We start from the raw sequence: 42,088 nt of genomic DNA, 5'->3' as shown, positions 1-42,088 counted from the left end.
ACAAAAGAAAAAGGCGAGTTCTGCGCCCCAACGCAAACCCGCCGACGATCATCCGTGGAAAACCACGTATGACAACAACATTACTAACCGTAACACAAAACGCAGAGCCTTCCAAGATGCTATGTATTCACAGCACAACGGTTTTTCAGAGGCCTCCTGGTAAGGGCGGCCTCCATTTTAGCAAGTGACATTTTCATCGAACAGTTAAAGTGACATTTTCACAGACGATTGACATGAAGAAGAGTTAGATTGTGTTATGACTATACTTTTGTAAGTTCGAAATTTGGTTTGACGTTTTTAAAATCTACATTTTCGCCGCTCACCATAAGGCCCATGCCCCAATCAAAATGAACCTGCTCCGACGGTTTATCCGCTGCGTCACGATACTGGAATAAAACATTTCTTCGCGTTCTATCACTGCGGTTCACATCCGAACCATGAATCGTCAAGTAGTTGAAGAACAAAACATCACCTGCTTTGGCTGGGCAAAGCGTTCCCGAGGAGATCGGATACTCCTTATGATTAAGATAGTGTTTGCCCACATGCGGCAAAGGTCCTTGCAGATGCGAACCGGGAATCACGGCCAAGCAGCCGTTCTCCTCATCCGCGTCATCTAAATGCACGCTGGCAGCCAGCATGGAATGGTTATGATGCGGAAAATACGGGAAGTCCTGATGCATCGGAAACGCTGCTCCATTAGCAGGGGGCTTCACAAGCATTTTGGAATGATGGAGCTGAACATTGGGACCGATGATTTTGTTCAGAACGGCCGTCATTTTAGGGTGAATGACTGCTCTCGTAAAGGCCGCGTCATGGTAATGCACATCGTGAAAACCTTTCAGCACCAGCTTCTTAAGCTGCTCAGGTGGAAGGAAATCACCCTGCCAAGCATGGTTCGTATCCGCTTGATTCTGAGCTGCGCGATTAATGATCCTCTCGACCGCCGCTCTCATCTCCAGCACCTCTTCCTCATTAAACACGCCTCTTACCAGCAAATACCCGTTTTCCTTGTAAAATTGCACATCATCATTGACGTTCATATCGATTCTCCTTATCCTATAATTAGTCTGAATATGCTTTTATTATAGATGTGGTAAGGTGAATTCGTATTTATCCGTCAAAGACGTCTTTTTGCACAATTACGCCAAGGGAGCTGATGGTTCATATGTATGTTTGGCCAAAAAGCGAAGAGCGATTAAATCGGTACGCACGCTTGCTGCATGGCGATAGCGTAACCATTCATGTTTATTATTGGGGAGCGGTACAAGGATTAATCGAGAATACCGTTCATAAACATTCGTTTTTTGAGGTTTGCTACGTTACCGGAGGTAGTGGAATTTACGAGGAGGGGCATGTCACTTATCCATTGCGGGAGGGAGTTCTGTTTTGTTCCCGTCCAAATATATATCATCAAATTCGGGATGTAGACCAATTGGATTTATTATATGTGGCGTTTGAGCTTGATGAGAAGCTTTCAAAGCCAGATGAATTCGATTATTACAATCAAGCCTTAAATAGCGGACCGATATGGACAGATAAGCAGCAGCTCTCGCCGACTGCTCACATTTGGCACGCTTTGCTCGTTCCAAGCGGCGATAGTCATGCTGCTCCGATTTCTTTAATCCCTCAGCTTGCGCACGCCTTGATCCTTACTTTTCCCACTATCGTTGGCGGGAGGAACAGCAGCACGGAAACGGTATTACCCGCATCTAATGCTGCAATGCTCATCAGCCGCGCCAAGCTGTACATACGCGACAATCTCGGAGCGAACCTGAACCTCGCCGAGGTTGCCCGTTATATTAACGTATCGGAGCGGCATCTCTCAAGGCTGTTCTCGCAGAGCGTGCATGAGTCATTTTCCATGCTCGTTAGGCATGAGCGAATACGCGCCGCTGAGCAGCTGCTGTCGCAAACCTCAACGCCCATTAAGAGCATTGCTGAGCGCTGCGGTTTTTCATCCGTTCATTATTTTACAAGAACCTTTGCTGAGGCTAAAGGCATCCCACCCGCAGCTTTTCGGCAGGCTAGCCGCAGAAATTCCGAACAAGAATAGTACTTCTAATTATATGGGCTCATAAGTCATGTATTGTGATTTCGCTTCTAACCATAAAGCGGGCATTCACACCTGCTTGTCCGATTCCTTTTGAAATATAAAAGGTCCCGCGCTGGTCCGTGTGGAGCCCTTTGTAGATTCCTTTAGCCGAAAGCGGGCCTTTCGGCTTAATCGCAAAAAAGAACGGCACGTTCAGCTGCTTTCCATGCAGATGACCGGCCATTAAATAATGATACGGACGTTCGATCTTCAGTACGACGTTAGGATCATGTGTGATGATGATGATGGGCTTCGAGTCGTCGACAAATCGAAATGCTTGCTTGATATTACTGTGACCAGTACCGTAATCATCGATCCCGACTAATTGGAAATCCTCTAATAATACAGACTCGTTTAGCAGAATTTTTATTCCATAAACCTCAAATAGATCAAGCAATTTTTTTAAATTTGGCAGTTCATAATCATGATTACCCAAAACGGCATAAACAGGGACACCACAGTCAGCTATCACTTTAAAGTATTGAGCAGCTCGTGATAAATAGCGTTCTCTATAGGTAAAATCACCTGTCAAAAAAATATAGTGAGGATTAGTCATCTTAATTTCTTCCCTGATTCTTCTTGCACTCACACGCAGCCTGTCAAAGTGAAGATCGCTTATTTGAAGAATACGCTTATTAATGCCAATTGGATTGTTAAGCTTTTCCACTTTCAACCATTGTGTCGGAAAGATAAAGAACAGATATATGATAATGATGCATCCGCTAATGATTAAATAAATCAATATGATCCCACCTTTCCTCCATATGTAGAAATACTTTATAAACTAGTATATTCAACTGCATCCCCGATCACAACTGCGGAACAACATCACCTTTCATCTATTATGGCAGTGGCGTTGCTCTATCAAAGTCTGTTATTTCAGTAAAATGATACAAATTACAAATTAACTTGTTGACAATGAAACAGCAGAGATGTTAACCTAATCACAAGTTCTTTATAAAGAACAAAAACAAAAAACGATCTTTCATTTAAACTATAAATAAAGCCGTGATGGTTTAACTATTTCCTAATCTTTAATTCATTATTTAAACTACACACAACAGTTCTTAAATAAGAACAAAATGCCATTATAAATTCTTTTCATCAGCTTGTGCTTTATCAGCGACAGGAGGAAACAATGAGCGCTATAGTCGGTGTTTGTCATCTCAATAATGAACCTATTCATCCAGAACTGGGTATGCAGCTCTTGCAAGATCTGCAGCACTTTCCTGCAGATGATATCAACGCATGGCGCAATGAACATGTTTTCTTGGGATGTCACGCGCAATGGATTACACCTGAGTCCGTTACCGAAAACCTGCCCTACTTTGATCATTCAAGCGGACTCGCTATAACCGCCGATGCCATTATTGATAATCGTTCTGAACTATTTGAAAAACTACAAGTTGGATTGACTGATCGCAAGGGAATGACTGACAGTGCTTTAATCTTGCTTTCCTATCAGAAATGGGGAAAAGACGCTCCCAAGCATTTAATTGGCGATTTCGCTTTCGTTATATGGGATGAACAAAATCGCACCATGTTCGGCGCTAGAGATTTTTCTGGCAGCCGCACGCTATATTTTGCTCAAACAAAAGAGTTGTTTGCTTTCTCTACAACCATTCAACCTCTTTTTTCAATACCAGGCATAGATAAGCAGCTAAACGAACAATGGATATCCGAATTCCTAGCAATCCCAATAACAACCGATGCCGTTGATTTGTATACAACCGTGTACAAGAATGTAGGACAGATCCCCCCCTCGCACACGATTACGGTTTCCGATGGCGAGTTGAGGTTTTCTAGATATTCTACCTTAGCAGATGAGAACAAATTAAAACTCAAATCCAATGAAGAATACGAAGAGGCCTTTAGGGACGTTTTCCAAACAGCGGTCTCGTCTCGGCTTCGCACGTATCGACAGGTTGGAGCAAAATTAAGCGGAGGACTCGATTCCGGATCAGTTGTAAGCTTTGCAGCTAGGGAGCTGCGTGAGCAAAATAAACAATTACATACGTTTAGCTATGTACCACTTGAAGATTTTCAGGATTGGACACCTAAGAGCAGAATTGCGAACGAACGTCAAAATATTCAATCAACAGTCAAACATGTTGGCAATATAAATGATCAATACTTAAACTTCCCTGAAATGAATCCACTTACTGAGGTTGATGAGTGGCTCGATATCATGGAAACACCGTATAAATTTTACGAAAATTCTTTTTGGGTAAAGGGAATCTATCAACAAGCGCATGCTCAAAACCTTGGAGTTTTGCTTACTGGGAGCCGAGGAAACTGGACAATATCCTGGGGTCCCGCACTGGATTATCAAGCAAGCTTGCTAAGAAACTTAAAATGGGTTCAGTTTGCCAAGGAAACCCGTCTTTACAGCAAAGAGCTCGGAATTAATAAATCGCGTATTTTCCCAATAATCAGTAAAAAAGTATTTCCGAAAATCTCAAAACTGTTTTTTTCGAATAACGAGCCTGATCTTCCTGATCTCATTAACCCTGAATTTGCCAAAAGAACAAACGTCTATGAGCGGCTGCAGCAGCATGGTTACGACTTTTGGGGCAATCCTTTCCAGGATATTTATGAGGTAAGAAGAAAACAATTTGAAATGCTTTATTACTGGAATATAACCGGCACAGTCGGATGCAAGCAGTCTCTGCGTTATTCACTTTGGGAACGCGATGCAACGAACGATTTGCGCGTCATTCGATTTTGCTTATCCGTGCCTGAAGAGCAATTCGTACAAAACGGTTTTGATCGTTCACTCGTTCGTAGGTCAACAAAAAATTACTTGCCTGATAATATTAGACTAAATCAAAAAGTTCGCGGAATACAAGGTGCCGATGGTCTACATCGGATGATTCCCTCTTGGAACACACTTATTAACGAGCTCCAACAGGTTATACAAGATCCAATTATGTCTGAGTACCTAAATATTAAGGAACTAAAAAATGCATTGTCTATCATTGAAAAAGATCCACGTCCAGAGCTTGTCTTTGAGACTCATTTTCGAATATTGATGCGCAGTCTAATTTTTCACCGTTTTATCAAAAAACATGCTTGAAAGGAGGTGATTTCTATGCAAAACCAAGTAAAAAAAGCTTGGCAACAACCTGCTTTGGAAGTGCTTAATGTCAACATGACAATGGCTGGTCCAGGAATTAAAACTCCTGACGGAGTTCAGCCCGATCCAACAGAAGTAATTCACTTCAGTTAGTTTTAATCAATATTCTTTCATACTTAGAATTCAGGTGCCTATATATTTATATATAGGCACCTGCCCCAAATATCGCACCACGAACCGGAGTGATACTCATGATAAAGACCGAGAGCAAAAACAGCTATTATTCCTTTGGTTTCCGTATCGATAGCTATCTTCCACTGCCTGAGCTGCCCCCTATTATTGAACGTACCGATATCATTATAGAAACCGTCAATGTGACGAAGATGGATCTTTCAGCCTTTTGGAGCTCCGTTGCCTCTTTAAATGAATATTTCGCGGTAAATGACAATCAAGTACTCATTCGAGTGCCCGATACGGCGATTTTCTGCATTAGTAATGGCAATTCCATTGTTGTCTCTCCTTTTGAAGGATACAACGATGATAAAATCCGTTTGTACATACTCGGCACATGCATGGGTGTTATTCTTTTGCAAAAGAAAATTCTTCCGTTGCATGGAAGCGCAATCGCCATTAACGGAAAGGCTTATGCCATTCTTGGTGAATCGGGCGCCGGGAAATCAACGCTCGCGTCAATCCTGCTGGAAAAAGGGTTTCATTTATTGAGCGACGATTTAATTCCAGTAACGCTGAATCAAAATAATGTTCCAATGGTTTCGCCTTCCTATCCGCAACAAAAAATGTGGCAGGAAACCATCGACCACCTTGGTATGAGCTCATCCCATTTTCAACCACTTTTTGACAGAGAAACCAAATTTGCAGTGCCTGTCTCTTCAAGATTTTGCAGCCACTCCCTACCGTTAGCCGGTATATTTGAACTCGTAAAAACAGAAACAACCGCAGCGATTGAACCAATCAAAGGACTTGTAAGGTTTCAAATGTTGCTTCGACATACATTCCGTAACTTTCTCCTAGAGCACTTAGAACTACAGGGGTGGCATTTCACCACACTTTCACGCTTCGTCAATCAAATCGAAATGTTTCAGTTGCAAAGATCGTCTTCCTATTTCAGTGCGCACGAGCTTGCTGCCTTTTTATTAAACACTATTCCCAAGGAGGAGTTATGAAATGATTAATACCGAAACGATTACTTTATCCGATTACATTGTGTCTTGTGAGCAAAATATTGTAAGTGATATGGGCGACGAGAAAGTGATGCTTAGCATCCGTAACGGCAACTATTACAATTTGGGAACTACAGGAGGCCGTATTTGGGATTTTTTAGGTGAAGAGATTTCAGTTAAGAAAATTGTAGAGCAATTATTATCTGAATATGACGTTGAACAAAAGGAATGTGAACATCATGTTATTTCCTTCTTGGAACATATGAGGAAAGAAGGTCTAGTTCTTGTTACTCAAGAAAATAAAAATAATATTCTCACTTAAAAGACATACCTTCTTCTTATTTTGCGAGACTTATTTCTTCTTGGGATGGGCACGCCTCATCATGTATTGGCCATTTGCAAAAATTGCACCTTCGCTTGGAGCAAAGACGGAAGAAACCACCATTCATGCTGCAAACACGGACATGCGTACGCTAAAACATATTTCTCATGCCATTGCTATCATGAGTCGATATACTTTTTGGGAAAGCAAATGCCTTGTCAAGGCTATCGCAGGCTTAAAGATGCTAGAGAGACGAAAAATTGACAGCACCCTTTACCTCGGTACAGCAAAGGATGAGGAAGGGAAATTAATCGCTCATGCCTGGTTACGCAGCGGTCCCTTATATATCACGGGAGCTGATGTAATGGAAAAATTTATCGTCGTTGAGAAATTCGCAAAAAAGGCAAGCTAAGATATCTCTATGCGAATAAAATTAAAAATGCTTATACTTAATTGATTATCCCCGGAAGGAGAAATAAATGAATTACATTTTACACTTTATTAAGCGATTGCATCATTTTTCGGGAGTCGCTTTGTACATCAATATGTTCGGTATGACTGTCTCTAGTTTCTTGGAAAGCATTGGCATCTTATTATTGATTCCTATGCTGAGTCTTATCGGTATCGTAAGCCTGGATATGAACAATAGCTATTTTTCAGGTCTTTCTGATTACATGCGGGAACTCTCCCCTACTCTATCGTTACTAATCATTTTATGTATCTATGTAACTATTGTATTCATACAAAACTTCATCCAGCAAAAGGTTTCGATTAGAAACGTAGAAATTCAACAGCATTTCAGCCGCCATTTACGTCATGAAACCTACCAATCCATTCTTCAATCGAACTGGCCCTTCTTTTTAAAAAAAAGGTCATCCGATCTTATTAATTTGTTGACAATAGAATTAGCTCGCGTGCTTGGGGCTATCAATCTTTGTCTACAACTAATAACCTCATTTATTTTCACGCTAATCCAAATTGGAATTGCCTTTTGGCTGTCTCCTACACTGACCCTATTCGTATTGGGATGCGGCATTATTCTAGGTTTATTCTCCAGAAAATTCATCAAAGAGGCAAAAAAACTCGGGAATCAGACTTCTCAATTGTCCCAGAGCTACCTTGCAGGAATGACCGATCAATTAAATGGGATGAAGGATATTAAAAGCAATACACTTGAATCGTCGCGTTTAAACTGGCTTAAAGCTTTGACAAAAGGAATGATGGATGAACAAGTATCCTATATGAGGCTAAGGATGAACTCACAGCTTGTTTATAAATTAGCGTCTGCTTTACTCATTTCGTGCTTTATATTGGTTTCATTCAAGCTTTTCCAAACGCAAAGCATACAACTGCTGACGATTACCGTTATTTTTGCGCGTTTATGGCCAAGATTTACCACTATCCAATCCACCTTGGAACAACTCTACTCCATGATACCTGCTTGTAGAGCAATAATACTTCTTCAGAATGAATGCGGCGCAGCGGTTGAGCAGCTCGATTTGGTGAATGACAAAAATACTGCATTACGCATAAAACACGGGATTGAGTGCCGCAATGTTAGCTTTCGATACAACAAAGATGAAGATGCGTATACGCTGCAAAACATTAATCTATTCATTCCTTCAAATCAAATGACAGCCATAGCAGGCCCTTCAGGCGCAGGCAAAAGCACGCTTATTGATCTTATAATGGGATTGATGCAGCCTGAATCCGGTCAAATATTAGTTGACGGAGTCCCGATTACTAACCATAATCTAGTTTCCTTCCGAAAATCCATTAGCTATGTAGCACAAGATCCATTCCTTTTTAATGTAAGCATTAGAGAAAACTTCCACATGGTCAAGCCCGATGCTAGCGATGAACAGATGTGGGAAGCATTACAATTCGCATCCTCTTCTGATTTTGTGGGAAAGCTCCCTAATGGACTTGATACAGTTATAGGTGATCGTGGGACCCGACTTTCCGGAGGTGAACGTCAGCGGCTTGTAATAGCACGAGCTATCATACGTAAGCCATCCATCCTCGTTTTAGATGAAGCTACAAGCGCATTGGACACGGAGAACGAAAAGAAAATTCAAGAAGCAATCGATCGATTAAAAGGTACGATGACCGTTATCGTTGTTGCTCACCGATTATCAACCATTAAGCAAGCTGACCAAGTCATAGTAATCAATCAAGGAATTCTAGTTGAACAAGGAGAATTTCTTCAACTGGCAGCTGATTCAAAGAGTTTATTCGGAAATTTATTAAAAAATCAATCCGTGGCTAGCGCTTAGAAATGATATAGAAAAAATGAATAAAAAAGGGCTTACTCATAGGTAGGCCCTTTAGCTTGCAGCTTAAGATATTAGAATATTTTAATTCAATATTCATATGATAACATCCAATAACATACATAAGTGGCGGCTAAAGAGCTTTCGCATTCCTTAAATATTCGTTATAATAGGATTTAGTCTACAACGATGTAATGACGGAGGAGTTTGTTATGATCGGAGAACGCATAAAGACGCTGCGTAAGAGAAATGGCTTATCACTGACTGAACTTTCACAAAGAGCCGGTGTTGCGAAATCTTATCTAAGCTCCATTGAACGAGGACTTCAACAGAATCCTTCGATTCAATTTCTCGAAAAGGTAGGCGCGGTATTGAAGGTTCCAGTTGAAGAATTTTTGAATAGTGATCAGTCTGAGCAAAAGGATGAAAATCTTGATCTCGAATGGGCCGATTTAGTAAGAGAGGCTATGGCTTCCGGTGTCAGCAAGGATCAATTCAAAGAATTTTTGGAATTCAATAAATGGAAAATCAAGCGCGAATAGCGCTTTTTTATTCTTACACAGCAGTATCTTGCATATCATCCTTACTGCTTTCCTTTAAAATAAGTAGTGCTTTTTGCACATCTTCTTTGCTAAACCCTAATGTTCGTGCGTTCATAATTAATGCTACCCATTCCATATCTAAGTCTTGATGGCCATCTGAGTTTATAAGTACCATTTTCCCATGTCCCCCATTCAATTTGGGACGGTTGCACCACTGACTCCATGCGTTTAAGGTGCCCAGATACTAAACGCATTTCAACGTCTCCCTATGCTTGTCATTCACTTATAGATGTATTATAGATCACCATAATTGCGCATGCTGTCGCTTCATGTCTTACAAAAATGATAAATAATTACATTTTTTGTCGAATTACATTGAACAATCTAAAATGCAGAAGGACTGAGATATAAATAAATGAGGTACCTTAAATTCCGTTTTATGTAATTAAAAACTCAACTTTTTTTATAACATTAACTAATCCCGAATTCTGTCCCTTTCATTAGATATTGATACTTTGCGGTCAGAAATTTGTAATTAATGATATGATAGATTAATAAGATATGATGAGACTATGCATAATATGATAAACAAGCAAATGATTAAATCATTTGCCGAGATGATTCACTGACCACTGTTACTGCATTAAAACCAACTGAATATTTTCTTTATCAGGCTCGAATCCGTTCGGATTAGTTTCTTGCCAACGCCATGCATCCTCGCACATGTCTTCAATTCCTAACGATGCAGCCCAATTCAGCTCTTCATTCGCCTTAAGTGTGTTCGCGTAGCATACGGCTATATCGCCCGGTCTACGATCAACAATCACAAATGGGATACTTCGTCCTGATGCCTTCTCGAAAGCTGTAATCATTTCTAACACACTGTAGCCGCGTCCAGTTCCGAGGTTATAAATATCCACCCCAGATTTATTCATAACTTTATCCAATGCACGTAAATGACCTCTAGCAAGGTCTACAACATGGATATAATCCCTTACTCCTGTACCATCGATAGTTGAATAATCATCACCAAAAACATTTACATGTTTTAGCTTGCCAACTGCTACTTGAGAGATATAAGGCATTAGGTTATTTGGAATACCATTTGGATTTTCGCCAATCCTACCACTTTTGTGTGCCCCTATAGGATTGAAGTATCGTAATATAGAAATCCCCCATTGATCGTACGACCCAGCTAAATCTTGCAATATTTGTTCAAGCATTAGCTTCGTTCTTCCATATGGATTCGTTGCTCCTAAAGGAAAGTTCTCAGAAATTGGTACCTGTTCTGGTAAACCATAAACAGTTGCAGACGAGCTAAATACTAATTTATACACTCCGAATTTCTTCATAACCTCACATAGTATTAAGGTACTTGTAATATTCGTATGGTAATAAGATAACGGTAATTGAACCGATTCGCCGACAGATTTAAGACCTGCGAAGTGAACGACCGCGTCGATCCGATGCTTAGTGAAAACCTCCTCCAGCCCGGTTTTGTCCATGAGGTCCATTTTATAAAATGTAAATGTTTTGTTGGTAATCTCCACGACTCTGTTTAAAGAAAGATGACTACTATTAGACAAATTGTCAACAATAATTACCTCGTACCCCGCTTCAAGAAGCTCCACACATGTGTGACTACCAATATAACCAGCACCACCTGTAATTAAGATTGCCATTTCATTAGCTCCTCCTATAAACTCCATTATAAAAAACAAATTAGTTCTTTATTAAGAACTAATTGTCAAATAATACCGGCGATATAAGGCTCGGCATTGAATACAGGAACAATAACGCTAACCTTTATATTCACTTACTACTACTCCCCTGAAGCCCTATCAGCTCATATAACTTCTCTAGCTCACCGCTATTGCTGTAATCGGAGCTTTTACAATGATTCGCTAGGCGTTCTCTCAGCTCGCGGTCCTTGTATAATTTCTCGATCCCCTCAGCTACGCCTTCGACTGATAAATCGGTGATATAGCCATCCGTCAAATGATCGATTTGGCTTTCCGCTGTCGAATAATTTGTAATGACGATTGGCTTCCCTAAAATTTTAGCTTCTGTAACGGTAACCGCTTTGCCCTCGTACCTCGAGGGCTGCACGTATAAGTCACATAAATTCATATACGGATAAGGATTTAATTGCTTTCCTAGCAATATAAATTGCCCTTCCAGTTGATTTTTCTTGATCAATTCTTGTAACATCGCTTCATCTCCGCCATAACCGACAATATACCAAACCATATCGTCATAGCCTTTATCTACTAGAAGCTTAAATGCTTTTATCGCATCATCGAATCCTTTGGCATGACAGAGTCTTCCGACAGACAGCAGCTTAAAACGCGTATCATGAGCCAGAGGGTTAGATTCTGCCTGTTCATAGGACATACTACGAATAATCAAGGGCGAAACGATATTTTCCATAACGACTACCTTTTCTCTTAATGACTCATAGCGCTTTAGAAAAGATTCCCTGCAGGCATCGGAAACGGCAATGATGTATTCAAATTTTTCCCACATTTTCAGATCCATTTTATAATTTGCAGCTATCGTGGAATAATCCGTATGAATCCAAGCAATCTTCTTATCGGCGGTAACCTTGTCGGCAACGAAGTAATGCGGCCATAAATAACTGATTGCAACGTCATATTCCTTTTCTAATCTAGGTAGAAATGGCATTGCATACTTCCACACTAATTGCATTTGAACATAACCGATTTCATGTATGCCTTTAATTTTGCCTTGAAGTAAAGAATGGCCTTTCGCTATAACACGGGAAAGACCAATTGGCAGCTGCTTATCTTGAAATGTTTCTTTAATGGATTTTCTGAATGAGGTGTACTGAGCGATTTCACCCAGTAAATTCGCCTTATCTGTTAACAAACCCATAAAATCTCCCTTATGCCGGTACAGCATCAGATCGATGTCAAAATCCGCATAGTTAAACTCATCAAGCATTCCAGCTAAGCTTCTCTCGACACCGCCGACTTCCATATCGTAAGAAGCGATCAATACATTTCTCATCCTGAGCTCCTATTCACATATAGGTTTCTTTATTTTGATTTTTACTTCTAAGCTTCCTCCACCCCCATATGAATGGCCGAAGCGGAAAATAGAGAAAGTGCAGCGGCTGTGGAAGCGGCAGCGTCTTGGCATCCTCTGGATATGGAAAAAGAAAGCTTGCAATAAACATGACCTTTTGTCTAAAGGTCAATAGACCAAATAAATACTTTCTATGATAGCGGTCGACTTCTACCGCTATTGGAGGACTATGAAGATTTATCATTCTATGTACGTAAAACATGGCATCCTCAGCTGACCATTCTGCTCTTCTATCGTTTAGTAACGGCTTCATTTCCTCACGTAAAGGAACTGCAAACAGCTTCGCTAATAATAGTAATGCCTGACCGCCGATATGCGTGAACTGATGCTTTCGAAGGAGACTAATCAGTTTGGGCCAATCTATCTTTTGATCCAACAACTGCTTAATATCAAGTAACCAACGAAGTCTAGACCAGCCGTGACGAGCGCCATGAGAGACCAGAAACATAAATAAGTCTTCTCTCCCCAAATAGTAGATAGGTCGTGTGATTAACGAACTTTGTCTTCTTCTCTCCCATAGATCATCAAACTTCGGTTCCTTCGCCGGAGCAGGATTGAGTCTCCAATGAACCTCTACTTTGATTCCCTTTTCAGGATGCATAAATGAAGTATGATGATGACGCCATTTCCAGTCGTTCAGTACGGAGACGATATAATCATCCTTTTCATACCCGCAAGAGAGGAGGAGGCTTTCCGTTCTCTCTAAGTCTTTCAGCGGAATAAGCAAATCCAAATCGCATGAAGTCCGAAGAGATACGTCACCATAAAGATCTGCAGCAATGACGGGCCCCTTTAAAAACAACGATCTTATACCGTTGTCAGAAAATAATTTGGCAATCTGCTCCATCTCGCCGCTTAGAGCAAGCATTTGCAGTGTATTCCGATAATAGTCGCGATGGAACAGTTGGGATACAAATGTAGGAATCCCAATCGCTTTTAATTTTTGCAGCTTGTTATTAAGCGAAGGAAAGACGCGATGGTGTCTCGCTAATTCAATAAACTGGTCCCAATCCGCATGGCGGATGAGTTCCTGCAAATCAAATGTAATCTCCGTCTTGTTATCCATTGCAAGAATAGAGAGCATTAATCTTAATTCGTCAGATAGTTCTTCTTTATGGAGAGTGACATCGTTATTCATGAATATCTCCTTCATGCTAATTAGCCAATAACGAACAAAATATTTATTTTGTTCTATAAAACGAACACAAGTACAGATTAACACCTTACCTAATATCTGTCAATCATCATTCCATTTGTTCAGTATTCTTTTAGAAAAAAAGGATTTTTTCTGCTAGAATGAATAAGTGATTGGAACGTTTTTACGAATAAGGAGGTTTTAATCCTATGGAAAAAATAATCTTATACGGAGCCGGAGGCCATGCAAAGGTTGTTATAGATACGATTGAAAAGGCTGGTTTGTATCAAATAGCAGGCATCCTTGATGGTTATAAGCCAGTCGGCTCAACCTTTTACGGCTATGAAATTTTAGGCGATGAAAGCTGGCTTGCAGCCAATCTTTCAACCGTCAGCAGCGGCATAGTAGCCATTGGAGATAATTGGACCCGTGCAGCTATTGTCGCAAAAATAAAAGAAGCACATCCTCATTTTACTTTTATAAGTGCTGTTCACCCAGCTGCTTCTATCGCTAAGGGCGCACAAATTGGCAACGGGACAATCGTCATGGCAGGCTGCGTCATTAATAGCGATACGCAGATCGGCGAGCACTGCGTCATGTATACCCAATCTTCTGCTGATCATGACTCAAGGCTTGGCAGCTTCGTTACCTTTGCCCCTAAAGCCTGTACGGGAGGCAACGTTAGTATTGGCGATTATTCCGTTCTATCCTTAGGTGCAAATGTTATTCATGGCATAACGATTGGCGAGCACACTGTAATCGGCGCCGGCTCTACCGTTTTAACCGATATCCCAGCTTATACAATTGCTTACGGTACTCCAGCCAGAGCTGTACGAATAAGAGAACAGGGCGAGCGTTACCTTTAATTGTCTTCCTAGGCTGATTGCGCGCTCTTTTCTGCTGCTCTCTCGAACACATCGTTAATACAGTCCACAACCCTTACCTGATCAACAATGGTCATACTCGACCCCGAAGGCAAACAAATTCCGCTTTGGAATAAACGCTCACAAACGGATACGTCGCCGGCATGGGCATAGAAACGGGTACCTTCGAACAGCGGTTGCAAGTGCAATGGCTTCCAAAGCGGGCGGGCTTCAATATTGGAGGCTGCCATCGCATCCAGCAGCTCCGTTATCGTTGTATTCGTTTCGTTCTTGTCCATAACGAGAGTCGTCAACCAACGATTCGATCTGGTATTCTGCAGTTCAGGCATAAAATGAATACCAGGTCGAGCCGAGAATGCCCGTACATAGTTGTCATATACCGCCCTTCTAGCTGCAACCCGTTCGTCCAAGACCTCCAGCTGCGCTCGTCCAACACCAGCTAAAATATTGCTCATTCTGTAATTAAAGCCCATACTGCTGTGCTGATAATGCGGAGCCGCATCCCTTGCCTGCGTTGCAAGAAAGCGTGCTTTGTTTAAAAGCTCTACATCATCGGAAACCAGCATGCCGCCTCCAGAAGTCGTAATGATTTTATTCCCGTTAAAAGAATAAATACCGAACTTCCCGAGGGTGCCGCTCTGCTTTCCTTTGTACGTGGAGCCCAGCGATTCAGCGGCATCCTCGACTAAGGGAACCTCGTATTGCTCACACAAAGCAACAAGCTCATCCATCTTAGAAACTTGACCATACAAATGTACAACAATTACCGCTTTAGGCAGCTTTCCTTTGCGGCTCGCTTCCTCAAAAGCTCTTTGCAATGCAATAGGCGACATATTCCACGTTTCCGGTTCAGAATCGATAAACACAGGCTCTGCACCGCAATAACGAATAGGATTGGCACTTGCTACGAATGTGAAGCTAGAGCAAAAAACCGTATCCCCTGCGCCTACTTCAAGCAATTGCAAGGTAAGGTGTATAGCAGCCGTACCAGAGCTGACAGCAACCGCATCTGCAGATCCCGCGTAAGCCGCAATTTGTTTCTCGAAAGCATCGATATTGGGACCTAACGGCGCAATCCAATTCGATTCAAAGGCTTCATTAATATAACTGCGCTCCTTCCCGCTCATATGCGGAGGGGATAAATAAATTCTTTTCATCTCATTTGCTGACAATTTGCCACACATCCTCTTCAAATATAATAAGCCACTCCTCAAGCAAGTCAGATGCTTGAAAAATGGCTTTATCCCTCGCTATTGGTCGTCGTTCCTTGGAATACAGGCATCGTCACGTGATTGCCATTAGATACTCCTTCGGATTTCAGCACCTTTTTTACAGTCAGCAGTAATATTTTAATATCCAACAAGAGGCTTCGATTTTCTACATACCAAACATCATGCTCAAATCGGGATTCCCATGAAACTGCGTTGCGGCCGTTAATCTGTGCCCAACCCGTTATTCCGGGACGGACGAGATGACGCTTCGCCTGCTGTTCATTATAAAGCGGCAAATATTCCATAAGGAGCGGCCGAGGCCCAATTAAGCTTAGCTCTCCCTTGATTACGTTAACGAGCTGGAGAAGCTCATCAAGGCTAGATTTCCGCATTAGGCTTCCGAAAGCGGTCAGTCTTAGATGATCGGGCAGCAGCTCACCCAAACTGTCTCTCTCCGAGGTCATTGTACGAAATTTATACACATAAAATGGAACACCGTGCAAGCCTGGACGCTGCTGCTTGAATATAATAGGCGATCCTAGCTTTGATCGGACTAAAATTGCGGTTATTGCAATAACGGGAGATAGTACAATTAGCAACAAACTGGAAATGGCCAGATCAAACATTCGTTTTATCATCCGTATGGGCTCCTGATATGTATTCTATTTTTCTCTTAGTTTAACGATAGCAGCTGTCTCATTTTTGAAATCATCTTCGGCCCGACGATACGGCTCACGACTTTCTTTACCTCGCCTCTGAAGCGCACATGTGCAGGAAGCCAAGATTGAGCAAAATGATGAATCGTGTGGCTGTCATTCGTTATGTAGTTTCCGCCGTCGATATAATCATAAGGACTAAAATAAGTTCTCGGATAAAAGGTTACGCCATTACGCAGCACCTGATAATCTCCATTCAGCTTGAGACCATGACGACTGCAAATTTCAGTAATGACTGCCGTATTCGTCGTCGTGTCCAGCTTTCCGTCAGGCAGCAAGAAGCTTCGCGTATCATAATTTTCCAGCAGCTCTTTGATCCAAGGATGTCCCTTTGCTGCCCCCATCGTGCCGGATTGCAAAAACTTCTGGTCCTCGAAACCTGAAAAGGCTTCATGCTGAAGAAAAACGCTTAACGGCTTAATAACCTCGACATCCGTATCCAAATATATGCCGCCGTGCTTATGAAGCGCGTATAAACGAACATAATCGCTTACGAAAGCAAATTTACGGGCCTCGTATGCCTCTTTGACATAAGGAATAGAAGAGATATCAAAGTTATCTTCATTCCACTCCATTACTTGAAAATCACTCAAATGCTTTTCCCAGCTTTTCATGCATTTCACGATTTTGCGCGGCTTTTCTCCGCGGCCAAACCAGCAGTAATGCAAGATCCGAGGAATTTGCTCAACTCCGCTCACGTTGCTGCCTCCTTTATGATGGCCATACTAAATATTTACTTGTATACCTTATGTCCAAAGTGATGACACTCTCAAAATAGAAAAAAAACAAATAGAAAATCAAAATTGCGAAGTATATCAATTTCTGATCCTTCTCGCGGAATACCTTAACGATCCACCCTATCAGAATTAACTGATAAAGGTTAAAATAAATTGTCATTCGTGCGAAAATCCAATTTTGGGTGGAAATGATCATGAGTACGATACCAATGACCGAAAGGTTAGCTAGGATATCACTCTTTGGAAACAGATATCTCAGCTTCTCTCTACCAAAAAAAGCTATGATTACTGGGACAGCATAAACGAATACCCGTATTACACTCGCTCCGCCTTCTTCAAAGTTCTGATAATGGGCGTACTGAGTGCCCTGTATCGCTTTAAACAACAAATCTGAGAATTGATTAAACCCTATGACAATTAAGATAGCCACTGATAATAATGCATAAGTAGCGCCCGTCCACGCCTTCCTTCTAACAATGAAATAGATCGGAAGCATAACGAGTGCGCTTTGGTGAAAAACGGTGGCGAATAGTACCACTAACATATACGTTTTCCATTTGCCTTCGAACAAAGCCTTTGTTGCTGCAAATACGATAGCTGCTGCCAGAAACTGTCTGAGGCCGTTCATCGATACGACAAATGCGCCGGACGTAATGTAAACATACAAGCTTAATTCATACATCCGCGAATATTTGTACATTACAATTGCGATAAGCATGTTTGTCACTAACGCAGTTGTAATAAGCAAGATTTGCGGATCCTCTGTGATTTGTTTCAGGAGAAGCTGCAAAATACTAAATCCCATATCTTTTTGCTCGGTAATGGTGTCCCACTGGAAATTGTTCACTTCATAACCGTGCATATAAAAGAAGGTATCACCTATATTGTTTCTTAACCCCGATACTAGAATAAGCGATATGGCGGCTACCGCAGCTAATATTTTATTAGGCTGTATAAATGTAGGTCCGACAGCAGCTGGAGCCGAGAAAAACCTGGAAACGAGGGCAAATAAAAAAACGACAATCAGGTTAAGCCACAGGATAGTCATTTGCCGTTCCTTTCAGCGTATATACGTTTTTCGTTTTCAGCCTAATGTAACCATATAGAAGCAGACCTGGAATACATGCAGATAGAATAATTAGCTTAGATGGCACCTCATGAAGCCATTTTCTGTTTCTTGACATTAAACTGCTGGAAACATAGTGTACAGCCTGACGATATTTAAACGTCATCCCGCCAATTGGAAGCAGCAGCAGTGACTTGCGATAGAAAGCAAAGCCCTTAGGATTTTTCCGATACTGCATTAACATATTTCTTGAAGATCCGTCCGGTAAATATTCGACATGACAGAGCACTTCATTCAGGAGCAATAACTCATAATGCTGATTTAAATAATGATACTTATAATCAAGCCCCACATATTTCTCTCCGTCAAATAATGGATAAGGATACAGCTTCGTTAATGCGGTCCGATAAACTAATTTCTTATCTCCCGTAACGCCATATTTATGATATAAATCAAACAAGGTAGCGCTAGTTAGCCCTTCCGGTAATTCCGAACCGACTATGCTTCCGTCTATATAAGCATCCAGTCCAACAAAACCGCAAACCTTATCGCTCCGATTCTTACTCCAAAAAGCTACAATATGCTCCACTGCATCATCAGGCATATAGTCATCAGAATCGATACACACATTCAGTTCTGTTACCATTCGTTCATAAGCGGTGTTATGCGCTCCATGCATTCCTTTATTTTGTTGAAGGACATAGGTAATCGGCACGCGCTCCTCAGCGATCCAGCCGGCTACGAGTTCTTCAGTCCCGTCGCTTGAGCCATCATCAATGATAAGCCATTCAAAGTCTTTGCAGGTCTGCCGCTGCAAGCTCTCATAAACTTGATGTAAGCAATAAGCCCGATTATACGTGGGCGTAAACACGGTTAATGTCTTCATGTCTCACCTCATAATGGGATAAATAATAATCTGCAGCCCGCAGCGCCGTTTGCTGGATATCATAGCCTTTGATTGCTAAAATGCCAGCGGGAATCATACGCGACGGCTGTTTTGCTGCTTCGAGGACTCCCTCAACAGCACTAGCTTCGTTTTTAAGAGAGAAGAACTTGACTAAATGTATGCCCATATCAACTTCCGATGTAATATGATCGGAAATGATACAGGGCAATCCGGCAGCTTGTGCCTCAACTAGAGTAACCGGAAGACCTTCATGATGAGACGGAAATACAAACACGTCAAACGCTTGGAGCAGACTGCTAATATCGCTTCTTACGCCAAGGAATTTCACCTTAGCGGTGATTCCAAGCTCATTAACCTTCTGTTCGATCTCCGAGCGCAGAGGCCCATCTCCGACAAGCAGCAGCAAGCTGCTCTGTTTCTTTTGCTGCAGCTTATGGAATATGCTGATAAGCTGGGCATGGTTTTTTTGCAGATTGAACCTTCCGACATGTCCAATGACAAGACAGTCGTCAGGAATACCTAGCTCCTCCCGCATCTTCGTGCGGATGTCTGCTGAAAAAGCAAATTGCTCACAAGCTATTCCATTCTGCAAAATAAGCGTAGATTTCTCCCTACCAGGAAACATCCAACTGGCCGCTTCGCTTGAACAAGCGACATTATGCGTCGCAGCCGAGCGCACGAGAGTTCCTGCATACCATTTGTAGAGGCGGGCAGCAATGCCACCTTCGCTTCTCGTATTATGGCTGTGCGCGATGCGAACGGGAATGTTTGCCCTTTTTGCCGCACGCAGGACAAAGCCGCTCATTTTATCCATGTGTGAATGAACGACCTTGTAATAAGCGTGCATATGAAAAAATTGATCCAAAGCATGCAAATACTTTGAATGTCCGACATCGGTTATATGCGGGATGCGATGAATATTTCCGCCGAGACTGCGGATTTCTTCATCGAAAACCCCTTCTTTGCAGGTTAGAAAATCAAATTGGATCTTCGACCGATCAATATGACGGTATAAATTCATAAGTAAAGTCTCTGCGCCTCCACGATTCATGTTCGCGACGACATGTAAAATCCTTAAAGGACCGCCCATTGCAATCTCTCCTTTTTATCTGGCTGCGGCTGTTCCATTAATGGCTTGTAGATGTCGTTTAACTCTAGCGCTACCTGAGCCAATGAATATTTTTTAACCATTTCCGCGCTTTTTTCTCCCATTTGGAGCCGAAGCGTATTCGATCGGCTAAGCTCAAGCAGTCTGCCGGCAAAAGCCGTTACCTGATGAGCGGCTAGCACATACCCATTTTCCCCTTCAACAACCAGCTCCGAATGGCCTCTATTCTGCGTTGCGACAATCGGCAATCCGCAAGCCATGGCCTCCATAATATTTACCGGCAGCCCTTCGCGGAGACTGGAGGCGACAGCGACATCGCACATCGGCAAAAGCCTTTCGATATCCGACCTATACCCGAGAAAATGTACCATGGCGCCAACACCCAGCTGCTCTGCCAACCCTTGGCAAGCCGAAAGCATCGGGCCTTTTCCCGCTAGCAGCAGCCTTGCATGCGGCACCTGTTCCTTTATGGAAGCCAAGGCACGAATAAGCATTTGATGGTTTTTGTTTTTGTTGAATTCAGCTGCGTAAAACAGGAGAAAGTCATCTGTCCGGAAATCAAACTCCTGCCGTAGCCGCCATTTATCAATTTTGGCCAAAGGCTTATACCTCGTTGTATTTACGCCAACGCCATGGATATGCGCAATTTGCTTCGCTTTGAAGTTCTTGGAAACCGCCAGCTGGTAATCCTCGTTATTGATCGTGATCAGACAGTCCGTTTTGCGTGAGAGGCTCTTTTCTATCGGATAATAAAGCATCCAGTTCAAAAGCGAGGATCCTTTACAAAAGTGAAAGCCATGTGCAGTGTAGATTACCTTCGTGCCTTTTTTTCTGGCTGTTTGCGCAGCCAATCGAGCCAGCACGCCGCCCATCGGCGTATGGCAATGTATGATTTTATAATTCTGTTCCTGGATGATCGCCTTCAGCTCACGGTAGGCTTTCAAATTATTTCTGTGAACCGGTGAGCGCTCGATCGACAAATTAAACTTGTGGTCAACAAAAGGGAGGTCCAGCTCGCCCTTTGCGGCGATATGAACCTCCCAGCCCTGCTGCTTAAACCATTCAAGAACAGGCAAATGAAAAGCCTTGAAATGATAATCAACCGTTGCGCAAAATAGTATCTTATTAGGCATCCTATACCATCCTATACTAGAATTATTTTCTAGCAGCTTCTCGCTCAATCGTTTCCGACAAATAGTTTAATAAATCGTAACGCAGATCCTCCCGCTGAAGAGCGAACTCGATCGTTGTCTGTATAAAGCCCATCTTTTCTCCCACATCATGGCGCTTGCCTTCAAATTCATAAGCATAGACAGCCTCGGCTAAGTTTAATGCCGCAATGGCGTCTGTCAGCTGTATTTCTCCGCCTGCTCCCGGCGTTTGATTACCTAAAATCTCAAAAATAGCGGGGTTCAAAATATAGCGGCCCATAATGGCCATATTCGATGGAGCAAGTTCTCTGGAAGGCTTCTCGACCAAATGCCTCACCCTGTGAAAAGAATCCTCCATCGGCGTGCCATCAACGATGCCATAACGGGAAACGGCTTCATCCGCTACACGCTGCACACCGATTATCGAAGTATGGTACTGTTCATACTTTTCAATCATTTGCTTTATGCAAGGCTTTTCCGCGGAGATAATATCATCCCCGAGCAGTACTGCAAACGGTTCGTCTCCGATGAATTTGCGGGCACACCAGATCGCATGACCGAGGCCCTTTGGTTCCTTTTGACGAATATAATGTATATCTACCATATCCGCTGATTTGCGGACCTCGCTTAACAAATCATATTTATGCTTGGCGGTCAAAATTTGCTCGAGCTCCAACGAATTATCGAAATGGTCCTCAATCGCGCGTTTCCCTTTGCCCGTGACAATAATAATATCCTCAATGCCGGATTCGATCGCTTCTTCTACAATGTATTGAATCGTCGGCTTATCAACGATAGGCAGCATTTCCTTTGGCATCGCTTTTGTTGCCGGAAGAAACCTCGTACCCAGCCCAGCGGCTGGTATTATCGCTTTCCTTACTTTCATAGCTTCAGCAACCCCTTTGTCTTATTAGCCTGTTACAGATGCAAATTCAGGGAACTCCACAACGTTGTTGGCAAGATCCAGCAGCCTGATCCGTAACTCTGCTTTACTCATTCCGCCATGAAGGGCAATGATTTCTTCAATTTGGTCAAAATAAATCTCGCATGCTTTACCTATGTAAATTTTCGGGTATACTTGCTTATCATTGATTTCATTATCCTTGAGCATTTCTTCAAAGAGCTTTTCGCCCGGCCGAATGCCTGTATAATGAATGCCAATTTCTTCCACCGTGAAGCCTGACATACGAATGACGTTTTGTGCAAGATCGGTAATTTTGACGGGATCGCCCATGTCCAGAACGAATATTTCGCCGCCCCTGGCAAGTGCCCCCGCTTGTATTACAAGTCTTGAAGCCTCTGGGATCGTCATAAAATAACGAACCATATCCGGGTGGGTAACCGTTACGGGTCCGCCCTTCTCTATTTGTTTTTTGAACAGCGGAATGACGCTTCCGCGGCTGCCCAGCACATTGCCGAACCGAACAGCAACAAATTTCGTGTTGCTTATGTGATCCATGTGCTGTATCACCATTTCAGCAATTCTTTTCGTTGCACCCATGACGCTCGTTGGATTAACGGCCTTATCGGTTGAAATCATTACGAAGGTATCCACGCGGGCATGATTAGCTGCTCTAGCTGCATTCAATGTACCCATCACGTTATTTTTGAAGGCTTCTTCCGGATTTCTCTCCATCAACGGAACATGTTTATGGGCAGCCGCATGATATACAACCTGAGGACGATGCGTCTGCATTACCGTCAGCATTTTATTAGCATCCTGAAGATCCGCGATTTCAGTTATAAATTCAATATTGGTATGTCCATACAGCTCCCTTAGCTCCATCTCTATGGAGTAAATGCTGTTTTCCCCATGTCCGAGCAAAATAAGCTTTTCTGGCAAGAATCTCGATACTTGACGGCATACCTCAGAACCAATCGATCCCCCAGCTCCAGTTACCATCACAACCTTCTGCGTTACGTAGCCTGAAATACTCTCAATATCCAGCTCTACGGGCTCCCGGCCGAGTAAATCCTCGACCTGAACATCACGAAATTGACTAACCGAGATCCTTCCGGTAGCCAAATCCTCTAACATCGGAATAATTTGCGTTTTTGCTTTCGTTTTCGCACATTCGCTAAAAATCGTGTTCAACTGCTTTTTACTCAATGACGGAATCGCGATAACAATATTGTTTATATCCAACTCTATTGCGACCTTTGCAATGCTGGAAACGCCGCCCCTTACCGGTATTCCCATAATATCAAGGCTATGCTTATTCACATCATCATCAATGAAAGCAATCGGCAGCAGCTCCGTATCGCTGTTGCTGAGAAGCTGGCGGGCAAGCATCGTGCCAGCTGAGCCAGCACCTACGATCAAAGTACGCTTGCGCATGCCGGCATTTTTCTGGTAGCTGCCTCGGAAAATTCTCCAGCAAAGTCTAGAGCCTCCGATCAACAGCATGTGGATCATCCAGGTCACTGCAAGAAGCCTGAAAAAGACATCCTGCATAACGAGCTGTTGAATTACAGCCGCCGCAAGGATAGAAAACGAGACCGCCTTTGTAATAATGAGTAACTCTCCTACGCTTGCGTACTCCCACGCCTTCTTATACAGCTTGTAATAGAAGGAGAAAAAATGATGGCTTAACAAGAGAGTAATCGAGCTGATTACAATCGGTGCCGTCACCACATCAAGCGAAGCACTAAGTAAAAATCTGCTGAAAAAGATGGCGGTAAGCACGATAAAAGAATCGATCAACATTAAAAAAGACAATCTTTGCCGATACGTCAAAGCCATTTCACCCTTTCCTGAAATACATCAAATAAAGTAAATGCTAACGATGCATTCCGCTTTTGCTAATATCACGGAGACTACAGCAACACTTTTAGAGTGTTTAACTAAAAGGCTTTATGCAAAACCATTTAGTTAAAAACTCTAATGCAGAAATCAGGGCATTCAACCCCGCCTCACACCACACCCTTGACGACTCGCGTCTAAGGTTTTTCCTAACCCACAGCATGGCCGAGTGCCCCCATTGATAACGGTGAGGAGACATTACCGAACGAATCGGCCCTAACGGACCGAATGTTGTGCTTTATAAAGAACAAAAGCCCGTAAAAAAAGCGCTATTGATAACGATCATCAAACGCTCTTTTTATTTAATATGACGCCAAGTATGTTGGCTTTTGCAAACAACAACGCACGCTTCGCTTCGAGTGCCAATTCTTTATGGGTTTTTCCACTTTTCAAAAGCAACAACACGCCATCGCATTTACTAACTAATGCGTTCGTATCTGATACGCCTAATACTGGCGGGCAATCCAGCAGAACCATTTCATACTGCTCAGACGCAAACGCCATAACATCCACCATAACCTGCGAATCAAGCAGCTCCGTCGAATTATATAGTCGCTGCCCGCTTGGCAAAATATCCAATCCTTCGACCTCTGTATTATAAATGGCTTCGCGAATTTCGAGCTGTTGTCCTAGTACATTCGACAGCCCTGGCGAGGTTTGTACATTGAATATTTTGTTAATGATCGGATTCCGGAAATTCGCATCAATAATGAGTACCCGGTCACCCCGCTGTGCCATACAAACCGCCAAGTTTATAGCTGCCGTCGATTTCCCATCTCCCTCGGAGGGAGATGTGACAAGCAGCGAACGAATTTTTTGACCGTTTGCAGCATATTGAATGTTATTACGAATGGTTCGATACTGCTCAGATATTGCGCCATGAGGGTTAATATAGGCCAGCAAACTTCTGTTTACATATGACTTAGACACCATTTGCCTTTCACGAACCAATCGTCTCACCCCGCACTAAAATACTCTTTTGTTTCTTTAAATGTCTCGCATAGTCTTTTCGTTTCATTTTGGTGACAGAGCCCAGCATCGTTAAACCTAGTAGCTCTTCAACTTCTCGTTCTGATTTGATAGAATCATCTAGTGAATCTAGAAGATAGATTAAACCGATACTTAAGATTAATCCGAATAAAAAGCCTATATAAACGATTGTATTACTTCTCTCGTTGATGGGGTATGGGTTTACCACAGCTGGCGTTAGCAGTCTAATGTTACTGACGCCTAACGTTTCAGCCGCAACCTTCCTATAAACCTCTACGCCTGTATTTGCGATATCAGCAGCTAACTTCGAACTAGGATCGATAACCGTTACTACAGTTACAAGAGATCCATCAACATTGTCCACTCGAATTTGATTTCTTAGCTGTGCCGCTGAACGGTCAAGTCCAAGCTGTTCAATAACCTGTTCCAAAACGATCGGCTCCCTAAATAATACCCTTACAGTAACAAGCTTATCTGAGCTTGAAGTAACAATCATTCTTGAAGATGCTGCATACAAGGGTGGTTCAGGCCTATTGTTATATAGACCCGCTAAAACCGTAACGACTATGGTAATCAGTAATATCAACCATATTCGCTTTCGAATGACCGTATACATTTCTTTAATGTTAATCTCTTTAACTTTTTCTTTATCACTTCGGATTTTCAACATCTCTACATTTCTTTTACCTTCCATTTACACACCTGCTTAATGTTTGTAATAAAGAACAATAAGTTAATATTAGTTCTTTATATAGAACATGTCAAGACACGTTTCCTTAATTTCTTGTTAACCTTCAGTTATCGATATGAAGGATAATGATATTTGATGATTTCTTTTTCTCATTCGAATAGAGATTGGTCTCCGGCCTGTTTTCCTTCCACATATTTGAACGAATCAGGTCTTTTAACGTTTGAAAATCTCCCTTGCTCATACCTTCATCAACGGCATTTTTAATAATGGAACGCCATTCTTCATCCAACATTTCATCATGGTTAAGTTTTGGTAAATGCTCTTCTCCAAGTAAATACTCAATGTTTGAATCCAAAGGCGCTGCTATTTTTGCCATTACTTGAAGAGACGGGTTGTTTTGCATGTTGCGTTCAATGTAGCTCAAATATGACTTGGATACGCCAGCTAGGTCGGCAAGCTTCGTTATCGAATAGCCCTTTTTTTCCCTTAGACTCTTAATCCGTTCCCCTATCATATTATTCTCCTTTGTCCATTTTAGATCCTAACGTTAAGCTAAGCGCTTGCAATCAAAATTAAATTTTATAACATACAATATATTTATATTAGTTCTTTAAAGAGAACAGGTCAACCTATTTTCATATATTACGTTGATTTATGAGATCATCGCAAAAGGTAGTCGTAAAGTGGCCTTACTGCTGCTTATTAAATCAATTACAAAATTTCCAATATGTGCTAAAGCTCATACTCAATCCCTTATGGACATGAGATAATTGAAATCAGATAATGCAAAAGCTTACACTCATGTGTTTATTTCATATTAAATGGAGGTGCATATTGTTCATGAATAATATCTATATTATTGAACTCAATCGATGGGGAATAAGTAATAACGGAACTGATGCTTTAAAGACAACAGAGGGGATAAATTCTGCCTTGCAGTGGGCAAACCTCAATGATTTTTTAATAGTAGTTTTACCAAAAGGAGACTATCTAATAGATAAAAACTCTTCTGTAGAACTTTGCAGTAATACAAACTATAAATTTTATGGCTGTTTGTTTAAAAAAGAATCAAATAAATTATCAGAATATACTGTTATATCATGTGATAACATTAAAAATGTAACAATCGAAGGTGCTACTATCAAGGGTGACAGAGAAACGCACGATTATACTAGCGGGGGTACACATGAATGGGGATATGGGGTAAATTGTAAAAATTCATGTTACAACATATTAATAAAGAATTGCGAAGTTTATGAATGTACAGGTGATGGATTTACAACATCAATGGATTTCTCTAGCATTGGTGGCGTTCAACATCCAACACATTTTGCTAAAGGAGATATTGCTAGCACAGGAAGCTTGGATACTACAAAAACCAATTACACTACTGTAACAAAATTCTACGATGTTACAGGAGATCTAGTTAAATCAGTAGGATATTTTTATTACTCTGGTGATGGGTATGGTGGCTACGGCTTGGGTAGCAACTTAAATAAAACCGCAATTAAAGTACACTTTTACAAAAAAGACGGTTCCTATCTAGGCTATAGAAACACAAGATCTTATGAATTTAATTATTTGGACTCGTTACCAATTGGCACATCACAAGTGAGATTCTCTTTTTTACAAAATTATGATTTGATGAGTGGCAACCTGCATTATGTTTCATGCGCTAAAATTCCTCAGTATATAACTTACACAAATTGTAAATCACACAAGAATAGAAGGTTAGGTGCTTCTGTAAGCGGAGGAAGGTTCATAACCTATAACAGTTGCGAATTTTATAATAATAGTAATCCTATGGATAGGTCAAACGGCTGCAATCCCGGCTACGGTATCGATATTGAAGATGGTTATATGTCCAATCAAAAAATAACCATTAGAGACTGCAATTTCTACGATAATAGATCTGGAGCATTTATATGTATCAGTACTAGGGGGGTTCATTTAGAAAACAATAAATTCAGAGGAGCTGTTAATTTTAGCGGGAGTGGTGATGATTATTTATCACATAATAATATTTACTATGGCCCAATAACCGGCAAATCGATTACCAGTGGTGTAGAATCAGATGGGACTTTTTGTACATTTCGAAACGACTCTATATTTGGTGAGAACTGTAATATTAACGCTGGTAATACTACAATTGATAATTGTGTTTTCACAAAATGCAGCCTATCTTTAAGCGGTGAAACGGTTAAAATCTACAATTGCAAGATCACCTTCGATAACCCTGAGAAAGATGGGGTACTCTTTTTTTTAAGTAAAAATATAGAATTGCGTAACTCCCTATTCGATATTAGAAGAGCCAAGGGAATTTCAAATGTTAGTTACGGCGTAACGGATAACGCTTTCCTCTCAAATGTAAAATTTTTAACCAGTGACACGAGTGGTGGAACTTATTTTGGGACAAAAAATTTGATTGTTGAAGATTGTGAGTTTATCCACACAGGGACCACTATTAACTACAGTCGAATGATGGTATCAGAAAGCATGAGAGTTGAAAATTCAACATTTAAAAACCAATCATTCCGATTTGACGGAGGAGATATTGGTAGTGATAAGCTAGCCTTGGATAAGGGATATAGTACTCATATCTTTAAAAATAATAAAATAGTTTGGGATGCACCTTACTCACTTTACACTCATGAAGCTAGAGGGCAAGGAGTTTCTTTCCTCTCGATACCAAGAATTGACATTATAAATAACCATCTAGAAGTTATCGGGCAAGTAACCTCCTTAGGTTCCTTATATGCATTAAGAGTGTTTACTGAAAATTATTTATTTCTTTCTAAAAATACAATTGTTACTAAGAATAATACAGGGATTAACACTAAAGGGACCATTACTATCGAAGGGGTATATAGAAAGAATGGAACAACATTACCAATTCCAAAGACATTAATTATTGCGGAGAAGAATAGCAAAATTAATTCAGAAATAATATTCACAAACAATGTAAATCAACAATTAGAAAAAAATATTCTTGGAGAAACCCTTCATTCTGCTAGTGCTTTATCAGAACCTACCTTTGGTAAGTACAGTATTGGGCAATTGATCTATAATGCTGCTCCCACTCCCGGAGGATATGTTGGTTGGGTTTGTACAACAGCAGGTACAGCCAATAATATCCCATGGGCTGCAGGTAAAAATTATGTAGTTAATAACTTAGTATATACAAATGGGAAAGTCTACAAATCTAAAACCTCAGGAAATAGTGGTTCAACACCTCCCTCGCATAATACTGGTTCAACTACAGATGGTAATATAATTTGGGAGTATGTTGATGTTTTAGCTGTATTTAATAAATTCGGATTTATTCCCATATGAAGTAGCAGTCCGTAAAGATATAATGTTACTTTTCTTATTCATCATTGATAGTTTTCGTTGCAGACGCATTTTGCAGAAAACTTGTAACAGATTATCATTTTAGACATGATCACGATCTTGTTCAAATGTTCCTTCAACTTTCATAATATTCAGTATTCTTGCGCTATAGACAAATAAAAATCCTTCACAATGAAATGGTAGATAGTACCTGATCATAATTCACTAAAACAGATCAACTAATGCGCAAGAATACCCTTTTTTTCTTCCCTTATAAGTGCTCGACCTTTTGGCATGACCGCGAGAAATAAATTATGTATAGGTCATGCGTTGGACTGTATGGTTGGGAGGATTCTCTTTTGCTCTAGAGACACTCCGTCAAGCAGTCAGCGGAGTTCAGGTGATCTGTTCTTTGAAAGGTGCTACGCTCTAAGCATTATTAGAATAGCCAAACCCGTTTTGTTCTCAGGCAAGCATCTCCACCATGTTCCCCAGATAATTACAGAGCTCAAGACTTACAAATTGACACTAGTGCTTACAGCCGCGAAAGTCATATAAGTTTCTATCAGCTCGCTATTCCCGCTCCTGGTGATGGTTCAGATTGGCTTCAACGTGTTCAATATGTATTCATGCTTTCGGCCTTAGCGTTCAGTCATTTTGCAGTTCGTATTCGGCTTATGACCAACTAGAAATTACGCCTTACGCACCGGGCACTAATATGCATGATTTTGCTCATTGAAACGCCCAACAGGTTTATGACCAAGCTTCTTAGAGAGCAGCATGTTTCGCAATCTGTAGAATACTTGACGATTAATTTAAAACTATGAGATTTTTGAAATGATCAAAGTCAAGTAATTTCTAATTTTACTTTTCTTGTGCATTGAATAACCTAATTGATAAAGATACTCCACATTTTTATTTCTTATTGCACTTAAGTATTCCTCTGGAAAGCACTTGATAGAAGCCTCATTTGTAAGACAATTAATCACATTTTCATTTGAAGAGTAATCAACAATTTTTTTTTTGATTTCCTTGTTAGACAAATTCCCTTGAAACAAGTTTTGTAAGCATGTTTTGAATGTATTTAGCAACATGACACTTATGCCGTTAAGATGTTTTTGTGAGTCATTGAAATGTTCATTAATAACTTCTTTTTGTATTTGGTATCCATTTGTCATATCGTCGAATAAATAAGGCATGTATTTGCTTGTATAGCCACCTGTTCTGTAATAGTACAGAGGATTAGTGACAACTTTAACACGCTCTGCTTTTAAAAATACCTCTAAATTATAAAATAGATCATCTCCTAAATAATGAATCCTGTTCAGATAATTTCCTGAACTTAATAGTAGATCCCTTTTGTAAAGTTTAGCGTATAAGGATGCTGGAAAAGAATGTCCATGAAAATATGATGTTACTAAGTTTTTCTTTACATCTTCTTTTGTGTAAACTTTATCAATTTCAAAATAAATGCTTTGTGTTTTCCTCTTGATTAGTTTACCATTGCCTACAACTTTATAAGTATTGCAAACAGATATATCTGCATTATTTGTTATTAATTCGTTATAAAGGCACTCTATAATGTTTTTATCAACCCAATCATCTGCATCTACGAACATTACATATTCTGAGGTAGATACTTTAAGACCAGTTTCACGAGCAGCTACACTACCTTCGTTTTTCTTGTTTATTAAGATAATCCTTGAGTCTTCACCTCTATATTTTCCGCATATTTCCAAACTGTTATCTTGGGAACCATCGTTTACTAATATTAGTTCAAAATTAACAAATGTCTGTAATAATATTGATGTGATACACTTATCAAGTTTGTTACCTGAATTATATATAGGTACTACAACACTTACTATATTCATTGAAGTCCCCACCTTTTATTTTTCTTTTTTTATAATACCACGTTCTTTATAAAGAATGGAGAGGTATAGAAAATATATTGAAAATAAAAAACGGTTCTCATTTTAGGACTCAAAAACAAAACCAGTGCTTGATGAACTGATACGAGGTATACCACTTGGACCAAATTCCAGACGCCAATCACGCTATGGATGCCGCTTAGAAATAAGTCAAAGAACTCCCCGCAGTGCATTCCGTACTCATGGCCATTTGTACCAGCCATCAGTCCAATTCCCGATTTTACTTCATTTCAGACCACTGCCGCTTCATTGGAGTTCCCCTTGAATGACATGCTTCACCATGTGATGTGATCATCAATAATTCGGAGTTTGTTCTGTGAAACGTATATCATCAGAAGCGCTGTCTCTGTCGATGGCAGATGCTAATCCGCGTGAGGAATTATTTCCATTGAGTGCTCTAAATTCAATAACATCGGCTTGTTCCGATTTCGGAAAGCTTGGTCAAATGTTGCGCCTCTTCATTATCTGATGCTAGAGGGAATATAGGCCGTACTGGCCGAGCCGTCTTTAAAGTCAAGGCAAGGTCGAAGGGATAAGGCATTATTGACATTGTTGTACGAATCAGGGGCACACGTCCAAGAAATTATTGATTTGACAGTTTGCCATGTCCGATTAAGCAGACCAGCTAAGGTGAAGTTTACTGGAAAGAGAATAAACTCTGAATTTCCCCCATCATGCCCAATTCATCCAAAATAATGAAAATACGTTCGGGAAACAACCATAAAGCATGAGTAAACAAGGTTTAGACACGCCTTTTTCATAAATCGAAAGGAGGAGCGGTTAAGAGGGGCTACATCATAGATAAATATGTGGATCAAGCAAGAAAACTTCAACCCGAGTTATTTCCTGATCAAGTTACACCACATGTATTTAAACACAGATAAGCAATGCAGTTGCTAGAGGCAGCTAAAAGAATTCGTATGATCATTACATCGACTTTCGGAAACAATGATGCTGAAGATTCGATTTTTGCTGAACATCAAAGAGGATTCCAACTCGCCGCTGAATTTAATCCTGGTCGGGCGGCCTAGCTTGCGCAACCAGCTTAAGGTGAGGCATTTGAACGCCATTGATCAGCGGATTCAAACCTAATCAGTTCCAAGGGTTCTCAGAAGAGGAGACGAGTACCTACATTCAGCACTAAGTCAGGGCATCTGGTTCCGTTCAGGAGATATTTTCGGATGACGAGTTGGTTGCGATTCACCTATTTGCTCATGGCGTGCCTAGAAAAATTAATAACCACTGCAGCCAATCTCTATTAGATGCATTCGTTCGTAAAAACAAGATTGTTGGTGAAGCGCACGTCCACCGAGTTATGAACAAGATGTAATTCCAAAACACAAGGCTAAATACTATTCGTCAGTGGCAGTACGAGTGACGCTACCCGAGTTGCTACGACGATGCCACTTGCCATTCATCCGACAAGGTGGCTGGCTGCGGACACCTTGGAAATGCTATTGCGCTTGATTCCCTTCTCCCAGACATCAAAAAAAAAGGAATCGACACCTGATAATCTTTTCGAAATTGTGCTTCCTGACGTGGTTAATAACCAAATAGAATCCATGCTGATGCACGCAATTGAAGCAAACCTATTTGCCTAAGCACATATTCACAAACCATATATTAAATACATCAATCGAAATAACAATAATGTATATTGGCATCGTTGATCTGACTTATGACGGTATTGCAAAGGCATCTTATGGACTTGTAGAAGTTGAAGCAGGCAAAAATAGTACATCATTACAACGAGTTGCTTATGATGTATAACGTTTAGTTGGGATTTATAATGAAGTAAATATCCAAACTCGGAAATGATGATAGAGATCATCCGTAATGCTAAGGTTTAAATATTTTTGATGACACGGAGTGACCTTTCATGCGAATTGAACAAACATATTCCATGGAAGGTCACAGATTCTAGTTCATTCCAAATAAAAAATATTACTTAAGATTGAACATGTAGTTTAGTGACCGATCCCATACTGGCTCTTCAGCTTTGCTGCAGTAGATCTAAACAAAGCATTCACTTTTTTTATTCCTTTCATAAAAAAATTCATTAAATACTTAAATTCTTCTGTCTTATAAAAAAATAAAGTGAATAATATATTAGGAATAATTACACATATCATTCCTATTCCAATTAAGGAAAGTATTCCGTTCTCATTTGAAAGAAAGCTACAAATATAAGTTGTTACAGCACAAGCTACTATAGTTAAAATTCCATAAAGTATATACTTTTTAAAGTAATCCCAGACAGGCATTTGGAAAATTTGCTCATAAACTAAACGTGGTGCATACCAAAATGTAACAAGAGTACTTATTGTCGTACCTATAAAGATGCCTGCTAATCCAAAATATTGAACTAAAATAATTGCTGTACCTAGATTAACAGCAGCCTCAATTAGTGGTATATACTTATCTTGGACAAATATCCCTGCCTTAATTTTAAAAGTTGATATCGACGATCTTAAACCCATAATATAAAAATTCACCATTATGACCAAGAAAGTAAGGCGATCTAATAAATAACCTCCTCCTAGCCACCAATTAATAAACGGCTCTAACAAATTGTACAACACAACAAAACAAATTGAATAAATCCAAAAATTCAATAAGTATATAACTTTAAAAATTGAATATTTTTTTTGATCGCTCTCTGTTGCAATTAAATTCCCTACACTCGCTCCTACTCCTCCTAATAAAGGAGAAATCAATGACCCTATTTGACCTATAATCATGGAATAGTTGGAGTACAATCCCACTGTTACAATTCCTGCGAACGTCGAGATTAATATATTATCTGTCCCCAGTACACAATAGGAACCTATATTATGTAAGAATAATGCTTTTACATTTTTAATTAACTTTTCTTTTTCTTCTCTATCGATTAAATAGGTTTTTTTTGTTTTTATGTAATTGTATCTTTTGTTAACAATCAAACCATTAAATATATTCTGTACAATAAATACGATAAGTTCCACCAATAAATATATTACATAATCCTTAGTCAAAACCAAGATGCCGATTCTGGACAATAAAGTTAATATCTGGAATAAGATATTTACCCTAGCCAGTACATACCCTTTTTGATCTGCATATATTAACGATACTTTGTGTGCATTAAAATATGTGATCATATTTTTCCCAACAAATATAAAATATACTATTGTAAAATAAGATATTGATTCTCCTTTCAGTAAATTATCCAAAAGAGGATATATAGAAATACTTAATATGAAAATTATCACTGCCAGAATAGCATAAGCTTTTTTATACAGCTGTACGAATGCAATAATCTTGGGTTTATTATTTTCAGCCAACGGCTTATATAAATTATAAACAATGCTAGTTCCTATGCCACTTTCTACTAAGGCAAGCATAGCAAGTACATTTGTTAGCAGCCCATTAATACCAAGATATTCTGCTCCTAGATTATCGAGAAATACTTTCCTTGAAATAAATCCTAATATAACAATTATGATTTGGGACCCTAAACTTATTGAAATGTTTTTCAAGGAATTTGCTGTTCTCATATTACACAACCTTATTCACAAACTTTTGTATTATATTCTTAAATTTAACTGAATTTATAAACCATACAACTTTTTTTTGAATACAAATCTTTTGAAGTAGTTCAATAAACATTGATGGTGCTTTATATATCAATATATCTTCAGAAAATTCTTTGTCCAATAAAATATCTATCAATACTTTATGCTTCCTTGCAATAGCCATATCACTACTTGCAGTATCTTGCATATACGAAAGAGTAATTCCTGTATAATGATTTTTTATAATATTAATATACTGATTCAAATTATACTTATTACACAATTCAATTAAGAATCTCTTATTGTCAAGCACATAAAAATACATATTTTCCCTATAAACATTTGATAACGACTCTCTTTTACGAATGTAATAATTATATAACGGTTGTTCCACATACACTAATATGTTAATCGTTGGAAGTATAGTGAAATTAAGTTTAGCGTCCTCGCTATGATTTTTTTGTTCATCGTATCTTATGTTTGTAGATTCGAATATCGTTTTTTTATATAGTTTGTTCACACTAGAAACTAAACTATAGGTCTTTTCAACAAGTATAGAAGGTAGTATTTCTTCTTCAATCGTTTGTTTTTTTATAGGACAATTTATCTCTTTCCATACCGTTGAAATTGATGTCTTATTATTAAAATTATTTATTGTCCTAATTGGACAAACCACAATGTCGGCATCGTAAGTAACTGCAGCATATAATAAAACTTCATACATATTCGGTTCAATAGTATCATCTGGGTCCACAAAGGCTATATACTCTCCTCTCGCCATTTCTATTCCGCTATTTCGAGCTGAAGATACACCTTTATTTTCCTTATGTATTACCTTTATCCGATTATCCTTTATTGCATATTCCTCACAGATTTCACCGCATTTATCAGGAGATCCGTCATTTACTAAAATTAGTTCAATATCTGTAAAGGTTTGTGTCAGAATTGAATCTATACAATCGGACAAGTACTTTTCAACGTTAAATATCGGGACTATAATACTTATTTTTGGCACTGATTTGTCTCCTCCAAACTCATTACTAATATTATTGGCCTAAATAACATCATATATTTTTTGTATTTCTTTTGTAGAGTCCGAAGTTTCTTTAGCTAGGTTTTCAGTGAATTTCTTACATAAATCAATATTATTTATTAATTTTTTTACAGCTTTATATATTTCATAATCGTCAATATTCACAATTAGTCCTGTTATACCATTATTAATTTGTTCTCTTGCACCATTAACTTCTGTAGTTACTATCGGTCTATTTAAGCATCTAGCTTCTGATAGTGTTATACAGTAGCCTTCATACCTAGAAGGTTGTACATAAATATCACATTGCTTCATATAGGGATATGGATTGGAGTCTGCACCCAATAAAACAAATTTATCTTCCAGTTGATATTCTTTTAGAAGTTCCTCATATGTCGATCTTTCATTTCCTTCACCTAGACAATACCACTTAACGTTATATCCATCTTTAATTAATCTATCTAACGCCCTTATTGCCAAATCTTGCCCTTTCTCAACAGATAATCTGCCAACTGTAAGGATTCTTAATCCTTCATACTTATCAATAAAACCAATACCTTCTCTTGATTGAAGTTGAATTATTTTTGATGAAATGATATTGAAGAAAACTCGGACTTTTTCTCTAATAACTGGTACCTTTTCAATCAATTTTTTCTTTGCCTCTTCTGAAACAACAAATACTACATCAAATTTCCTTAAGTTTTTAGCTGCAAATCGCAGGTTGAATCCAATTTTCGTAACATCAAAATGAATCCATTGGATCTTTTTCTTAGCTTTGATTTTGTTCAGAACAAAATAACTGATTAAGTCCATCGGACCTGCATAAGCTACCGCAACATCATATTCATTTTTGAACACATGATGACGCAGAAGGTATTTAAATAACAAGCTTCTATCATTTAACAACTTAGTTACAATATATAAAATTAACATCATCCCGCCCTCTACAAATTTACACTTCCTCATGAGATTCTTTACTGTTAATAGAGGCGGATCGTTTACCATATTCTTAAATTCAGAATAGTCCTTAACATATTCAACATGAACGTTTATAGGAATAGAACTTAAGAAACCACCGTATTTCTCCAGCATCAATATCGTTATCTCATATTTATCTTTAGGAAGCTCTTCTATCATGTTTAGCAATGCTTTTTCAGTTCCACCCACATTCATATTGATTACCATGAACAACAATTTTTTTTTCATTAGAATTAACCCGCTTTCTGTCAACAGATCAGTTGGTAGAAATTATCCAACTCCTCGACATTTCCTTTTTTCTCGTTTTGTAAATAACTAATATATTATTAAAAAATCATCATTATTTATTATCTGAGAAATCCCTTCGTACACGACCTCTCAGTTCTTGTCTACAACCAGTCCATCATCACCAACTACCATTGATTAAATACAGCGTCAAATATAGTAGTGACGCAGCTATTGCAATATCACATCCCTTTTTCTGGTTTAGTCTTCCAATAGTTAGTATCCGGATGCCATCAAACCGATCGTCTAAGCTTTCTCCAATGTCAGCCATTTTAGAAATAAAATCTGGATTATTAATATCGCAAATAACGCTACTGATCTGAGAGTTACTTACTGTTTTTTTAGGCCTCAACATCAAAATTAGTGCTTGACCATTTAGCTCGGAAGGCGTTTGAGATTGCATTCAACTAAAATGCCTGCTTTGTAATGGGAACGGTTTCGTGTAAAATAATGACGTCGTTAAAATGCTTTTATCCAGTCTGCGTCTGTCGATTCTTTTTTGTTGTGGGGTATACAATAATTCAAGACTAGCAGATATTTTCCATTTTCAACCTCTTATCAATACATCAAGCACTGGTTCTGGCTTTGGTTCTATAAACTCATTTAGCTTTTTAAATTGATTTTTAGCATCATTTGAGATCAAAGCGAGGTCTGTTTTGTTATAAAAAGAATTTTTCATCGTGTTTTCATCATATTGTAAATGGAGTTCATTCATATTTATTAAGATCTTATCCATGTTTATGTCTCCAAGCATTTCACTAGTTTTTTTGCTATACACTACAGGCATCAAACCAATTTCCAATAACAAAGCGATAATATTCGCATGAAATCTTGCCGCAACGATCAATTCAAATGAAGCAATTAGACGAATGGCTTCATCTATATCCCCTTTATAATCATATATTTTAATTTTTTCAGACGTGCTTATTGAAAGTGATGATTTTATAATGTTTATGATTTCGAGATCGCCTTCTTCTTCACAGAAAGACATTAAATAACATTCAAAGCCTTTTTCCGTTAGCAGCTCTATTGATTTCACTGTACTTTTAATATAACTATCGTAGTACTCAGATAGTCCTTTTTTATGTCTAACATCGATTATAGAGAAGCCAACTCGATTTTTTATTGCTGATCCTTTATATCTTTCCATATCCATTTGAAAAACAATATCTGGTGCGTATCTAACTTGTGATAAGTTTTTAAATAAGTTATATGAATACAAATCCCTAAAACAAACATCATCACATTGCTTAAAAAACGCAAGATAGTCACTATAGAATTGTTCGGTCGTGAAGGGGCCAAAGTTAGCACCTAATATAAAAACAGCTTTATTCCTGTCCTTAAACTCCTTGACAAGATTCATTCTATCCTTATATAAAGATCGATGGTATTCCTCTTCTCTAAATATGGAGCCTCCTATAAAAATAAGCGCATCATGTTCTTTTGCTACTCTTTCATAATTATTTAAATAATCAATAACATTCAAACGCTGGCCGATCTTGTTAAAGATCGTATATTTACGCCTATTAAGATTCTCGTATTGAGAGATAAATTCATCATAATTACTTCCCACATAATTAAGCGTAAATTCACAGTTTGGATATTTTCTTGCTAGGATATCTAAAAACAAATCATCACCTAAATTAAATGCCAAGTATATGTCTACAAAGATTTTTTTCATATCATTATCACCACTCTTTAATTTTCTATTAATTGGTAAAATTTATTTAATTGATTGATTGAATTATACGGTTCTTCAATATTCAACTGCTTAACGATCTCTTCTCTAAAGTTCGAATCATCTAAATACTTTCTGATTCCATTGAATATACTATTTTTATTATGCTCTACGATTAGTCCATCGATGTTATTATTTATGATTTCTTTTGCTGTATGGAAATTTGAGCATACAATAGGCCTTTTCAATATTTTCGCTTCACAAACAGTTAGTCCAAAACCTTCTTTTATTGAAGTTTGAACATATATATCGCAATTTTTCATATATGGATATGGATTCAGCCTTTTCCCAAGTAAGAAAAAACTATCTAATAAATCATTCTCCACTATCAATTCCTGAAGTTTTTTTCTCTCTGGACCCTCGCCGATTACAAACCATTTGAACCTATATCCCGAATCTTTCAATAAACGTGCAACCCCGATAGCACTTTCATACGATTTTGCAGAAACTAGCCTTCCAACAGTTAATATATTTACGACTTTCTTATCAAATTCATTAATTTCAACTTCTTCCGACATCGTATTGATTAAATCTGGATTAACAATATCAAATACGATATCGATCTTGTCGTCATAGTCAGTTCTGATCTTCATTACTGATTCTTTCGTATGCTGAGAAACAGCTATTATTTTAGTAATGTTCTTATACGATTCATAATCCAATTCTTTATCGTAAAGAGTATTAACATAGTCTGTATTAATCCAGGCTAGTTTCTTTGATGCCTTGACTTTACTTGCAACAAAATATGTAGGCATTCCTTGACTATAAGCGATTGCTACATCATACATACTCTCAATGGGGTATATTATTCTGGTTAAGTTTTTATACACCACTTGCTCACTATGTAATGTTTTTTTTGCATACTTATTTAATCTCAAATTTAATGAAGTTTTAATTTTATAATATGAATATGTAATGTTTTTGGCTGCTGCGAATTTTTCATTATTAAGAAATCTAAAATATTCAGGCACAGGTAAAATATTTATATGCTTAGGCAGGTATCTTTCAAGATCCTCTCCTCTTTTAAATAACAATAAATCTATTTCGTATTTTGAAGGTTCAATCAAATTCAATAGTGAAACTAAGCTTTTTTCTGCACCGCCTATAGATAAGGAATCGATAACAAACAATAGCTTTTTCTTCACGTACTCACCACTTTTTCTTTTATTTTCTGTTTATATCCTTTCAATTTATATAAATAATTTCCATAAATAATACTTAACCTTATAAATTTATTTTTCATTAAAAATATATATGGTTTATAAAAAATATTATTGCTTGAAAAATCTCCTGAGTATTTCCCTACATATTGCAATGATAAAATTTGTTTTACATTACTTATGGCATTTTTCATGCCTAAGGCTTTGAAATTTATACTCTGCTGCTCCACTAAGTTAATGACTATATCTTGAATTCGTTTCGTAATGATCTCTTTTGTTCTATTTTCATGAAATTCGACAGAATTAAATATTTTTTCAATATGCTTGCAAACATTAATATTATTTTGCAGATAATCAATTGATATATTAGAACTTATGCTGTTTTCATTAAGTCTATTATAGTGATACAGGTGTCCTTTTATTGCAGTGAAAGAATTGCAGTGAACAGCATACTGTAATACAAATATTAAATCCTCAGACATAAAAATATTTTTGTCCATCTTAATATTATTTTTAAGTATTATTTCTTTTTTATAAATTTTACTCCACAGAACTCCTCCTGTTCCCTTACACACCATATTCATAAATGAATGTTTGGAAACAACCTCATCAAAATCAAAATCCGTATAGTTAAGTATCCCGTACTTGGATATATCCTTATAACCACAACAAACTAAGTCAGATCCAGTACTAATCATTTTACTTAATAACAATTCGATGTAATATTTATCAACAGTATCATCGGAATCAATAAATACTAAGAAATCTCCTGTTGACTCCAGAATTCCCTTATTTCTAGCTTCAGATGGACCATTATTTTCTTGATAAAAGTACAATATTCTTTTATCTTTTTCTCTATACTCAAATACGATCTCTTCACTACGATCAACAGATCCATCATTTACAAGAATTATTTCAATGTTCGAGTACGTTTGATTCAATATGCTCTCTAAACATTTGGAAATGAATTTTTCACAATTATATACAGGTACAATTACACTTACTTTTGGAAACATTCTAACCTCCATAAACAGCTAATATTTTAAATATGATTAAATTACTAAAAAACTCATTACTCAAAAAAATTCTTAATAAAGAACACCTTCTCAAAAAAAAAGCCTACCTCACCAAAATCAAACAACTTTATGATCAATACGAGACCATACTTTAATAGTAGTTCTTTATAATGAACACGTCAATGTAAAATTCAATTCTTATCATTAACAACATCCATCCCCAATTTTAATTACTAAAACTAAAAACACCGAAAATCAGTATTTTCGGCGTTTTTAGCTTTTTATATAGGTTACTTATATTCTTATAGCGTTGCCAAATACCCATCTACCTTTTTATTCCTTATCCCCCGACAGCTTTTCCTGTGCCTGCAGCTTGCGTAAATAATCATCCAGGTTATCTAACCTCTCCTCCCAGATGCGGCGGAAGGACTCAAGCCAATCATCCAGCTCAATCAGCGGCTGCGTACGGAGCTGATAGAAGCGTCGATTCGCGCTTGGCTTAACTTCAACAAGTCCAGATTCACTAAGTACGCGAAGATGCTTAGAGGTTTGCGGCTGGTTAAGTCCGAGTTGATCAGCAATTTCCCCCACGGATAGCGGACCATTACGCAGGAGTTCGACAATATGCAGCCGATTCGGCTCCGCGAGAGCGTTAAAAATCGTCTCTTTCATAACCTCAACTCAATTCGAAAAAACAAATATTTTATACGGCATTCTTTGGTGTTAGAAAACGCCTGTACCTAAGGAAATGCCAAACCCTTCGGCTCCCTATGAACTGATCGTAAACTTACAATATAAATATACACTTTACGGAATATTCCTGTCAAAGAATATTCATTACTATTTTCACAACATCACTTTAAAAAGATCTCCTCACCACGCTTGGTACATGCGTAAGGAGATCTCCATTAATTATCCGATAAGAGCAACCAAGCTCTTAAACTCCAGCTCCTCGAACTTCCGCAGGACGCTGTCGCGGTCATATGCCCAGCAGCAGCCCTCAAGCTCTGCCGATACCGGCACATCACAGCGGATCGTAGCCAAGTCGCGGGACAAATGAAGCATAGCCA

Annotated in this window: 39 protein-coding genes, 1 pseudogene and 1 riboswitch (1 of these 41 running past the window's edge); of the genes and pseudogenes, 12 read left to right on the top strand and 28 right to left on the bottom strand. The window is 39.0% G+C overall.

Annotated elements, in window-relative coordinates:
* Positions 1-163 (top strand): annotated as a pseudogene (locus RCO25_RS35105) (ISNCY family transposase); the annotation flags it as partial.
* 97 nt (positions 164-260) lie between these two features.
* Here RCO25_RS35105 and RCO25_RS15890 read toward each other — a convergent pair.
* Positions 261-1,040: a phytanoyl-CoA dioxygenase family protein gene (locus RCO25_RS15890; protein ID WP_308997119.1), complete on the bottom strand. Its 780-nt coding sequence runs from the start codon at positions 1,038-1,040 to the stop codon at positions 261-263.
* 125 nt (positions 1,041-1,165) lie between these two features.
* On the opposite strand from RCO25_RS15890, the gene RCO25_RS15885 reads away from it, so the two are divergent.
* Complete coding sequence (locus tag RCO25_RS15885) at positions 1,166-2,053, top strand: AraC family transcriptional regulator (protein WP_308997118.1); 888 nt, start codon at positions 1,166-1,168, stop codon at positions 2,051-2,053.
* A 19-nt stretch (positions 2,054-2,072) separates the two neighbouring features.
* On the opposite strand, the gene RCO25_RS15880 is transcribed toward RCO25_RS15885, so the two are convergent.
* Entirely contained in the window at positions 2,073-2,834 is a 762-nt protein-coding gene (locus RCO25_RS15880; protein ID WP_308997117.1) for a metallophosphoesterase, read from the bottom strand.
* A 396-nt stretch (positions 2,835-3,230) separates the two neighbouring features.
* Between RCO25_RS15880 and RCO25_RS15875 the strand changes: the two genes are divergently transcribed.
* From RCO25_RS15875 to RCO25_RS15845, 7 genes are all read left to right on the top strand, one after another.
* A complete protein-coding gene (locus RCO25_RS15875; RefSeq protein WP_308997116.1) occupies positions 3,231-5,168 on the top strand; it encodes an asparagine synthase-related protein in 1,938 nt (645 codons plus the stop codon).
* Between the two features lie 15 nt (positions 5,169-5,183).
* Positions 5,184-5,321: a paeninodin family lasso peptide gene (locus tag RCO25_RS15870; protein WP_308997115.1), complete on the top strand. Its 138-nt coding sequence runs from the start codon at positions 5,184-5,186 to the stop codon at positions 5,319-5,321.
* Positions 5,322-5,419: 98 nt separating this feature from the next.
* Positions 5,420-6,352: an aldolase gene (locus RCO25_RS15865; RefSeq protein ID WP_308997114.1), complete on the top strand. Its 933-nt coding sequence runs from the start codon at positions 5,420-5,422 to the stop codon at positions 6,350-6,352.
* Between the two features lies 1 nt (position 6,353).
* Positions 6,354-6,671 (top strand): lasso peptide biosynthesis PqqD family chaperone, encoded by a 318-nt coding sequence (locus RCO25_RS15860; protein WP_308997113.1) that lies wholly within the window; start codon positions 6,354-6,356, stop codon positions 6,669-6,671.
* Positions 6,634-7,083, top strand: coding sequence for a lasso peptide biosynthesis B2 protein (locus RCO25_RS15855; RefSeq protein ID WP_374992118.1), 450 nt, complete (start codon positions 6,634-6,636; stop codon positions 7,081-7,083). Before RCO25_RS15860 ends, RCO25_RS15855 begins: the two co-directional genes overlap by 38 nt.
* 67 nt (positions 7,084-7,150) lie before the next feature.
* Positions 7,151-8,947, top strand: a complete 1,797-nt coding sequence (locus RCO25_RS15850; RefSeq protein WP_308997112.1) for an ABC transporter ATP-binding protein — start codon at positions 7,151-7,153, stop codon at positions 8,945-8,947.
* Between the two features lie 209 nt (positions 8,948-9,156).
* Positions 9,157-9,486: a helix-turn-helix domain-containing protein gene (locus tag RCO25_RS15845; RefSeq protein ID WP_308997111.1), complete on the top strand. Its 330-nt coding sequence runs from the start codon at positions 9,157-9,159 to the stop codon at positions 9,484-9,486.
* A 13-nt stretch (positions 9,487-9,499) separates the two neighbouring features.
* On the opposite strand, the gene sinI is transcribed toward RCO25_RS15845, so the two are convergent.
* The 4 genes from sinI to RCO25_RS15825 all read right to left on the bottom strand — a co-directional run bounded on the left by sinI (position 9,500) and on the right by RCO25_RS15825 (position 13,732).
* A complete protein-coding gene (gene sinI, locus RCO25_RS15840; RefSeq protein WP_308997110.1) occupies positions 9,500-9,661 on the bottom strand; it encodes a DNA-binding anti-repressor SinI in 162 nt (53 codons plus the stop codon).
* Between the two features lie 18 nt (positions 9,662-9,679).
* Positions 9,680-9,761, bottom strand: a riboswitch (cyclic di-GMP riboswitch).
* A gap of 360 nt (positions 9,762-10,121) precedes the next feature.
* Complete coding sequence (galE, locus tag RCO25_RS15835; protein WP_308997109.1) at positions 10,122-11,168, bottom strand: UDP-glucose 4-epimerase GalE; 1,047 nt, start codon at positions 11,166-11,168, stop codon at positions 10,122-10,124.
* Positions 11,169-11,298: 130 nt separating this feature from the next.
* Complete coding sequence (locus RCO25_RS15830) at positions 11,299-12,516, bottom strand: glycosyltransferase (protein WP_308997108.1); 1,218 nt, start codon at positions 12,514-12,516, stop codon at positions 11,299-11,301.
* 13 nt (positions 12,517-12,529) lie between these two features.
* The gene (locus tag RCO25_RS15825) at positions 12,530-13,732 is read right to left on the bottom strand and encodes a nucleotidyltransferase domain-containing protein (protein WP_308997107.1); all 1,203 of its coding nucleotides are present in this window, start codon (positions 13,730-13,732) and stop codon (positions 12,530-12,532) included.
* A gap of 206 nt (positions 13,733-13,938) precedes the next feature.
* Here RCO25_RS15825 and RCO25_RS15820 point away from each other — a divergent pair, with 206 nt between their 5' ends.
* Positions 13,939-14,595, top strand: a complete 657-nt coding sequence (locus RCO25_RS15820) for an acetyltransferase (RefSeq protein ID WP_308997106.1) — start codon at positions 13,939-13,941, stop codon at positions 14,593-14,595.
* 8 nt (positions 14,596-14,603) lie between these two features.
* Here RCO25_RS15820 and RCO25_RS15815 read toward each other — a convergent pair whose 3' ends face one another.
* From RCO25_RS15815 to RCO25_RS15760, 12 genes are all read right to left on the bottom strand, one after another.
* Positions 14,604-15,770 (bottom strand): aminotransferase class I/II-fold pyridoxal phosphate-dependent enzyme, encoded by a 1,167-nt coding sequence (locus RCO25_RS15815; protein WP_308997126.1) that lies wholly within the window; start codon positions 15,768-15,770, stop codon positions 14,604-14,606.
* Positions 15,771-15,853: 83 nt separating this feature from the next.
* A complete protein-coding gene (locus tag RCO25_RS15810) occupies positions 15,854-16,459 on the bottom strand; it encodes a sugar transferase (RefSeq protein ID WP_308997125.1) in 606 nt (201 codons plus the stop codon).
* 38 nt (positions 16,460-16,497) lie between these two features.
* Complete coding sequence (locus tag RCO25_RS15805) at positions 16,498-17,238, bottom strand: glycosyltransferase family 32 protein (RefSeq protein WP_308997105.1); 741 nt, start codon at positions 17,236-17,238, stop codon at positions 16,498-16,500.
* Between the two features lie 13 nt (positions 17,239-17,251).
* On the bottom strand, positions 17,252-18,325 hold the full coding sequence (locus RCO25_RS15800; protein ID WP_308997104.1) for an EpsG family protein: 1,074 nt from the start codon (positions 18,323-18,325) through the stop codon (positions 17,252-17,254).
* Positions 18,306-19,229 carry a glycosyltransferase family 2 protein gene (locus tag RCO25_RS15795; protein WP_308997103.1) on the bottom strand — a complete coding sequence of 308 codons (924 nt, stop codon included), beginning with the start codon at positions 19,227-19,229 and terminating at the stop codon, positions 18,306-18,308. Before RCO25_RS15795 ends, RCO25_RS15800 begins: the two co-directional genes overlap by 20 nt.
* Entirely contained in the window at positions 19,195-20,340 is a 1,146-nt protein-coding gene (locus RCO25_RS15790) for a glycosyltransferase family 1 protein (protein ID WP_308997102.1), read from the bottom strand. Before RCO25_RS15790 ends, RCO25_RS15795 begins: the two co-directional genes overlap by 35 nt.
* Positions 20,325-21,491: a glycosyltransferase family 4 protein gene (locus RCO25_RS15785; protein ID WP_308997101.1), complete on the bottom strand. Its 1,167-nt coding sequence runs from the start codon at positions 21,489-21,491 to the stop codon at positions 20,325-20,327. Before RCO25_RS15785 ends, RCO25_RS15790 begins: the two co-directional genes overlap by 16 nt.
* A 22-nt stretch (positions 21,492-21,513) precedes the next feature.
* Complete coding sequence (gene galU, locus RCO25_RS15780) at positions 21,514-22,395, bottom strand: UTP--glucose-1-phosphate uridylyltransferase GalU (protein ID WP_308997100.1); 882 nt, start codon at positions 22,393-22,395, stop codon at positions 21,514-21,516.
* Between the two features lie 24 nt (positions 22,396-22,419).
* Complete coding sequence (locus RCO25_RS15775; protein ID WP_308997124.1) at positions 22,420-24,246, bottom strand: polysaccharide biosynthesis protein; 1,827 nt, start codon at positions 24,244-24,246, stop codon at positions 22,420-22,422.
* A gap of 351 nt (positions 24,247-24,597) precedes the next feature.
* Positions 24,598-25,263 carry a CpsD/CapB family tyrosine-protein kinase gene (locus RCO25_RS15770; RefSeq protein WP_308997099.1) on the bottom strand — a complete coding sequence of 222 codons (666 nt, stop codon included), beginning with the start codon at positions 25,261-25,263 and terminating at the stop codon, positions 24,598-24,600.
* Positions 25,253-25,996: a YveK family protein gene (locus RCO25_RS15765; RefSeq protein WP_308997098.1), complete on the bottom strand. Its 744-nt coding sequence runs from the start codon at positions 25,994-25,996 to the stop codon at positions 25,253-25,255. The genes RCO25_RS15770 and RCO25_RS15765 overlap by 11 nt, the downstream gene beginning before the upstream one ends.
* Before the next feature lie 100 nt (positions 25,997-26,096).
* Positions 26,097-26,507, bottom strand: a complete 411-nt coding sequence (locus RCO25_RS15760; protein ID WP_308997097.1) for a helix-turn-helix domain-containing protein — start codon at positions 26,505-26,507, stop codon at positions 26,097-26,099.
* Positions 26,508-26,833: 326 nt separating this feature from the next.
* On the opposite strand from RCO25_RS15760, the gene RCO25_RS15755 reads away from it, so the two are divergent.
* Positions 26,834-29,326, top strand: a complete 2,493-nt coding sequence (locus tag RCO25_RS15755) for a right-handed parallel beta-helix repeat-containing protein (RefSeq protein WP_308997096.1) — start codon at positions 26,834-26,836, stop codon at positions 29,324-29,326.
* A gap of 818 nt (positions 29,327-30,144) precedes the next feature.
* Here RCO25_RS15755 and RCO25_RS15750 read toward each other — a convergent pair.
* Positions 30,145-31,197, bottom strand: coding sequence for a glycosyltransferase family 2 protein (locus tag RCO25_RS15750; RefSeq protein WP_308997095.1), 1,053 nt, complete (start codon positions 31,195-31,197; stop codon positions 30,145-30,147).
* A 1,026-nt stretch (positions 31,198-32,223) separates the two neighbouring features.
* Between RCO25_RS15750 and RCO25_RS15745 the strand changes: the two genes are divergently transcribed.
* The gene (locus RCO25_RS15745; protein WP_308997094.1) at positions 32,224-32,346 is read left to right on the top strand and encodes a hypothetical protein; all 123 of its coding nucleotides are present in this window, start codon (positions 32,224-32,226) and stop codon (positions 32,344-32,346) included.
* An 875-nt stretch (positions 32,347-33,221) separates the two neighbouring features.
* Here RCO25_RS15745 and RCO25_RS15740 read toward each other — a convergent pair.
* The 9 genes from RCO25_RS15740 to RCO25_RS15700 form a co-directional block, all read right to left on the bottom strand.
* Entirely contained in the window at positions 33,222-34,790 is a 1,569-nt protein-coding gene (locus RCO25_RS15740) for a lipopolysaccharide biosynthesis protein (protein ID WP_308997093.1), read from the bottom strand.
* 1 nt (position 34,791) lies between these two features.
* A complete protein-coding gene (locus RCO25_RS15735; RefSeq protein WP_308997092.1) occupies positions 34,792-35,823 on the bottom strand; it encodes a glycosyltransferase family 2 protein in 1,032 nt (343 codons plus the stop codon).
* A 39-nt stretch (positions 35,824-35,862) separates the two neighbouring features.
* Positions 35,863-37,047 (bottom strand): glycosyltransferase, encoded by a 1,185-nt coding sequence (locus tag RCO25_RS15730; protein WP_308997091.1) that lies wholly within the window; start codon positions 37,045-37,047, stop codon positions 35,863-35,865.
* 178 nt (positions 37,048-37,225) lie between these two features.
* Positions 37,226-37,507: a hypothetical protein gene (locus RCO25_RS15725; RefSeq protein WP_308997090.1), complete on the bottom strand. Its 282-nt coding sequence runs from the start codon at positions 37,505-37,507 to the stop codon at positions 37,226-37,228.
* Between the two features lie 144 nt (positions 37,508-37,651).
* Positions 37,652-38,785 (bottom strand): polysaccharide pyruvyl transferase family protein, encoded by a 1,134-nt coding sequence (locus tag RCO25_RS15720; RefSeq protein ID WP_308997089.1) that lies wholly within the window; start codon positions 38,783-38,785, stop codon positions 37,652-37,654.
* A 17-nt stretch (positions 38,786-38,802) separates the two neighbouring features.
* On the bottom strand, positions 38,803-39,987 hold the full coding sequence (locus RCO25_RS15715; protein WP_308997088.1) for a glycosyltransferase: 1,185 nt from the start codon (positions 39,985-39,987) through the stop codon (positions 38,803-38,805).
* Positions 39,984-41,018 carry a glycosyltransferase family 2 protein gene (locus RCO25_RS15710; RefSeq protein WP_308997087.1) on the bottom strand — a complete coding sequence of 345 codons (1,035 nt, stop codon included), beginning with the start codon at positions 41,016-41,018 and terminating at the stop codon, positions 39,984-39,986. The genes RCO25_RS15715 and RCO25_RS15710 overlap by 4 nt, the downstream gene beginning before the upstream one ends.
* A gap of 333 nt (positions 41,019-41,351) precedes the next feature.
* Entirely contained in the window at positions 41,352-41,690 is a 339-nt protein-coding gene (locus tag RCO25_RS15705) for an ArsR/SmtB family transcription factor (protein ID WP_308997086.1), read from the bottom strand.
* A gap of 240 nt (positions 41,691-41,930) precedes the next feature.
* Positions 41,931-42,088, bottom strand: the final stretch of a protein-coding gene (locus RCO25_RS15700; RefSeq protein WP_308997085.1) for a 5'-3' exonuclease. The gene runs 709 nt beyond the window's last position; 158 of the gene's 867 nt are visible here — the last part of the coding sequence; its start codon lies off the right edge, out of view; its stop codon occupies positions 41,931-41,933.

The organism is Paenibacillus sp. LHD-38 (assembly GCF_031157315.1).
In the GTDB taxonomy this organism is placed as follows: Bacteria; Bacillota; Bacilli; order Paenibacillales; family Paenibacillaceae; genus Pristimantibacillus.
The sequence above is the reverse complement of the archived record's forward strand: the minus strand, read 5'-3'. Positions and strand labels throughout refer to the sequence as shown.

Excerpts from the sequence above, each read along its gene's own strand:
- RCO25_RS15890 (WP_308997119.1), bottom strand. The coding sequence starts at position 1,040 with ATGAACGTCAATGATGATGTGCAATTTTACAAGGAAAACGGGTATTTG.
- RCO25_RS15885 (WP_308997118.1), top strand. The coding sequence starts at position 1,166 with ATGTATGTTTGGCCAAAAAGCGAAGAGCGATTAAATCGGTACGCACGC.
- RCO25_RS15875 (WP_308997116.1), top strand. The coding sequence starts at position 3,231 with ATGAGCGCTATAGTCGGTGTTTGTCATCTCAATAATGAACCTATTCAT.
- RCO25_RS15870 (WP_308997115.1), top strand. The coding sequence starts at position 5,184 with ATGCAAAACCAAGTAAAAAAAGCTTGGCAACAACCTGCTTTGGAAGTG.
- RCO25_RS15865 (WP_308997114.1), top strand. The coding sequence starts at position 5,420 with ATGATAAAGACCGAGAGCAAAAACAGCTATTATTCCTTTGGTTTCCGT.
- RCO25_RS15860 (WP_308997113.1), top strand. The coding sequence starts at position 6,354 with ATGATTAATACCGAAACGATTACTTTATCCGATTACATTGTGTCTTGT.
- RCO25_RS15850 (WP_308997112.1), top strand. The coding sequence starts at position 7,151 with ATGAATTACATTTTACACTTTATTAAGCGATTGCATCATTTTTCGGGA.
- RCO25_RS15845 (WP_308997111.1), top strand. The coding sequence starts at position 9,157 with ATGATCGGAGAACGCATAAAGACGCTGCGTAAGAGAAATGGCTTATCA.
- sinI (WP_308997110.1), bottom strand. The coding sequence starts at position 9,661 with ATGGTACTTATAAACTCAGATGGCCATCAAGACTTAGATATGGAATGG.
- galE (WP_308997109.1), bottom strand. The coding sequence starts at position 11,168 with ATGGCAATCTTAATTACAGGTGGTGCTGGTTATATTGGTAGTCACACA.
- RCO25_RS15830 (WP_308997108.1), bottom strand. The coding sequence starts at position 12,516 with ATGAGAAATGTATTGATCGCTTCTTACGATATGGAAGTCGGCGGTGTC.
- RCO25_RS15825 (WP_308997107.1), bottom strand. The coding sequence starts at position 13,732 with ATGAATAACGATGTCACTCTCCATAAAGAAGAACTATCTGACGAATTA.
- RCO25_RS15820 (WP_308997106.1), top strand. The coding sequence starts at position 13,939 with ATGGAAAAAATAATCTTATACGGAGCCGGAGGCCATGCAAAGGTTGTT.
- RCO25_RS15815 (WP_308997126.1), bottom strand. The coding sequence starts at position 15,770 with ATGAAAAGAATTTATTTATCCCCTCCGCATATGAGCGGGAAGGAGCGC.
- RCO25_RS15800 (WP_308997104.1), bottom strand. The coding sequence starts at position 18,325 with ATGACTATCCTGTGGCTTAACCTGATTGTCGTTTTTTTATTTGCCCTC.
- RCO25_RS15795 (WP_308997103.1), bottom strand. The coding sequence starts at position 19,229 with ATGAAGACATTAACCGTGTTTACGCCCACGTATAATCGGGCTTATTGC.
- RCO25_RS15790 (WP_308997102.1), bottom strand. The coding sequence starts at position 20,340 with ATGGGCGGTCCTTTAAGGATTTTACATGTCGTCGCGAACATGAATCGT.
- RCO25_RS15785 (WP_308997101.1), bottom strand. The coding sequence starts at position 21,491 with ATGCCTAATAAGATACTATTTTGCGCAACGGTTGATTATCATTTCAAG.
- galU (WP_308997100.1), bottom strand. The coding sequence starts at position 22,395 with ATGAAAGTAAGGAAAGCGATAATACCAGCCGCTGGGCTGGGTACGAGG.
- RCO25_RS15765 (WP_308997098.1), bottom strand. The coding sequence starts at position 25,996 with ATGGAAGGTAAAAGAAATGTAGAGATGTTGAAAATCCGAAGTGATAAA.
- RCO25_RS15760 (WP_308997097.1), bottom strand. The coding sequence starts at position 26,507 with ATGATAGGGGAACGGATTAAGAGTCTAAGGGAAAAAAAGGGCTATTCG.
- RCO25_RS15755 (WP_308997096.1), top strand. The coding sequence starts at position 26,834 with ATGAATAATATCTATATTATTGAACTCAATCGATGGGGAATAAGTAAT.
- RCO25_RS15750 (WP_308997095.1), bottom strand. The coding sequence starts at position 31,197 with ATGAATATAGTAAGTGTTGTAGTACCTATATATAATTCAGGTAACAAA.
- RCO25_RS15740 (WP_308997093.1), bottom strand. The coding sequence starts at position 34,790 with ATGAGAACAGCAAATTCCTTGAAAAACATTTCAATAAGTTTAGGGTCC.
- RCO25_RS15730 (WP_308997091.1), bottom strand. The coding sequence starts at position 37,047 with ATGAAAAAAAAATTGTTGTTCATGGTAATCAATATGAATGTGGGTGGA.
- RCO25_RS15725 (WP_308997090.1), bottom strand. The coding sequence starts at position 37,507 with ATGCAATCTCAAACGCCTTCCGAGCTAAATGGTCAAGCACTAATTTTG.
- RCO25_RS15720 (WP_308997089.1), bottom strand. The coding sequence starts at position 38,785 with ATGAAAAAAATCTTTGTAGACATATACTTGGCATTTAATTTAGGTGAT.
- RCO25_RS15710 (WP_308997087.1), bottom strand. The coding sequence starts at position 41,018 with ATGTTTCCAAAAGTAAGTGTAATTGTACCTGTATATAATTGTGAAAAA.
- RCO25_RS15705 (WP_308997086.1), bottom strand. The coding sequence starts at position 41,690 with ATGAAAGAGACGATTTTTAACGCTCTCGCGGAGCCGAATCGGCTGCAT.